The 56,489-nt window shown below is 70.1% G+C and carries 56 protein-coding genes and 1 pseudogene (2 of these 57 only partly in view); 26 read left to right on the forward strand and 31 right to left on the reverse strand.

Annotation, left to right across the window (positions count from 1 at the left end):
* The 9 genes and pseudogenes from QK288_RS12065 to QK288_RS12105 all read left to right on the forward strand — a co-directional run.
* Positions 1-182: the end of a YebC/PmpR family DNA-binding transcriptional regulator gene (locus QK288_RS12065; protein WP_281264552.1), read on the forward strand. Its footprint begins 589 nt before the window's first position; only the last 182 of its 771 coding nucleotides appear in the window; its start codon lies beyond the left edge, outside the window; its stop codon occupies positions 180-182.
* A gap of 20 nt (positions 183-202) precedes the next feature.
* Positions 203-730: pseudogene (gene ruvC / locus QK288_RS12070) on the forward strand (crossover junction endodeoxyribonuclease RuvC); the annotation flags it as partial.
* A gap of 251 nt (positions 731-981) precedes the next feature.
* Positions 982-1,605, forward strand: coding sequence for a Holliday junction branch migration protein RuvA (ruvA, locus tag QK288_RS12075; RefSeq protein ID WP_281264553.1), 624 nt, complete (start codon positions 982-984; stop codon positions 1,603-1,605).
* Entirely contained in the window at positions 1,602-2,639 is a 1,038-nt protein-coding gene (ruvB, locus tag QK288_RS12080; protein ID WP_281264554.1) for a Holliday junction branch migration DNA helicase RuvB, read from the forward strand. Before ruvA ends, ruvB begins: the two co-directional genes overlap by 4 nt.
* Before the next feature lie 82 nt (positions 2,640-2,721).
* The gene (locus tag QK288_RS12085; RefSeq protein ID WP_281264555.1) at positions 2,722-3,108 is read left to right on the forward strand and encodes a preprotein translocase subunit YajC; all 387 of its coding nucleotides are present in this window, start codon (positions 2,722-2,724) and stop codon (positions 3,106-3,108) included.
* Between the two features lie 95 nt (positions 3,109-3,203).
* On the forward strand, positions 3,204-4,958 hold the full coding sequence (secD, locus tag QK288_RS12090; RefSeq protein ID WP_281264556.1) for a protein translocase subunit SecD: 1,755 nt from the start codon (positions 3,204-3,206) through the stop codon (positions 4,956-4,958).
* Entirely contained in the window at positions 4,958-5,956 is a 999-nt protein-coding gene (gene secF / locus QK288_RS12095) for a protein translocase subunit SecF (protein WP_281264557.1), read from the forward strand. The genes secD and secF overlap by 1 nt, the downstream gene beginning before the upstream one ends.
* Positions 5,957-5,961: 5 nt before the next feature.
* On the forward strand, positions 5,962-6,300 hold the full coding sequence (locus tag QK288_RS12100; protein ID WP_281264558.1) for a rhodanese-like domain-containing protein: 339 nt from the start codon (positions 5,962-5,964) through the stop codon (positions 6,298-6,300).
* 60 nt (positions 6,301-6,360) lie between these two features.
* Complete coding sequence (locus tag QK288_RS12105) at positions 6,361-8,694, forward strand: bifunctional (p)ppGpp synthetase/guanosine-3',5'-bis(diphosphate) 3'-pyrophosphohydrolase (protein WP_281264559.1); 2,334 nt, start codon at positions 6,361-6,363, stop codon at positions 8,692-8,694.
* A 10-nt stretch (positions 8,695-8,704) separates the two neighbouring features.
* Here the strand turns inward: QK288_RS12105 and QK288_RS12110 are convergent, their stop codons facing one another.
* From QK288_RS12110 to deoC, 3 genes are all read right to left on the reverse strand, one after another.
* Positions 8,705-9,244 (reverse strand): hypothetical protein, encoded by a 540-nt coding sequence (locus QK288_RS12110; protein ID WP_281264560.1) that lies wholly within the window; start codon positions 9,242-9,244, stop codon positions 8,705-8,707.
* A gap of 84 nt (positions 9,245-9,328) precedes the next feature.
* Positions 9,329-10,291: an ROK family protein gene (locus QK288_RS12115; protein ID WP_281264561.1), complete on the reverse strand. Its 963-nt coding sequence runs from the start codon at positions 10,289-10,291 to the stop codon at positions 9,329-9,331.
* Positions 10,292-10,400: 109 nt separating this feature from the next.
* On the reverse strand, positions 10,401-11,132 hold the full coding sequence (gene deoC / locus QK288_RS12120; RefSeq protein WP_281264562.1) for a deoxyribose-phosphate aldolase: 732 nt from the start codon (positions 11,130-11,132) through the stop codon (positions 10,401-10,403).
* Between the two features lie 42 nt (positions 11,133-11,174).
* Between deoC and QK288_RS12125 the strand changes: the two genes are divergently transcribed.
* The 4 genes from QK288_RS12125 to QK288_RS12140 are packed head-to-tail and all read left to right on the forward strand — an operon-like array spanning position 11,175 to position 15,329.
* Positions 11,175-12,707 carry an SDR family oxidoreductase gene (locus QK288_RS12125; protein WP_281264563.1) on the forward strand — a complete coding sequence of 511 codons (1,533 nt, stop codon included), beginning with the start codon at positions 11,175-11,177 and terminating at the stop codon, positions 12,705-12,707.
* Positions 12,704-13,291 carry a GDSL-type esterase/lipase family protein gene (locus tag QK288_RS12130; RefSeq protein WP_281264564.1) on the forward strand — a complete coding sequence of 196 codons (588 nt, stop codon included), beginning with the start codon at positions 12,704-12,706 and terminating at the stop codon, positions 13,289-13,291. The genes QK288_RS12125 and QK288_RS12130 overlap by 4 nt, the downstream gene beginning before the upstream one ends.
* Positions 13,291-13,725: a DUF6804 family protein gene (locus QK288_RS12135; RefSeq protein ID WP_281264565.1), complete on the forward strand. Its 435-nt coding sequence runs from the start codon at positions 13,291-13,293 to the stop codon at positions 13,723-13,725. The genes QK288_RS12130 and QK288_RS12135 overlap by 1 nt, the downstream gene beginning before the upstream one ends.
* 50 nt (positions 13,726-13,775) lie before the next feature.
* Positions 13,776-15,329 (forward strand): stealth conserved region 3 domain-containing protein, encoded by a 1,554-nt coding sequence (locus tag QK288_RS12140; protein ID WP_281264566.1) that lies wholly within the window; start codon positions 13,776-13,778, stop codon positions 15,327-15,329.
* Positions 15,330-15,693: 364 nt separating this feature from the next.
* On the opposite strand, the gene QK288_RS12145 is transcribed toward QK288_RS12140, so the two are convergent.
* From QK288_RS12145 to QK288_RS12175, 7 genes are all read right to left on the reverse strand, one after another.
* Positions 15,694-16,653, reverse strand: coding sequence for a phosphodiesterase (locus QK288_RS12145; RefSeq protein ID WP_281264567.1), 960 nt, complete (start codon positions 16,651-16,653; stop codon positions 15,694-15,696).
* Positions 16,654-16,787: 134 nt separating this feature from the next.
* Positions 16,788-17,543 carry a hypothetical protein gene (locus QK288_RS12150; protein ID WP_281264568.1) on the reverse strand — a complete coding sequence of 252 codons (756 nt, stop codon included), beginning with the start codon at positions 17,541-17,543 and terminating at the stop codon, positions 16,788-16,790.
* Positions 17,544-17,545: 2 nt separating this feature from the next.
* Complete coding sequence (locus QK288_RS12155; protein ID WP_281264569.1) at positions 17,546-17,989, reverse strand: hypothetical protein; 444 nt, start codon at positions 17,987-17,989, stop codon at positions 17,546-17,548.
* A gap of 176 nt (positions 17,990-18,165) precedes the next feature.
* Positions 18,166-19,857: a cytochrome bc complex cytochrome b subunit gene (locus tag QK288_RS12160; protein WP_281264570.1), complete on the reverse strand. Its 1,692-nt coding sequence runs from the start codon at positions 19,855-19,857 to the stop codon at positions 18,166-18,168.
* Positions 19,857-20,924, reverse strand: coding sequence for a Rieske 2Fe-2S domain-containing protein (locus QK288_RS12165; protein WP_281264571.1), 1,068 nt, complete (start codon positions 20,922-20,924; stop codon positions 19,857-19,859). Before QK288_RS12165 ends, QK288_RS12160 begins: the two co-directional genes overlap by 1 nt.
* Before the next feature lie 33 nt (positions 20,925-20,957).
* Positions 20,958-21,767, reverse strand: a complete 810-nt coding sequence (locus QK288_RS12170; RefSeq protein ID WP_281264572.1) for a cytochrome c — start codon at positions 21,765-21,767, stop codon at positions 20,958-20,960.
* A 21-nt stretch (positions 21,768-21,788) separates the two neighbouring features.
* Positions 21,789-22,427, reverse strand: a complete 639-nt coding sequence (locus QK288_RS12175; protein ID WP_281264573.1) for a heme-copper oxidase subunit III — start codon at positions 22,425-22,427, stop codon at positions 21,789-21,791.
* A 71-nt stretch (positions 22,428-22,498) separates the two neighbouring features.
* Between QK288_RS12175 and trpD the strand changes: the two genes are divergently transcribed.
* On the forward strand, positions 22,499-23,554 hold the full coding sequence (gene trpD, locus QK288_RS12180) for an anthranilate phosphoribosyltransferase (protein WP_281264574.1): 1,056 nt from the start codon (positions 22,499-22,501) through the stop codon (positions 23,552-23,554).
* Between the two features lie 90 nt (positions 23,555-23,644).
* Here the strand turns inward: trpD and glpK are convergent, their stop codons facing one another.
* Positions 23,645-25,156, reverse strand: coding sequence for a glycerol kinase GlpK (gene glpK / locus QK288_RS12185; protein WP_281264575.1), 1,512 nt, complete (start codon positions 25,154-25,156; stop codon positions 23,645-23,647).
* Between the two features lie 30 nt (positions 25,157-25,186).
* The gene (locus QK288_RS12190) at positions 25,187-25,909 is read right to left on the reverse strand and encodes an MIP/aquaporin family protein (RefSeq protein ID WP_281264576.1); all 723 of its coding nucleotides are present in this window, start codon (positions 25,907-25,909) and stop codon (positions 25,187-25,189) included.
* A gap of 307 nt (positions 25,910-26,216) precedes the next feature.
* Here QK288_RS12190 and dhaK point away from each other — a divergent pair, with 307 nt between their 5' ends.
* Genes dhaK through dhaM form a run of 3 tightly spaced genes read left to right on the forward strand, consistent with a single transcriptional unit; the run spans position 26,217 to position 28,598 of the window.
* Positions 26,217-27,218, forward strand: a complete 1,002-nt coding sequence (gene dhaK / locus QK288_RS12195) for a dihydroxyacetone kinase subunit DhaK (protein ID WP_281264577.1) — start codon at positions 26,217-26,219, stop codon at positions 27,216-27,218.
* 31 nt (positions 27,219-27,249) lie between these two features.
* Positions 27,250-27,876 carry a dihydroxyacetone kinase subunit DhaL gene (dhaL, locus tag QK288_RS12200; RefSeq protein WP_281264578.1) on the forward strand — a complete coding sequence of 209 codons (627 nt, stop codon included), beginning with the start codon at positions 27,250-27,252 and terminating at the stop codon, positions 27,874-27,876.
* Positions 27,873-28,598, forward strand: a complete 726-nt coding sequence (gene dhaM, locus QK288_RS12205; protein WP_281264579.1) for a dihydroxyacetone kinase phosphoryl donor subunit DhaM — start codon at positions 27,873-27,875, stop codon at positions 28,596-28,598. The genes dhaL and dhaM overlap by 4 nt, the downstream gene beginning before the upstream one ends.
* 6 nt (positions 28,599-28,604) lie before the next feature.
* On the opposite strand, the gene QK288_RS12210 is transcribed toward dhaM, so the two are convergent.
* Complete coding sequence (locus QK288_RS12210; RefSeq protein ID WP_281264580.1) at positions 28,605-29,168, reverse strand: TetR/AcrR family transcriptional regulator C-terminal domain-containing protein; 564 nt, start codon at positions 29,166-29,168, stop codon at positions 28,605-28,607.
* A 30-nt stretch (positions 29,169-29,198) separates the two neighbouring features.
* Between QK288_RS12210 and QK288_RS12215 the strand changes: the two genes are divergently transcribed.
* A complete protein-coding gene (locus QK288_RS12215) occupies positions 29,199-30,443 on the forward strand; it encodes a beta-ketoacyl-[acyl-carrier-protein] synthase family protein (RefSeq protein ID WP_281264581.1) in 1,245 nt (414 codons plus the stop codon).
* A 15-nt stretch (positions 30,444-30,458) separates the two neighbouring features.
* Here the strand turns inward: QK288_RS12215 and QK288_RS12220 are convergent, their stop codons facing one another.
* On the reverse strand, positions 30,459-31,292 hold the full coding sequence (locus QK288_RS12220) for a helix-turn-helix transcriptional regulator (protein WP_281264582.1): 834 nt from the start codon (positions 31,290-31,292) through the stop codon (positions 30,459-30,461).
* Positions 31,293-31,393: 101 nt separating this feature from the next.
* Between QK288_RS12220 and QK288_RS12225 the strand changes: the two genes are divergently transcribed.
* Entirely contained in the window at positions 31,394-32,074 is a 681-nt protein-coding gene (locus tag QK288_RS12225; protein WP_281264583.1) for an SDR family NAD(P)-dependent oxidoreductase, read from the forward strand.
* A gap of 18 nt (positions 32,075-32,092) precedes the next feature.
* On the opposite strand, the gene QK288_RS12230 is transcribed toward QK288_RS12225, so the two are convergent.
* From QK288_RS12230 to QK288_RS12240, 3 genes are all read right to left on the reverse strand, one after another.
* Positions 32,093-32,680: a copper resistance CopC family protein gene (locus QK288_RS12230; protein ID WP_281264584.1), complete on the reverse strand. Its 588-nt coding sequence runs from the start codon at positions 32,678-32,680 to the stop codon at positions 32,093-32,095.
* A gap of 26 nt (positions 32,681-32,706) precedes the next feature.
* Positions 32,707-33,147: a GNAT family N-acetyltransferase gene (locus tag QK288_RS12235; protein WP_281264585.1), complete on the reverse strand. Its 441-nt coding sequence runs from the start codon at positions 33,145-33,147 to the stop codon at positions 32,707-32,709.
* Between the two features lie 167 nt (positions 33,148-33,314).
* Complete coding sequence (locus tag QK288_RS12240) at positions 33,315-34,769, reverse strand: MFS transporter (RefSeq protein WP_281264586.1); 1,455 nt, start codon at positions 34,767-34,769, stop codon at positions 33,315-33,317.
* Positions 34,770-34,821: 52 nt separating this feature from the next.
* Between QK288_RS12240 and QK288_RS12245 the strand changes: the two genes are divergently transcribed.
* Positions 34,822-35,433, forward strand: a complete 612-nt coding sequence (locus QK288_RS12245) for a TetR/AcrR family transcriptional regulator (RefSeq protein ID WP_281264587.1) — start codon at positions 34,822-34,824, stop codon at positions 35,431-35,433.
* A gap of 60 nt (positions 35,434-35,493) precedes the next feature.
* The gene (locus QK288_RS12250; RefSeq protein WP_281264588.1) at positions 35,494-37,602 is read left to right on the forward strand and encodes a transglycosylase domain-containing protein; all 2,109 of its coding nucleotides are present in this window, start codon (positions 35,494-35,496) and stop codon (positions 37,600-37,602) included.
* Between the two features lie 45 nt (positions 37,603-37,647).
* On the opposite strand, the gene QK288_RS12255 is transcribed toward QK288_RS12250, so the two are convergent.
* Positions 37,648-38,193, reverse strand: a complete 546-nt coding sequence (locus QK288_RS12255) for a dihydrofolate reductase family protein (protein ID WP_281264589.1) — start codon at positions 38,191-38,193, stop codon at positions 37,648-37,650.
* Between the two features lie 78 nt (positions 38,194-38,271).
* Between QK288_RS12255 and QK288_RS12260 the strand changes: the two genes are divergently transcribed.
* Positions 38,272-39,303, forward strand: coding sequence for an alcohol dehydrogenase catalytic domain-containing protein (locus QK288_RS12260; protein WP_281264590.1), 1,032 nt, complete (start codon positions 38,272-38,274; stop codon positions 39,301-39,303).
* A 68-nt stretch (positions 39,304-39,371) separates the two neighbouring features.
* Here the strand turns inward: QK288_RS12260 and QK288_RS12265 are convergent, their stop codons facing one another.
* Complete coding sequence (locus QK288_RS12265; RefSeq protein WP_281264591.1) at positions 39,372-39,593, reverse strand: hypothetical protein; 222 nt, start codon at positions 39,591-39,593, stop codon at positions 39,372-39,374.
* Positions 39,594-39,738: 145 nt separating this feature from the next.
* Between QK288_RS12265 and QK288_RS12270 the strand changes: the two genes are divergently transcribed.
* Positions 39,739-40,149, forward strand: a complete 411-nt coding sequence (locus QK288_RS12270; RefSeq protein WP_281264592.1) for a hypothetical protein — start codon at positions 39,739-39,741, stop codon at positions 40,147-40,149.
* A gap of 336 nt (positions 40,150-40,485) precedes the next feature.
* On the opposite strand, the gene QK288_RS12275 is transcribed toward QK288_RS12270, so the two are convergent.
* Positions 40,486-40,647: a hypothetical protein gene (locus QK288_RS12275; protein ID WP_281264593.1), complete on the reverse strand. Its 162-nt coding sequence runs from the start codon at positions 40,645-40,647 to the stop codon at positions 40,486-40,488.
* Between the two features lie 341 nt (positions 40,648-40,988).
* Entirely contained in the window at positions 40,989-43,355 is a 2,367-nt protein-coding gene (locus QK288_RS12280; RefSeq protein WP_281264594.1) for an excinuclease ABC subunit UvrA, read from the reverse strand.
* A gap of 65 nt (positions 43,356-43,420) precedes the next feature.
* Here QK288_RS12280 and QK288_RS12285 point away from each other — a divergent pair, with 65 nt between their 5' ends.
* Positions 43,421-43,813: a VOC family protein gene (locus QK288_RS12285; protein ID WP_281264595.1), complete on the forward strand. Its 393-nt coding sequence runs from the start codon at positions 43,421-43,423 to the stop codon at positions 43,811-43,813.
* Here QK288_RS12285 and QK288_RS12290 read toward each other — a convergent pair.
* On the reverse strand, positions 43,797-44,255 hold the full coding sequence (locus QK288_RS12290) for an NUDIX domain-containing protein (protein WP_281264596.1): 459 nt from the start codon (positions 44,253-44,255) through the stop codon (positions 43,797-43,799). The genes QK288_RS12285 and QK288_RS12290 overlap by 17 nt on opposite strands.
* 23 nt (positions 44,256-44,278) lie before the next feature.
* A complete protein-coding gene (locus QK288_RS12295) occupies positions 44,279-45,040 on the reverse strand; it encodes an SDR family oxidoreductase (protein WP_281264597.1) in 762 nt (253 codons plus the stop codon).
* Positions 45,041-45,190: 150 nt separating this feature from the next.
* Here QK288_RS12295 and QK288_RS12300 point away from each other — a divergent pair, with 150 nt between their 5' ends.
* Positions 45,191-45,664, forward strand: a complete 474-nt coding sequence (locus QK288_RS12300) for an NfeD family protein (RefSeq protein ID WP_281264598.1) — start codon at positions 45,191-45,193, stop codon at positions 45,662-45,664.
* On the forward strand, positions 45,661-46,854 hold the full coding sequence (locus QK288_RS12305) for an SPFH domain-containing protein (protein ID WP_281264599.1): 1,194 nt from the start codon (positions 45,661-45,663) through the stop codon (positions 46,852-46,854). Before QK288_RS12300 ends, QK288_RS12305 begins: the two co-directional genes overlap by 4 nt.
* Before the next feature lie 77 nt (positions 46,855-46,931).
* On the opposite strand, the gene QK288_RS12310 is transcribed toward QK288_RS12305, so the two are convergent.
* From QK288_RS12310 to QK288_RS12345, 8 genes are all read right to left on the reverse strand, one after another.
* Complete coding sequence (locus QK288_RS12310) at positions 46,932-47,282, reverse strand: RNA polymerase-binding protein RbpA (RefSeq protein ID WP_281264600.1); 351 nt, start codon at positions 47,280-47,282, stop codon at positions 46,932-46,934.
* Positions 47,283-47,395: 113 nt separating this feature from the next.
* On the reverse strand, positions 47,396-48,940 hold the full coding sequence (gene lnt / locus QK288_RS12315) for an apolipoprotein N-acyltransferase (RefSeq protein ID WP_281264601.1): 1,545 nt from the start codon (positions 48,938-48,940) through the stop codon (positions 47,396-47,398).
* Between the two features lie 101 nt (positions 48,941-49,041).
* Positions 49,042-51,504 carry a DEAD/DEAH box helicase gene (locus tag QK288_RS12320; protein WP_281264602.1) on the reverse strand — a complete coding sequence of 821 codons (2,463 nt, stop codon included), beginning with the start codon at positions 51,502-51,504 and terminating at the stop codon, positions 49,042-49,044.
* Positions 51,501-52,253, reverse strand: coding sequence for a twin-arginine translocase subunit TatC (gene tatC / locus QK288_RS12325; RefSeq protein WP_281267580.1), 753 nt, complete (start codon positions 52,251-52,253; stop codon positions 51,501-51,503). Before tatC ends, QK288_RS12320 begins: the two co-directional genes overlap by 4 nt.
* A 424-nt stretch (positions 52,254-52,677) precedes the next feature.
* Complete coding sequence (locus QK288_RS12330; protein WP_281264603.1) at positions 52,678-53,649, reverse strand: WYL domain-containing protein; 972 nt, start codon at positions 53,647-53,649, stop codon at positions 52,678-52,680.
* On the reverse strand, positions 53,642-54,682 hold the full coding sequence (locus tag QK288_RS12335; protein WP_281264604.1) for a WYL domain-containing protein: 1,041 nt from the start codon (positions 54,680-54,682) through the stop codon (positions 53,642-53,644). The genes QK288_RS12330 and QK288_RS12335 overlap by 8 nt, the downstream gene beginning before the upstream one ends.
* A 92-nt stretch (positions 54,683-54,774) precedes the next feature.
* Positions 54,775-55,680 (reverse strand): hypothetical protein, encoded by a 906-nt coding sequence (locus QK288_RS12340; protein ID WP_281264605.1) that lies wholly within the window; start codon positions 55,678-55,680, stop codon positions 54,775-54,777.
* A gap of 44 nt (positions 55,681-55,724) precedes the next feature.
* On the reverse strand, positions 55,725-56,489 hold the 3' portion of the coding sequence (locus tag QK288_RS12345; protein WP_281264606.1) for a tRNA (adenine-N1)-methyltransferase. 327 nt of this gene lie beyond the right edge of the window; only the last 765 of its 1,092 coding nucleotides appear in the window; its start codon lies off the right edge, out of view — the gene reads right to left on this strand; it ends in the stop codon at positions 55,725-55,727.

Consider the following 56,489-nt stretch of genomic DNA (forward strand, 5'->3'; position numbering starts at 1 on the left):
ACTCCGCCGACGCCGAGTTCGTCCCCGGCCTGAAGGTCCCGGTCGACGCCGAGACGGCCCGCAAGGTGTTCCGCCTCATCGACGCACTCGAAGACTCCGACGACGTCCAGAACGTCTACGCGAACTTCGACATCCCCGCCGACGTCCAGGCCGAGCTCGACCAGGACGAGGACGAGGACTGACCTTGTCGCGCCCCGGGCCCGTGCTCCGCGTGCTCGGGGTCGACCCCGGGCTCACGCGGTGCGGCGTCGGCGTCGTCGAGGTCACCCCTGACCGTCGCGCCCGCATGGTCGCGGTCACCGTGGTCCGCACCCCGTCGGACATGGCGCTCGAGCAGCGGCTGGTCCTGATCGCCGCGGGGATCGCGGAGCAGATCGAGGAACACCACCCAGACGCCGTCGCGGTCGAGCGGGTGTTCGCCCAGGCGAACGTCCGCACCGTGATGGGCACGGCACAGGCGTCCGGCCTGGCACTGCACGCCGCTGCGGTGCGCGGCATCCCGGTCGGGCTGCACACGCCGTCCGAGGTCAAGGCAGCCGTCACCGGGTACGGCAACGCGGACAAGAAGCAGGTGCAGGCGATGATCGCGCGCGTGCTCGGTCTCGCCGAGGCCCCGAAGCCGGCGGACGCCGCCGACGCGCTCGCCCTGGCCGTCTGTCATGCCTGGAGGCTCGGTGCACCCGACCAGGTCGGTGTGCAGTCCGGCAGTCTGACGCCGGCGCAACGCGCGTGGCGCGACGCGCAGGCCGGGACCGGTGGGCGCACGGCGTCCTCGCCACTCGCACGCGCTGCGGCGGCCGCCGCTTCCGCTGGGCGCTCGGGGACGGGAGCACAGCGCACCGCGTCGGGGACGTCCGCGGCTGCACCCGGCGACGCTGCCTCGCAGCGTGGCTCGTCCGTTGCGTCGGCGGCTGCACCCGTCGACGCTGCCTCGCAGCGTGGCTCGTCCGTTGCGTCGGCGGCTGCACGTAGGCTCGGAGCATGATCGCGAGTCTCCGGGGCACCTGCATCGACGTCGCCGGATCCGCCGTCGTGATCGAGGTCGGGGGAGTCGGCTACGCCGTCACGGTGACACCGGCACACGCACTCACCATGCGCCACGGCGCCGAGGTGTTCGTGCGCACGGCGATGATCGTGCGTGAAGACGAGCACCTGCTCTTCGGGTTCGAGTCGACCGACGCGCTGCGCGTCTTCGACCTCCTCCGCAGCGTGTCCGGGGTCGGCCCGAGGTCCGCGCTCGGTGTCCTCGGCGCGATGGACCCGGGACAGATCGCGAACGCCGTGGCGAACGACGACGACGCCGCGTTCCGGAAGGTGTCCGGCATCGGGCCGAAGACCGCCAAGCTCATCATCGTCGCGCTGTCCGGCAAGCTCACCGCCTTCGAGACCTCGTCGGCCACAGCTGCTGCCGGTCATGGCGCAACGGCGCACCCCGCGTCGGAAGACGTCGTCATCGCGCTCGTCGGGCTCGGCTGGCGCGAGGACGCGGCACGTTCCGCCGTCGACGACACGATCGCGAACGAACCCGGTGTCGCGGCCATGGGTACCCAGGCACTTCTCCGTGCCGCGCTCGGCGCCCTCCGCCCGACCGGGGCCGGCCGATGAGCGGCGGGATCACCGCGGCGGACGCCCAGTCACCGGAAGAACTCGCGTTCGAAGGCGCGCTCCGCCCGAAGTCGCTCGCCGAGTTCGTCGGGCAGCGCAAGGTCCGTGGGCAGCTCGACCTGCTCCTCAAGGCCGCAGCGATGCAGGACCGCACGCCCGACCACATCCTGATGGCCGGTCCGCCCGGTCTCGGGAAGACCACGCTGGCGATGATCGTGGCGCACGAGTCCGGTCGCCCCTTGCGCATGTCGAGCGGTCCGGCGATCCAGCACGCCGGCGACCTCGCCGCGGTCCTGTCGTCGCTGATGCCCGGTGAGGTCCTCTTCATCGACGAGATCCACCGGATGGCCCGCTCGGCGGAAGAGATGCTGTACCTGGCGATGGAGGACTTCCGCATCGACGTGATGGTGGGCAAGGGTGCGGGGGCGACGAGCATCCCGCTCGACCTCGCCCCGTTCACCCTCGTCGGGGCGACCACCAGGGCGGGCCTCCTGCCGAACCCGCTGCGAGACCGCTTCGGGTTCACGGCGCACCTCGAGTTCTACGAACGGGACGAACTCGAACAGGTCCTCATCCGCGCCGCACACCTGCTCGAACTCGACTTCGACCGCTTCGCGCTCCGCGAGATCGCCGGTCGGTCACGGGGCACGCCGCGCATCGCGAACCGCCTGCTCCGCCGCGTCCGGGACTACGCCCTCGTGCACGGCACCCGGGACGGCATGGCCGCGGTGCAGGGCGCCCTCGAGCTCTACGACGTCGACGAGTACGGGCTGGACCGACTCGACCGCGCGGTGCTCGAGACGATGCTCACCCGGTTCGACGGGGGACCTGTCGGCCTGAACACGCTCGCGGTCTCCGTCGGGGAAGAATCCGAGACCATCGAGTCGGTGGTCGAGCCGTTCCTGGTCCGCATCGGGCTCGTCACCCGCACTCCTCGGGGTCGGATCGCCACGCCGGCGGCCTGGCGACACTTCGGGCTCACGCCCGGTCAGCCGGCCGGTTCCGCCCAACCGGGGCTGTTCGACGACGAGTAGGCCCGTCTGCGGCATCCGCCACAGCCACGTGCCCTAGACTGCTACGGCCCGAAACCGAAATACCAGAGAAGGCATCGCAATCATGGGTCAAGAAGTCATCCTCATCGTCATCGTCGTGGCGTTCGCGGCCTTCATGTTCTACAACAGCCGCAAGCGCAAGAAGCAGCAGTCGGAGCTCGCGACCAAGATGGTCCCTGGAGCCCGCGTCATGCTGTCCTTCGGTCTCTACGGCACGCTCCTGTCGGTCGACGACGAGAAGGTCACCGCCGACGTCGAGATCGCGCCGGGGACCATCGTCACCGTCCACCGTCAGACCCTCTCGCGTGTCGTCGACGACACCGCGTCGGACATCGAGACGACCGCCACCCCGGAAGACGAGCCGAAGCCCGTCGCCGAGTTGAACGGCGAGCCGGTCTACGGCGAGCGTGCGGACGACGCCGAACAGGCGAAGCGCAAGTCCGAGGACTGAACCACTCGGCCGTCGGGACACACTGGTGACCCGGCGGCATCACTCCGTCCGCCGGCGCACTCGTCGACGGTCCTGACAGAAAGACGAGACGACCGGTGGCACGATCGACACCCGTCAAGAAAGCGCTGCGCTCGCTCACCTGGTTGGTGATCATCATGGCGGTCCTCGCAGGCCTGAACACGGCTGCGTCGATCCTCGCCAGCACCACCAAGGACGACGCGGGCAAGTGGTTCGAAGGCGCCAGCTGGGTCCCTCAGCTCGCACTGGACCTGCAGGGCGGCACGCAGCTGACCCTCGCGGCGCAGAGCACCGACGGTGACTCCGTCACAGCGGACCAGCTCAAGCAGGCGGTGAACATCATCCGCCAGCGCATCGACGCCACCGGCGTCTCGGAGTCCGAGATCAACACGCAGGGCGCGAACAACATCGTCGTCTCGATCCCGGGCAAGCCCGACCAGCAGACCATCTCGCGCATCGAAGCAGCTGCGAAGCTGACGTTCCGCCCGGTGCTCTACACCGAAGCCGCGACGAACAGCGCCGTCGGCGACGGCTCGTCGTCGTCCGCGTCCCCGACGCCGTACTCGCCGCCGGCATCGCTGCAGGCGACGCCGAGCACGAAGCCGACGAGCGCGAGCGACCTCGCCTGGGTCACCCCGAAGCTGCAGGACCTGTACACCAACTACGACTGCAAGGCGCCGGACGACGTCACGACCGCGCCGGACGACCAGCCGCTCGTGACGTGTGACGCGTCCGGGACGTCGAAGTACATCCTGGGCCCGGTCGAGGTGGACGGCGCCAACATCTCGAACGCCACCTCGGGCCTCGCCTCCAACTCGCAGGGCACGACGACCGGCGAGTGGGCGGTGACCCTCGACTTCAACGGCACCGGCACGAAGGAGTTCCGGGCCGTCACGAACCGCCTGGTGTCCCTGCAGTCGCCGCAGAACCAGTTCGCGATCGTCCTCGACGGATCCGTCATCGAGGCCCCGCAGACCAACAGCGCGATCACGAACGGCAAGGCCCAGATCACCGGCTCGTTCACCGCGGAGTCGGCGAAGACCCTCGCCGACCAGCTCAAGTACGGCGCGTTGCCGATCAACTTCAAGGTCCAGTCGAACGAGAACATCTCCGCGACCCTGGGTACCGCGCAGCTCATCGGCGGTCTCGTCGCCGGCCTGATCGGGCTCATCCTGGTGATCATCTACTCGGTGATCCAGTACCGGGCGCTCGCGTTCGTCACGGTGCTCTCGCTCGGTGTCGCCGCGACCCTGACCTACCTGGTCATCGCGATCATGTCCTGGCGCGTCGACTACCGGTTGTCGTTGGCCGGCGTCGCGGGGTTGATCGTGGCGATCGGCATCACGGCGGACTCGTTCATCGTCTACTTCGAGCGCATCCGTGACGAACTCCGTGACGGTCGGGCGCTCGAGGGAGCGGTCGAGTCCGGCTGGAAGCGTGCGCTCCGCACGATCCTGGCGTCCGACTCGATCAACTTCCTCGCGGCGATCGTGCTCTACATCCTCGCGGTGAGCGACGTGAAGGGCTTCGCGTTCACGCTGCTCCTCACCACCCTGATCGACGTCGTCGTCGTGATCCTCTTCACGCACCCCATGCTGCAGCTCATCTCGCGTCGCCGCTTCTTCAACGAGGGGCACCGGTTCAGCGGACTCGACCCGACAGCCCTCGGCGCGGTCTACCGCGGTCGTGCGCAGTTCCGCGCGCCCGTCGTGGACGGCAAGCGCCAGCGCGCCGCAGGCGAGGCACAGCGCCGGCAGACGATCGCTGAGCGGAAGGCCGGCAACGGCGACACCACCGACAACGGCGGCAAGCCGAACGGGAAGGACAGCTGATGGCGAGCTTCAGCCAGTTCGGCAACGACCTCTACACGGGCAAGCGCTCGTACGACATCGTCGGACGCCGTCGCACGTGGTACATCATCGCGATCGCCGCGATCGTGATCTCCCTCGCGGTGCCGTGGCTCCGCGGCGGGTACCAGCTCGGCATCGAGTTCACCGGTGGGTCCGAGTTCACGATCTCCGACGTCAAGACCGTCAACCAAAACCTCGCGACGAACACGGTCGAGAAGATCGTCCCCGACGAGATCCCGCGCGTCTCACAGCTCGGAACGCACGGCATCCGCGTGCAGACCGGGCAGCTCACCGATGCCGAGACGACGCAGATCCAGTCCGCGCTGGCCGACGCGTACGACGTCGACAGGGGCCAGGTCGCGTCGACCTTCATCGGTGCGACCTGGGGCGCCGACGTGCTCGCACAGGCGATCCGTGGTCTGATCATCTTCCTCGCCCTCGCCGCGGTGTTCATGGCGCTGTACTTCCGCACGTGGAAGATGTCGCTGTCGGCGATGGTGGCGCTGCTCCACGACCTACTGATCACCGCAGGTGTGTACGGCATCGTCGGGCTCGAGGTCACGCCGGCCGCGGTGATCGGCTTCCTGACGATCCTCGGGTACTCGCTGTACGACACCGTCGTGGTGTTCGACAAGGTCCGCGAGAACACCGCGCAGGAATCGCACCGGACGTTCGTCCAGTCGGTCAACCTCGCGGTGAACCAGACGCTGGTCCGCTCGATCAACACGTCCGTCGTGGCGCTGCTGCCCGTGGCGGCGATCCTCTTCATCGGGTCGTACGTCCTCGGCGCCGGCACCCTGCGCGACATCTCGCTCGCCCTGTTCATCGGCATCATCGTCGGGACGTACTCGACGATCTTCATCGCGTCGCCGATGTACGCGCACCTGCGTGAGAACGAACCGAAGATCAAGCAGGCCGACGCGAAGAAGGCCGCCGCCGCGCGCAAGCGTGCAGAGACCGCTGCGCCGGTCGAGGCCTGACCCGCATGGACGAGATCACCGTCGACGAGGCGCTGCGTCGCATCGAGAACGGCTCGCGCCTGTACGACGTGCGCGAGCCGGGGGAGTGGGACGAGGTCCACGCGCCCCAGGCCACCCTGGTGCCGATGTCCGAGCTCCAGACGCGGTGGACCGAGATCCAACCGACCGACGACCCGGCGATCATCGTGTGCCACTCCGGCATGCGGTCCGCCCGGGTCGTCGCGGCCCTCGAGCAGTCCGGCGTCCCTGCGGTGAACCTCGCCGGCGGCATGGTGGCGTGGGAAGCCGCCGGTGCGCCGGTGGAGCGCGCCGACGCCCAGCGCGAACGTGGTCACGAGCACTGACGACACGCGCGTAGTCTGGTCGGATCGAGTTCGGCCGGTTCGAGTTCTGGGAGACGCAGCATGACGGACATCCGTGAGACGTCGGCGCAGGACGACTCCGCCGCGAGCCGCCCCGGACCGTCGCCGCTGCCGTCCAGCCCGCCCCTGGGCCCGAACACCACGGGCAACCTCGGCTCCCTCCGGTCCCTGCTGCCGCGCTTGTTCTCCCGCGCCCAGCCGGCCGGCGCTGTCGACACGCTCATCCGGACCGTCCGCTCGCACCACCCGAAGGCGGACGTCACGCTCATCGAGCGTGCGTACTCGGTCGCGGAACGCGCGCACGACGGCCAGAAGCGCAAGTCCGGCGAGCCCTACATCACGCACCCGGTCGCGGTCGCGCAGATCCTCGCGGACCTCGGCATCGGGCCCATCACGATCGCGGCTGCGCTGCTGCACGACACGGTCGAGGACACCGACTACCAGCTCGACCAGCTGCGCCACGACTTCGGCGACGAGATCGCGATGCTCGTCGACGGTGTCACGAAGCTCGACAAGGTCAAGTACGGCGACAGCGCCCAGGCCGAGACCGTCCGCAAGATGGTCATCGCGATGTCGAAGGACATCCGGGTCCTGGTGATCAAGCTCGCGGACCGCCTGCACAACGCCAGGACGTGGGGCTTCGTCGAGTCCACCTCGGCCACGCGCAAAGCCAAGGAGACCCTCGAGATCTACGCGCCGCTCGCGCACCGTCTGGGCATCCAGATGATCAAGCTCGAGCTCGAGGACCTGTCGTTCGCGGTGCTGCACCCGAAGCTCTACGTCGAGATCGACAGCCTGGTCAAGGAACGGCAGCCGAAGCGTGAGCAGTTCGTCCAGAACGTCATCGGGACGCTGAAGAAGGACCTGAAGGCCGCCAAGGTGCGCGGCGAGGTCATGGGCCGGCCGAAGCAGTACTACTCGATCTACCAGAAGATGATCGTCCGGGGCCGCGAGTTCGACGAGATCTACGACCTCGTCGGCATCCGGGTGCTCGTCCCCACGGTCCGCGACTGCTACGCCATGCTCGGCTCGGTGCACGCGCGCTGGACCCCGCTGCCCGGACGCTTCAAGGACTACATCGCGACCCCGAAGTTCAACCTGTACCAGTCGCTGCACACCACGGTCCTCGGGCCGCAGGGACGCCCGGTCGAGATCCAGATCCGCACGCACGAGATGCACCAGCGCGCCGAGTTCGGTGTCGCCGCGCACTGGAAGTACAAGCAGCGTGCCGCCGGTCGCGACGTGGACAGCTCGAGCGCGAACGACGACATGGCGTGGCTCGCGCACATCACCGACTGGCAGGCCGAGACCAGCGACCCCGGCGAGTTCCTCGACTCCCTCCGCTACGAGATCGGCGCGAAGGAGACCTACGTCTTCACGCCGCAGGGCAAGGTCATCGGACTCCCCGCCGGTGCGACCCCGGTCGACTTCGCGTACGCGGTGCACACCGAGATCGGACACCGCACGATGGGCGCGAAGGTGAACGGTCGCCTGGTGCCCCTCGAGAGCTCGCTGTCGAGCGGCGACGTCGTCGAGATCTTCACGTCGAAGAACCCCGACTCCGGGCCGAGCCAGGACTGGCTGACCTTCGTCCGCAGCCCCCGCGCGCGGAACAAGATCAAGCAGTGGTTCACCAAGGAGCGCCGCGAAGAGGCGATCGAGCAGGGCCGCGATGCCATCGCCCGTGCGATGCGCAAGCAGAACCTGCCGCTCCAGCGGATCATGAGCCAGGACTCCATCTCGGAAGTCGCATCCGCGATGCGGTACGAGGACGTCTCCGCGCTCTACGCCGCGATCGGCGAGGGACACGTCTCGACGCAGTCGGTGATCGAGAAGGTGCTCGCCGGCGTCCAGACCGAGACCGAGACGGACGAACCGGAGCTCGCCTTCCCGCGGCAGGTCACGAGCCGGCAGCTCCGCAACAGCGACAGCGGCGTGCTCGTCCGCGGGGCGCCCGACATCCTCGTCAAGCTCGCGAAGTGCTGCACCCCGGTTCCCGGCGACCAGATCGTCGGGTTCATCACCCGCGGGCAGGGTGTGTCCGTGCACCAGGCATCGTGCACCAACGTGAAGTCGCTGATGAACGAACCCGACCGCATGATCGAGGTCGAGTGGGCGCCGTCGTCGAAGTCGGTGTTCCTGGTCCAGATCCAGATCGAGGCGCTCGATCGGTCGGGACTGCTGAGCGACGTCACCCGGGTGCTGACCGACCACCACGTGAACATCCTGTCGGCCACGGTGTCGACGTCGTCGGACCGCCTCGCTCTGTCCCGGTTCGTGTTCGAGATGGGTGACACGACGCACCTGGACCGCGTCCTCAACGCGGTGCGACGCATCGACGCCGTGTACGACGTCTACCGCGTCAGCGCAGGCTGACCAGGAGCGGTCACACCAGCTCGGCGAGCCGCCGTTCCGCCTGCCGCACCATCGGCACCGTCCCGAGCTGCCGGAGGCGGAGCCGGAGCGTCGACGGCGCGGTGTCGGTCGCCGCGAGCAGTCCCAGGACGGTGGGGGCGCGGACCGCCCAGTCCGCCGGTCCGGCGATCCGCAGCAGGTCGAGCGCGGTCCTGACCGGGGTCGTCACCCGGACGCCGGCGACGACCGCGACGTCGGATGGTTCGACGCGGACCTCGCGGACGCGTCCACCGCCCCGCTGGCGCACGCGCTGCCCGTCGTCGATGCAGGCGTCGTGGGGGAGCGGCGGTCGCGAGCACCCGCCCCAGATCCAGGCGGCGCTGCGGTCCGATGCGATGATCCGCTCGTCGCCCACGCTCCAGCGGAACGACGCCGCGCGCAGCCCCGGGTCCGTCGGTTCCGCGACGGACGCCCAGCACTCGCCGATCGCGACCAGGTCGCCGGCCAGCACCGCTGCGCGGAGTTCGGCTTCTGGCCAGTCGTCGGTGGTGACGAGTCGGGAGGAGCGCACCCGGTCATCCTGCCGCACCGGACCGGCGCGGCGGAGCCGACTGTGGACAGCAGCGCAGGTCGACAGGGGCCGGTTCGGGCCGGCTCAGCGCAGGACGTGGGAGCGGTGCACGAGCGCCGCGGCGCCGATGAGCGGCCCGTCCTGGGACAGCCCGGTCGGGACGATCCGCACCTTGGTCACGAAGCCGAACTCGACGCGCTCGGCGACGGCCTGCCTGGCGTACTCGAACAGGTCCGGCGTGACGTGCGAGAACCCGCCGCCGATCGCCACCACCTCGAGGTCCACGAGCGACGTGGCGGCGGCGATGGCCTGCCCGAGGGCGCGACCACTGCGCTTGATCGCCGCGACGGCGATCTCGTCCCCGGCGGCGTACGCGGCGGACAGCTCCTCGCCGGTCTCGCCGGTGAACCCCTGCCGCCTTGCCCACGCGACGGTCTTCGGCCCGCTCGCCACGGCCTCCAGGCAGCCGGTGCCGCCGCAGGCGCACGGGTCGTCGTACCCACCGCACTCGACGTGACCGATGTGCCCGGCGTTGCCGGTCGGACCGCTCACGGTCCGGCCGTGCAGGATGAGCCCACCGCCGACGCCCGTGGAGACGATCATGCCCATCACGTGGTCGGAGCCCTGTGCCGCACCGAGCCAGTGCTCGGCGAGCGTGATCGCGAGGCCGTCCATCCGCAGCGTCACCGGCGTCCCGGCCGGGACGAGCGCTGCGACGCGGTCGCGGAGCGGGTAGCCGCGCCAGACCGGCATGTTGAGCGGCGAGACGAGTCCGTGTTCCTCGTCGACGGGGCCGGCCGAGCCGATGCCGACACCGGCGAGCGTCGCGTCGGTCGGCAGCGTCGCGAGGGCGCTCGTGACCACCTCGTCGACGGCTGCCTGCAGCGCTTCGGAGCTGCGCTGCGGACCGGTGGGGCTCCGGAACCGGGTCCCGGGCAGGACGACGCCCTGGTCGGTGACCAGGGCCGCCTCGACCTTGGTGCCGCCGAGGTCCACGGCGAGGGCGAGCGATCCGGGGTGGTCGGTGATGGGGTCGGTGTTCGACATGCGCGCTCCGATGCGACGGTCTGGAGGCTCGGAGCGGCTCCCGACGCGGCGTCGCGTCGGTCACGCACCGGCTCGGTGCTGGTGGTCGGGTGGGCCTGGTCGGCCGGGGTCAGTAGGAGGTGGTGTCGTCGCCGACGCCGGAGGCGACGCCGTTCTCGACGCGGTGTGCGACCTCGTCGAGGATGCGGGCCGAGGCGCTCGTACCGATGCGGTTCGCACCGGCCTGGACCATCGCGACGAGGGTGTCGAGCCCTCGGACGCCGCCGGATGCCTTCACGCCGGTGTCCGGGCCGACCGTCTCGCGCATCAGGGCGATGTGCTCGGTCGTGGCGCCACCGCCGGCGAACCCGGTCGAGGTCTTCACGAAGTCCGCGCCGCCCGCGACGGCCGCGCGACTCGCGGCGACGATCTCGTCGTCGGTGAGGAACGCCGTCTCGAGGATGACCTTGACCACGGTGTCGCCCGCAGCGTCGACGACGGCACGCACGTCCTGCTGGACGCGGTTCCAATCGCCGGACTTCGCCGCGCCGATGTTCTGGACCATGTCGAGCTCGAAGGCGCCGTCGGCGAGGGCCTGCAGCGACTCGGCGACCTTGGCCTCGGTCGAGGTGGTGCCGTGCGGGAAGCCGATGACGGTCCCGACGCCCACTCCGGTGCCCTGGAGGCGCTCCACGGCGTGCCGGACGTCGCTCGGGCGGACGCACACGCTGAACACGCGGTGGGTCGCGGCTTCGTCGAGCTGCGCATCGACGTCGGAGCGGGTCAGCTCCGGCTTCAGGATCGCGTGGTCGATGAGTCGACGCACGGCGTCGGCGGTGACGGGGAAGGCTGCGTTGTCCACCCGACAAGCGTACCCGGAGGGGCGCGGCGTACCGTTCCCCGCATGCGCGTCCTCGTCACCGGGGCCACCGGCTACATCGGCGGTCGTCTCATCCCACGTCTCCTCGAAGCCGGGCACTCCGTCCGCGTGCTCGTCCGTACCCCGCAGAAGCTCGACGACGTCCCCTGGCGGGAGTCGATCGACGTCGTCCAGGGTGACCTGCAGGACGGTTCGGCAGTGGCCACCGCGGTCGACGGGATCGAAGCGGTCTACTACCTCGCCCACGCGATGGGTGCCGACGGGGACTTCGAGGAGTCCGAGCGCGATGCCGCGCAGACGATGGCCACCGCGGCGCACGACGCCGGTGTCCGCCGCTTCGTGTACCTCGGCGGCCTCCACCCCGACGGGGAGCTGTCGAAGCACCTCCGCAGTCGGAAGGAGGTCGGTGACATCCTGCTCGGGTCGGGTGTGCCGACGATCGCGTTCCAGGCCGGTGTCGTCATCGGGTCCGGGAGCACGTCGTTCGAGATGATCCGGCACGTCACCGACGTCCTGCCGTGGATGCCGGCACCGCGATGGGTCCGCAACAAGATCCAGCCGATCGCCGTCCGCGACGTCCTCTACTACCTCGTCGAGGCGCTCGGCATCCCGGCGGACGTGAACCGGACGTTCGACATCGGCGGGCCGGACGTCCTCCGGTACGGGCAGATGCTGAACGGGTACGCGGTCGAGGCCAAACTCCCGCAGCGGCCGATCACCGCACTGCCGGTGATGACCCCCGGGCTCGCCGCACACTGGTTCAACATGGTGACGCCGATCCCGCGCAAGCTCGCGACGCCGATCATCGAGTCGCTGCAGTTCGAGTGCGTCCAGCGTGAGCACGACATCGACGACGTCGTGCCGCGGCCGGAGGGCGGGCTGACGTCGTACCGCCGGGCCGTGCGGCTCGCACTGACGAAGATGCGCACCGCCGAGGTCGAGACGAGCTGGCGGAGCGCGACGCTGTCGAGCACCCCGGCCGACCCGCTGCCGAGCGACCCGGACTGGGCCGGGCACACGGTGTACTCCGACGACCGGACCCGGCACACGTCCGCGCCGCCGGAAGCGGTCTGGAGCGTCGTCGAGTCGATCGGCGGCGAGAACGGCTGGTACTCGTTCCCGCTCGCGTGGGTCGCCAGGGGGTGGATGGACAAGATCGCCGGGGGAGTCGGCCTCAACCGTGGTCGGCGGGACCCGAAGCGCCTCGAACAGGGCGACGCGCTCGACTGGTGGCGCGTCGAACGACTCGACCGCGGGCACTACCTCCGGCTCCGGGCCGAGTTCAAGTCCCCTGGTCGGGCCTGGCTCGAGATGACCGTCACGCCCACGGACGACGGCGGCTGCGACTACCACCAGCGGGCGCTGTACTTCCCGCAGGGGCTCGCCGGGCGCCTCTACTGGTACTCGATCCTGCCGTTCCACGGCGTGATCTTCCCGGGCATGGTGGAGCGCATCACGGCCCGCGCCGAACGCGAGGCCCACCGCACCGACTCGACGCAGGCCAACAGCACGCAGCAGAATGGGTCTCGCGCGCCAGCGCACGAGGAGGCAGCATGAGCGACGACGACCGCGGACTGGTCCTGTTCCTGGGGGACAGCATCACCGCTGGAGGCACGTGGGACGAACGCTTCCCCGACGAGCGCACCCTGAACCTCGGCATCAGCGGGGACACCACGGACGGTGTGCTGGAGCGACTCGACGAGGTCGTGCAGGCCGCTCCCGAGGCGATCGTCCTGCTCATCGGCACGAACGACTTCGGCAACCACCGCAAGAGCGCCGAGCACGTCGTACGGAACGTGGAGACGATCCTCGTGACGCTCCGCCGCGAGCTCCCCGGCGTCCGCCTGCTCCTGGTGTCGGTCCTGCCGCGTCAGGCCGAGTTCACACCGCGGATCGAGGAGACGAACCGTCACCTGCGCCAGTTCGTCGCCACCTGCCACGCGCAGTACCTCGACGCGTGGCCAGCCCTCGCCGACGGCGACCACCTCGCCGAGCAGTACACCGACGACGGCCTGCACCTGACCGACGACGGCTACCGCGCGTACGTCGCAGAGCTCGGTCCGGCGCTCGAGCGGCTCCGCGGTCTGCCGCCGATGTCCCGCCCGATCACGGCCATCGAGCTCGACGAGGCATCTGCCTGATGGCCGCACGCAAGGGACGGCCAGCAGTCGGGTCGTCGCTCCACTCCACCGCGCCCGGTGTCCGCCCCGCAGCCACCGCGTCCTCGGGTCCTGCGGGGACGCCGGCGTTCACGCGCCCGGCCCTGGCACCGGGGCTCGTCGCGGCCATCGTGCTGCTCGCGTGCATCGCCTTCCTCGACGCGCCGGCGTTCGTGTTCGTCCGGTGGGGGGTCACGGTCCTGGCGCTCATCGTGCTCGTCTTCGCGACCAGGGGCCGTGCCTGGTGGGCGGCCGTCCTGATGGCAGCGGTCGCGGTCTGCTGGAACCCGCTGGTGACGATCCCGATCCCCGGACAGGTCTGGGCAGCACTGCAGATCGTCGCAGCGGCGCTGTTCATCGTCGTCGGGATCGTCGTGAAGGTGCCCAGAACGACGGAGGAGCCGCCTGCCCGGTAGGATCGGACCGGTCGGGTGCAGCGCCTGACCACCTGATCAGAAGGGCATGGATGAGCAACGAGACCGAGCCGGAGACCGAGAGTCCTCTGCTGAACCCTCGACCGTCCTCCGGCGGTCTCGACCGCCCCGACATCGTGCTCCGGAAGGGCCGCTTCACCCTGCTGAACGGTCACCTGACACCGCAGCAGTCGATGATCGAGGACCTCCTCTTCCTCGACGACGCGCTCACCGCGGCCGACGTCGACCACCTGCTCATCCGCGGGAACGACCAGCGCCCCGTCATCGCCGTCGACGAGCGGGACCGTCAGCGCGCCGAGTCGGCCGTGATGGACGCCGCCGTCGGCGAGCCGTTCTACGCCAAGCCGCCGGGGGAGCCGGCCGTCCTCGTCGTCGATGACGGCCTGGGCCCCGTCGACCAGCCGGTGCTCCGGGTGTTCCGCCCGCGCCTCGAGCCGCTCGGACGGCTCCGGTACGGTGCCGAGACCAGTGTCCAGCTCGAGTTCTGGCGAGTGACGGACACCGAGGTCCTCGCGCCGGTCGAGAACGCCCTGATGCGCAGGAGCCTGCCCGTCGACGAGTTCGTGCTCACCGACATCGAGCGGTACGGTCGCACGTGGCGCACCGTCGAGCACATGTTCGACGACCACGTCTCGGACATCCGCTTCCCGATCGACATCGTGTTCTCGTGGGTGGACGGCAACGCGATCGAGTACCAGCGCGCGCGTCAGGCCGCGCAGTCCTCGGCCGTCCTGGGGGAGGGCGACGACGCCCCCGCCCGGTTCCGGCAGATCAACGAGCTGAAGTACGCGCTGCGTTCGGTGTACACGTACGCCCCGTGGATCCGGACGATCTACATCGCCACGGACTCGCCGGCGCCGGCCTGGCTCGCGGACCACCCACGTGTCCGGATCGTCCGGAGCGAGGAGTTCTTCGCCGACCCGTCGGTGCTGCCCACGCACAACTCGCAGGCCGTCGAGTCGCAGTTGCACCACATCCCGGGCATCAGCGAGCACTTCATCTACTCGAACGACGACATGTTCTTCGGTCGGCAGGTCGACCCCTCGGTGTTCTTCAGCCCGGGCTCCGTGTCGAAGTTCATCCTGGCGACGACCCGGATCGGCCTCGGCTCGAACAACCCGCGGCGGAGCGGATTCGAGAACTCCGCGCGGGTGAACCGACGTCTGCTCCAGCAGCGGTTCGGTGCCGTCACCACGCGCCACCTCGAGCACGCACCGACCCCGCTCCGGTCCAGCATCATGACCGAGATGGAGCACGAGTTCGCGGACGAGTTCCGCGCGACGGCGGCGTCACGGTTCCGGGCGGCGGAGAACATCTCGGTGACGAACTCCCTGTACCACTACTACGCGCTGCTCACCGGGCGGGCGATCGTGCAGGAGAACGCGCCGGTCCGGTACGTGGACACGACGATGCAGTCCGGGCTCCGGGCACTCGACGACCTGCTCAAGAAGCGAAACGTCGACTTCTTCTGCCTGAACGACGGCAGCTTCCCCGAGGTCTCCGACGAGGAACGCACGACCCGCGTCACCGAGTTCCTCGACCGCTACTTCCCGTTCCCGGCCCCGTGGGAGCAGCCCGAGGAGTAGCCCGCGCGCCCGCCCGGTGCCCGGCGCCCGGCGCCCGCCCGGCGCCCGGCGCCCGCCGGTGCCCGGCGCCCGCGCGATGCCCGGCGCCCGCGCGGTGCCGCTCAGCCCCACCGGTCACAACACCCCGCTCAGGTCTGCCGAGCGGTCACGAACCGTCGGCTGGACGCTGTGCCGGCGACGAGTTCCGACCGCTCGGCGCAACCCAAACGGGGAGTCGTGACCGGTCGGGGCGAGCCCCGACGCCTGCTGACCGGTCGCAACACACCGCTCAGCTCCGCCGAGTGGCCACGTGCCGTCGCCGAATCAGATCGAGAACGACGTGTTCTGACCGCCCGGTGGAACGCACGCGGTGAGTCGTGACCGGTCAGCGGTGGACGGGGGAGAGGGGCACCGAATCGAGGGTGAAGACCGGGATGCTCGACGTGACCGGTGCCGGCTCGACCGCCGGAGGGATGACGACCCCGGCAGCGGCGAGTCGTGCGTCGGTCTCCGCGGCGGAGACGGGCTCGCCCACGGTGGCGTACTGTCCGATCGGCACCACGGAGTGGACGACGTCGTGGCCGTACACGTGCACCAGGTTGAACGACTGCGCACCGTCCTGGCCACGGGTCCCACCGCGGAACTCGTTGAGGTCCTGGGTGTAGCACGTCGCACTCGCCACGGACACCGGGATGCCCGCGAACATGGCACTGGTCGAGTAGTGCAGGTGTCCTGCGATGATCGTCAGGACGTCGCTGCCCTCGACGACCTCCGCGAGGGCGCGCTGGTCACGCAGTTCGACGAGGACGGCGAGGTCCTGCACGCTCGGTACCGGCGGATGGTGCATCGCGAGGACCGTGCCGTGCGGGGCGGGCTCGGAGAGCACCTCCGCCAGCCAGTCCAGCTGCTCCGGCGTGACGGTGCCGTAGTGTTCGCCGGGGACACTGGTGTCGAGCGTGATGACCCGGAGCCCGTTGACGTCGTAGACGAAGTCCACGGGCCGCTCGGTGGGCTGGAGTCCGAAGAGCTCCTGACGGAACGCTCCGCGCTCGTCGTGGTTCCCCATCGCCCAGATGACCTGGGCGCCGATGCGCTCGGCGGCCGGCTCGACGATGCGTCGGACGCGGGCGTAGGCCCCCGGTTCGCCCTTGTCGGCGACGTCACCGGTGACGACGATCGCCTCGGGGCGGGTGCCGGATGCCTCGATCTCCTCGACGATCTGCGACAACCGTGCCGCCGAGTCGACGTCACCGTACAGATCACCGTCCGAGGCGATGAGGTGCGTGTCGCTGAGGTGGAGCAGGAAGTGGTTCGGCCTGGGGTGCTCGGCCGTCCGGGGTTCCATCGGGTTCTCATTCCGTTGGCGGGCTCCGCGAGGGCCACCCGTTCCAGATGCGTGGTGCAACACGTTGCCACACCGTCCTGGAAGAGTCCAGCACGTGTTGGTGAACCGCCCGTGAACTGGGGGCGGCGTGTCGGTCACGCTGCCGGAGACGCCTGGCCTGGTTCGGCGCCGCTCTCTGGCGGGACGTCTCGGCAGAACCGCTTGAACGGGCCGGCGAGATCGCCCAGACGCGCGGCGAACTGGGTGTCGGGCGCCTGTTCGAGCGCCTCGAGGTGCTCCGCGGTGAGGGCCTCGTCGAGCACCGTCTTCGTTCCCGGGTAGAGCGCGTCCAGCTTGGGGAGTTCCGAACGGAACTGCTCCGGTGCGCGGACGCGGTCCTGCGCCGCCGCGCTCAAGAACCGGACGCAGGTCGTCCGAGCCTCTGCGCGCCCGGTGAGCGGTTCTGCGTCGGGAACCCGCACGGACGGAGCGGCTACCGACTCTGCGGACGACACGGGAGCGATGGTCTCCTCCGGGCCGATGACGAACCAGTCGGACCCGCGGATCAGGGCGCGATGCGCTCCGAAGGTGCCCTTCCAGTCCTGGAGGACCTGTGCAGCGGAGTCGTCGTGCGCGTACACGCGGACGAAGACCGGTTGGCCGTCCGGAGTGGTGCAGTCGACACCCCGCATCGAGTCCCAGAAGTACGGGTCGTCCGCCCACGAGACGTCCCCGTCGCACGCCAGGTGCGCACGCAGTCGTTCGACCTGCTTCTCGAGCGCAGTGGCCGAGGCGGCCGTCGGCGCCGGCCGTTCCGATTCCGATGCGGTACAGCCCGTCGCGCCGACGGCGACGGCCGTGGCCGCGATCGCGGTCGCGATCCCGGTCATGGTCCGTCGCCGTGGCGTCATCGTCACTCCCAGTTGATCGTGGAGCCGGTGGCGACGGCGAGCGACTTCACCTTCACCTGCTTGGCGCCGGCGACGTTGCCCCACAGGATCGTGGTGCTCCCGCCGTCGCCACAGCCGGCGCTCTGCCAGACGGGAGCGGTCAGGGCGTTGAAGCCCTTGCCCTGGACGCACGACTCGGTGTCGGACGTCTTGGTCCACACGTACGTCACCGTCGTGTTCTTCGTCGTGCCGATGTAGTTGCACCCCGTGGATGCCCCCGACCAGCCCCCGCCGATCGGACCGACGGCGTTGCGCCACTTGCAGTCTCCGCTGAGCGGCGTGACTGCCGAAGCCGTGGCCGCGGACTGCCCGGTCGAGGCGTTCGCGGCAACGGGTCCCGCGAGAGCGAGGCCGGCGCCGAGGCCGAGTGCAGCGATGGTGCCGATGACACGAGACGTCTTCTTCATGGTGATCCCCTCATTCCGTTCCTCGCTCGTGCGAGGCGTAGAACCAACGTACTACCCCTGAACAGGTGTCAGGTTGCAGATAACAATTTCGATATGTGCGCGCGTTCGGGTTACACGAAACGACGAACGCCCCGACCTGTCTGGTCGGGGCGTTCGTCGTGTTGCGGGTCGTGTGATCAGTGCTGGGGGGTACCGGCGCCCACCTGCGGGGCCTCGTGCGAGCCCTCCACGCCGTGCCCGTGGTGCGCGGCGTGCGCGGCGTCGAGCTCAGCCTTCGAGACCGGCGCGATGCGGTCCTCGAAGAAGAAGCGCGAGGCGCTCGCACGCATCTTCTGCAGGGGAGTGATCTGTCCCTTGGCGTTCGGACGGATCATCAACGGCTTGTAGTCGTTGAACTGCAGCAGACGCCAGCGCTCGTACTCGTCGAGCTGCTCGTGGACCTCGATGTACTCACCGTGCGGAAGACGGACGATGCGGCCCGACTCGTACCCGTGGAGGACGATCTCGCGGTCCTTCTTCTGCAGCGCGAGGCAGACGCGCTTCGTGATCCAGAAGGCCACGAACGGACCGAGGACCGTCGTCGCCTGGATCACGTGGATCACCGAGTCGACGGACACCAGGAAGTGCGTCGCGATGATGTCCGAGCTCGCCGCCGCCCAGAGGCTGGCGTAGAGCGTGACGCCGGCAGCCCCGAAGGCCGTGCGGGTCGGCGCGTTGCGCGGGCGGTCGGCGATGTGGTGCTCACGCTTGTCGCCCGTGACCCACGCCTCGATGAACGGGTAGATGAAGATCGCGAGGATGAGCCCCACGAGCACCGCGATCGGGACGAGGATGTTGAACGACACCGTGTAGCCGAACCACACGACCTCCCAGTGCGGCGGCACCAGACGGAGCGCACCGTCCGCGAAGCCGATGTACCAGTCGGGCTGGGTACCGGCGGACACGGGGGACGGGTCGTACGGGCCGTAGTTCCAGATCGGGTTGATCGTGAACAGCGACGCGATGAGGGCGAGGATGCCGGCGACGATGAAGAAGAAGCCACCGGCCTTCGCGGCGAACGCCGGGAGGATCGGGACACCCACGACGTTGTCGTTGGTCTTGCCGGGGCCCGCGTACTGCGTGTGCTTGTTGATCACCACGAGGACGAGGTGGACACCGAGCACCGCGACGAGGATCGCCGGCAGCAACAGGATGTGCAACGTGTACAGACGGCCGACGATCGCGGTCCCGGGGAACTCGCCGCCGAACAGGATGTACCCGATCCACACGCCGATGACGGGGACACCCTCGATCATGCCGACGATGATGCGGAGACCGTTGCCGGAGAGCAGGTCGTCGGGGAGCGAGTAGCCCGTGAAGCCCTCGGCCATGGCCAGCACCCAGAGGACGAAGCCGAAGACCCAGTTGAGCTCACGCGGCTTGCGGAACGCGCCGGTGAAGAACACGCGGGCCATGTGCAGCATCACCGAGGCGACGAACAGCAGGGCCGCCCAGTGGTGGATCTGCCGGACGAAGAGCCCGCCGCGGATGTCGAACGAGATGTTCAGCGTCGACTGCAGCGCCGTCGACATCTCGACGCCCTTGAGCGGGATGTACGAGCCGTCGTAGACGACCTCTGCCATGGACGCCTGGAAGAAGAACGTCAGGAAGGTGCCCGAGAGCAGGATCACGACGAAGCTGTAGAGGGCGACCTCACCGAGCATGAAGCTCCAGTGGTCGGGGAAGATCTTGCGACCGACCTCCTTCACCAGCCCGGAGATGCTCGTTCGTTCGTCGATGTAGTTGGAGAGCCCGCCGATGATGCGGGATCCGCGGTCCGGAGCCGGCTTGGTGCCGGTTGCGGGCTGCTGTGTCGTGGTGGTGGTCATCAGCGTGCACGCTCCCAGAAGGACGGGCCGACCGGTTCGTGGAAGTCGCTCTGCGCTACCAGGTACCCGTCGTCGTCGATCGCGATCGGAAGTTGGGGGAGGGGACGAGCCGCCGGTCCGAAGATGACCTCGCAGTTGTTCGAGACATCGAAGGTCGACTGGTGGCAGGGGCACAGCAGGTGGTGCGTCTGCTGCTCGTAGAGCGCGACCGGGCATCCGACGTGGGTGCAGATCTTGGAGTAGGCAACGATACCGTCGTAGCCCCAGTTCTCGTGGCCCTTGGCCGGATTGAGGTCCTTCGGGTCGAGGCGCATCAGGAGGACGGCGGCCTTGGCCTTCTCCTCGAGCATGTCCTCCTTGTCGAGCAGCCCGTCCGGGATGACGTGGAAGACCGAGCCGATCGTGACGTCGGACGCCTTGATCGGGAGGCCGGTCGGGTCCTTCGTCAGGCGCGTGCCCTTCGCCCACATGGTGTGGCGGAGGAGCTCGTTCGGGTCGGCGGCGGGTGCGAGGTCACGCACGAGCACGATGCCCGGGAGCGGGAACGCAGCGAGGGCACCGATCATCGAGTTGCGGATCAGCTTGCGACGGCTGAACCCCGACTCCTTGTCCGCCAGCTGGAAGGCCTCGACGGCCTTCGCACGGGTCGCGTCGGAGCCGCGCGTGGGGTGGCGGTCCTCGGAGATCTCGCGATCGCTGACGAGCGACTTGGACCAGTAGACCGCGCCGAGGCCCAGGCTGAGCAGCGCGAGCGCGATGGCCAGGCCGAGGAAGAGGTTCCCGGTGCGGACCGTGCTGAAGTCGTCGGCCTTGATCGGGAAGGCGATGTACGCCGCGATCGACAGGACGCTCGCGACGATCGACACGTAGAAGAACGTGGCGACCTGGCGCTCGGCCAGACGCTGCTTCTTCGGGTCGACGTCGGTGCGGCGTGCGCGGTGCGGCGGCTCACCCGGGTTCTCGAACGGCTCGGCGGGCAGGACCGCGGTACCGGGTGAGGTCGTGCTCGTGCCGTGCTTCTCGACAGCCGAGGACGAGTTCAGTGCCTCGTCGTCGTGCTCTGCCATGGTGTTCCCTTCAGTGTCGTGCGACACGGACGATCAGTTGGACTTCGCGGTCAGCCAGACGGTCATCGCGACGACCGCCCCGAGTCCGAAGATCCAGATGAACAGACCCTCTGCCACCGGGCCGAGGGCGCCGAGGCCGAAACCACCGGGCGAGGAGTTGTCCTGCACGTACTTGAGGTACGTGATGATGTCGGCCTTCTGCTGCGGCGTGATGTTCAGGTCGTTGAAGACCGGCATGTTCTGCGGGCCCGTGACCATGGCCTCGTAGATGTGCTTGCCGCTGACGTCCGTCAGCTTCGGGGCGTACTTGCCCTCGGTCAGCGCACCACCGGCGCCGGCCACGTTGTGGCACATGGCGCAGTTGATGCGGAAGAGTTCCGCACCGGCAGCGGCGTCGCCGTCCGCACCGTTGGTGAGCGACTCGGACGGGACCGACGGGCCGGGGCCGAGCGACGCGACGTACGCGGACAGGGCGTCGACCTGCTCGTCCGAGAACTGCGACGGCTTCTCCTCGGCCTGCGGGCCCTGGGCAGCCATCGGCATGCGGCCGGTGCCGACCTGGAAGTCGACCGACGCGGCGCCGACACCGATGAGGGACGGGCCCTCGCTGGTGCCCTGCGCGGAGAGGCCGTGGCAGGTGGCGCAGTTGGACGCGAAGAGCTTCTGGCCCTCGTTCACCTGCGACTGGCTCGATGCGGCGACCGTGCTGACGTTGTCGTCCGCGTTCGCCGTGGAGCTGAACAGTGCGTAGGCACCGCCGGTGGTCATCAGCGCGACGGCGATGAGCGACACGGTCGCCAGCGGGGAGCGGCGGCCCTTCTTGGACTTGGTTCTGTTGAACATGCGGTGGGTGCTGTCCGATTCCTACTTGAGAAGGTAAATGACTGCGAAGAGGCCGATCCAGACCACGTCGACGAAGTGCCAGTAGTACGACACGACGATGGCCGTGGTGGCCTCCTTGTGGCCGAAGTTCTTGGCGGCGAAGCCACGGCCGAGCGTCAGGAGGAAGGCGAGCAGGCCACCGGTGACGTGGAGGCCGTGGAAGCCGGTGGTGATGTAGAACGCCGAGCCGTACGCGCTCGAGGAGAGCGTGACGCCCTCGTGCCAGAGGTTGGCGTACTCGAAGATCTGGCCGCAGACGAAGACCGCACCCATGCAGTACGTGACGAAGAACCACTCCGTCATGCCCCAGTCGCGCGGGTTCCAGCTGGTGCGGTGCACCTGGAAGCGCTCGGCGGCGAAGACGGCGAACTGGCACGCGAAGCTGGACAGCACCAGGACGATGGTGTTCACGGAGGCGAACGGCACCTCGAGCTTGGCGGTCTCGGTCGCCCAGAGCTCGGGGGAGGTGCTGCGCAGCGTGAAGTAGATCGCGAACAGGCCGGCGAAGAACATGACCTCGCTGCCCAGCCACACGATCGTCCCCACGGCAACGGGGTTCGGCCTGTTGAGGACCGTACCGCTGGCTGGTCTGGAGAGAGGGGTGCTTGTCACAGGGTCCATTATGGCCGAAACCTCGGACAGTGTTTTGCCAGGCAACTGGCGGGTCGTTCGAAAACAGTACGATCCTGGGTATGTCTGACGTTCTCTCCTGGCCTGCAGTGATCAGCGCGCTCATGGCGCGCGAGGACCTCACGATCAGGCAGTCCACATGGGCCATGGAGGAGATCGTGCACGGTCGGGCCACCGACGCGCAGATCGCGGCGTTCGCCGTCGCCCTCCGCGCGAAGGGCGAGACCGTCGACGAGGTGGTCGGGTTCCGCGACGCGATCCTCGACGCGGCGGTCCCGCTGGACGTCGACCCGATGGCGCTCGACATCGTCGGGACCGGGGGCGACGTCGTCGGCACGGTGAACGTGTCGACCATGGCGGCGATCGTCATCGCGGCCGCGGGCGTCCCCGTCGTGAAGCACGGCAACCGCGCGAGCTCGTCGAAGTCCGGGTCGAGCGACGTCCTCGCCGCACTCGGTCTCGACCTCTCGATGGACGCCGAGCACGTCGCCGAGACCTTCCGGCGTGTCGGCCTGACCTTCGCCTTCGCGAGCGCCTTCCACCCCGGCTTCGCGCACGCCGCCCCGGTCCGCCGGGAGATCGGCGTGCCGACGGTGTTCAACTTCCTCGGCCCGCTCGTCAACCCCGCTCGGTGTGAGGCGAACGCCGTCGGGGTCGCCCAGCTCGACCTCGTGCCGATCATCACGGGTGTGTTCCAGACCCGTGGCGCGACAGCGCTCGTGTTCCGCGGCGACGACGGCCTCGACGAACTCACCACGACCGGTCACAGCCACATCTGGGAGGTCACCGGCGGCCGGGTCACGGAGCACGACCTCGACCCGCGGGACCTCGGCATCCCCCGGGCACGGACGGAGGACCTGCTCGGCGGCGAGCCCGACGTCAACGCCGCGATCGTCCGGCGTGTCCTGGCGGGGGAGACCGGTCCGGTCCGCGACATCGTGCTCCTCAACGCGGCCGCCGGCCTGGTGTCCTTCCGGCTCGCGCAGGACCCGACCGAGTGGGACCGTCCGATCCTGCACCGCTTCCGCGAGCAGCTCCTCGTCGCCGCCGAGGCGATCGACTCCGGCGCCGCCGAGCAGAAGCTCGCCGACTGGGTGACCGCAGCGCCCGTCTGGTAGGCGCGTGCGGCACCAGACCGAAGACGGGAGGCCCGGTGCCGGTTCATGGAACCGGCACCGGGCCTCCCGTCCGTGGAGTGGACTGCAGGACTACTGGACGTCCTCGTCGACCCAGTCGAAGGTCTTCGTGACGGCCTTCTTCCAGAGGCGCAGCGTGCGGTCACGCTCCGCCGGGTCGAGCTTCGGCTCCCAGCGCTGGTCCTCCTGCCAGTTCGCACGGAGCTCGTCGAGGTTCGCCCAGAACCCGACCGCGAGGCCGGCCGCGTAGGCGGCGCCGAGCGCCGTCGTCTCCGCGACGACCGGTCGGACGACCGGCACGTCGAGGATGTCCGCCTGGAACTGCATGAGCTCGTTGTTGGCGGTCATGCCGCCGTCGACCTTGAGCTCGGTCAGGTCCACTCCGGAGTCGGCGTTGACCGCGTCGAGGACCTCGCGGGTCTGCAGCGCCGTCGCCTCGAGGGCCGCACGCGCGATGTGCCCCTTGTTGACGTAGCGGGTGAGGCCGACGATCGCACCACGGGCATCAGGACGCCAGTACGGGGCGAACAGGCCGGAGAACGCCGGGACGAAGTACACGCCGCCGTTGTCGTCGACGGTCTTCGCGAGCGCCTCGACCTCCGGTGCGCTCTGGATGAGTCCGAGGTTGTCGCGGAGCCACTGGATGAGCGAGCCCGTGACGGCGATCGAGCCCTCGAGCGCGTAGTGCGTCTCCTGGTCGCCGAGCTTGTAGCCGACGGTCGTCAGCAGCCCGTTCTCGGAGCGGACGATGTCCGTGCCGGTGTTGAAGATCAGGAAGTTGCCGGTGCCGTACGTGTTCTTCGACTCGCCCTTGTCGAACGCGGCCTGGCCGAAGGTCGCGGCCTGCTGGTCGCCGAGGATGCCGGCGATCGGGACCTCGCGGAGCAGGCTGGACGACTCGACGTGGCCGTAGACCTCGGAGGAGCTGACGATCTCGGGGAGCATCGACTTCGGCACGCCGAAGTCGGCGAGGATGTCGTCGCGCCACTGCAGCGTCTCGAGGTCCATGAACAGCGTGCGGGACGCGTTCGTGACGTCGGTCTTGTGGACGCCGCCGTCGACGCCACCGGTCAGGTTCCAGAGGACCCAGGTGTCGGTGGTGCCGAAGAGCAGGTCGCCCGCCTCGGCCTTCTCACGGGCGCCCTCGACGTTCTCGAGGATCCACATGATCTTGGTGCCGGCGAAGTAGGTCGCGAGCGGGAGGCCCACGATCGACTTGTACCGGTCCGTGTCGCCGTCCGCGAGCTTGTCGACGATCGACTGCGTGCGGGTGTCCTGCCAGACGATGGCGTTGTAGACCGGCTTGCCGGTGGTCTTGTCCCAGACCACCGCGGTCTCGCGCTGGTTCGTGATGCCGACCGCCGCGACGTCGTGGCGGGTGATGTCGGCGCGGGACAGTGCCTGGCCGATGACCTCACGGGTGTTGTCCCAGATCTCGGCGGGGTCGTGCTCGACCCAGCCGGCGCGCGGGAAGATCTGCTCGTGCTCCTTCTGTCCGGTCGAGACGATCGACCCGGAGTGGTCGAAGACGATCGCTCGGGTGCTGGTCGTGCCCTGGTCGATGGCGACGATGTAGTCGGCCATTGGTGCTCCTTACGGGTTCGTTCGGTGGGTTCAGGCGAGGGGGAGGAGCGCGTAGGACAGGCCCGCCGCGATCGCTCCACCGAGGAGGGGGCCGACGACCGGCACCCAGGCGTAGGCCCAGTCGCTCGAGCCCTTGCCCTTGATGGGCAGGAAGGCGTGCGCGATGCGCGGGCCGAGGTCACGGGCGGGGTTGATGGCGTACCCGGTCGGGCCACCGAGGCTGACACCGATCGCGATCACGAGGAAGGCGACGGGGATGGCTCCGAGCTCAGCGGGGGTCTTGCCGTTCGTGAAGGCGATCACGACGAAGACGAGCACGAAGGTGCCGATGATCTCGGTGACGAGGTTCCAGCCGTACGAGCGGATCGCGGGGCCGGTCGAGAAGACGCCGAGCTTCGCAGCCGGGTCCGGTTCTTCGTCGAAGTGCTGCTTGTAGGCGAGCCAGACGATGACGGCGCCGATCACGGCACCGATCATCTGGGCGAGCCAGAAGAGGAACATCTCGCCGATGGTGATGTTGCCGAGGATGGCCTGGGCGAGGCTGACCGCGGGGTTGAGCTGGCCGCCCGACTTGTAGGAGACGGTGACACCGGCGAAGACCGCGAAGCCCCAACCGATCGTGACCATGAGGAAGCCCGCGCCGAAGCCCTTGGACTTCTTGAGGGACACTGCGGCGACGACACCGCCACCCAGGATGATGAGCATCGCGGTGCCGACGAGCTCAGACAGGAACTTGACTCCGATGCCGTCCATCGGTGACCTCCATTGCGCTGTGGTTTGGGGGTCCCGGGCTGCACCGACACTCCCCATCGAGTGATTGTGGCGAGCATACTGCTGGGTTTTCGCGGCGCGCGATGGACACGTGAGCGATCTGCGCGAAAGTGCACGAACGTGCATCCCGGATGTGCGTCCGCCAGCCCCGGAGGCTGCCCGCGACGACCCCACCGTGCACGAACGTGCAGAACGGACGAACACCCGCCCGTTGTATGTTGGGCGCACTCCGGACGACGTCGGCGGTGTGCAGGCCTCGTCCCGGCGTCGACACCCGTGGAGGCCACACATGAAGAAGCTCATCAACGACCCGCAGGACGTGGTCATCGAGACCGTCCGCGGGTTCGCCCAGGCACACGCCGGGCACGTCGTCCTGGTGGAGGACCCGATCCACCTGCACCGTACTGATGCGCCGAAGCAGGGCAAGGTCGGCCTGGTCAGCGGCGGCGGCAGCGGCCACGAGCCCCTGCACGCCGGGTTCGTCGGACACGGGATGCTCGACGCCGCCGTTCCCGGCCCGGTGTTCACGAGCCCCACGCCGGACCCCATCGTCGCCGCGACGAAGGCCGTCGACGGTGGCGCCGGCGTCCTGCACATCGTGAAGAACTACACCGGGGACGTCCTGAACTTCGAGACGGCGGCGGAGCTCGCCGGCATGGACGACATCCGTGTCGAGTCCGTCGTGGTCGACGACGACGTCGCCGTGCAGGACTCGCTGTACACGGCCGGCCGTCGCGGTGTCGCCGGCACCGTCGTCGTGGAGAAGTGCGCAGGCGCCGCCGCCGAACGCGGCGACGACCTGGACGCGGTCGCCGCCGTCGCCCGGCACGTCAACGACGTCACGCGGTCGATGGGCCTCGCCATCGCGCCGGGCACCGTGCCGCACGCGGGGGAGCCGTCGTTCACCCTGGCCGACGACGAGGCCGAGCTCGGCATCGGGATCCACGGAGAGCCCGGCCGTGAGCGGATCGCGATGGCGCGGGTCGACGAACTCGTCGACCGGGTCCTCGAACCGATCCTGACCGACCTCGCCGCGCCGGCGGGCGCACGCGTGCTCCTGTTCGTGAACGGCATGGGCGGGACCCCGCTGTCGGAGCTGTACATCGCCTACCGACGCGCCGCAGAAGTCCTGTCCGACCGCGGCTACGAGGTCACGCGTAGTTTGGTCGGCGACTACGTCACGTCCCTCGAGATGCAGGGGTTCTCGATCACCGTCACGGTGCTCGACGACGAACTGACCACGCTCTGGGACGCACCGGTGGAGACCCCAGCACTGCGCTGGGGCCGTTGACACCGCACCGACCGCAGGAAGGGAACGAGAATTGGCGCTCGACACCGCATGGGCCATCGACTGGGTACGCCGCACCGCCGCGACGATCGACGAACACCGGGCGGAGCTCGTGACGCTCGACCGGGAGATCGGTGACGGCGACCACGGCGAGAACCTCGACCGGGGCTTCCGCGCCGTGCTCGAAGCCGTCGACGCCGGTTCGTTCGACACACCAGGCGCCGTGTTCAAGACCGTCGCCACGAAGCTGATCTCCACGGTCGGCGGTGCGGCGGGTCCGCTGTTCGGTACCGCGTACCTCAAGGCGGCCCAGGCAGCGGGTGACGCCTCCGAACTCGACTCGGACACGCTCGTCGCGGTCCTCACGGCAGCCAGGGACGGCGTCGTCTCCCGCGGCAAGGCCGCGGTGGGCGACAAGACGATGATCGACGCGTGGACCCCGGCGGTCGACGCAGCGGCCACGGCGGCGCAGGCCGGTGAGTCGCCGGAGCGGGTGCTCGAGGCGGCAGCGGACGCGGCCGTCACCGGCGCGGAGTCGACCGAGCCGCTCGTCGCCCACAAGGGGCGTGCGAGCTACCTCGGCGAGCGGGCGGTCGGGCACCGCGACCCGGGTGCCCAGTCGACCGCCTACATCCTCCGCGCAGCCGTGGACGCGGCGTGACCGTCGGGATCCTGGTCGTGTCGCACAGCGCAGCGGTCGCGACCGGGACCGTCGAGCTCGCCCGCCAGATGGCGGCCGACGTGCAGTTCGTCGCCGCGGGGGGCACCGAGGACGGCGGCATCGGCACCTCCTTCGAGGCGATCACGGCCGGCATCGAGGAGCTCGCCGATGCCGATGCGGTCGTCGTCCTGTGCGACCTCGGGTCCGCGTACCTGACGGCGGACACCGCGCTCGACTTCCTGGACGACGAGGTGCGCGCGCGGGTGCACGTGTCCGATGCCCCGATCGTCGAGGGGACGGTCGCCGCCGCCGTCGCGGCCCAGACGGGTGGCGACGTCGACGCCGTGCTCGCCGCCGCGGCGTCCGCCGCATCCTCCGGGTCGGACGCGAGCACTGCCTCCCGTCCGGTGGACGGTGACCAGCCTGGAGGCTCGGTGCCGGAAGACCAGGCCGGTCCGGATGACGAGGTGGCCGCGTCCACGACCCTGGAACTGGTCAACGAGACCGGCCTGCACGCCCGCCCCGCTGCGGACTTCGTGAAGACCGCCGCGAAGTACGACGCGGCCGTCCGGGTGAACGGGGTCGACGCGAAGAGCCTGCTCGGCATCATGGCGCTCGCCCTGCCGAAGGGCGCCACGGTGACCATCGAGGCTTCTGGGGACGACGCGCAGGACGCCGTGGATGCGCTCGAGGCGCTCGTCCGGTCCGGCTTCGGGGAGTAGTCGCCGTCAGCCGGTGATGCTGATCGTCGCGGCGACGTCGACGTCGGACGGCCCGCCGACGGCGCCCGCCGTGGCGAACAGCACGGCACCGAACACCGCGCTCCAGAACGTCCGGGCATCACGCGCCACGCCGCGCTCGCTGTGCCAGCCGTGGTCAGCGGTGATGCGGTCGAGGTAGCGCTCGGACTGCCGGAAGAGCACCGCGAGCAGCGTGCTCGTGCGATCGCGGAGGCGGGCGTCGTCCTGCGCGGTGCCGAGCGCCGTCACCAGGAGGGCCGTCGACGGCATCGCCAGCGCGGTCCGCGCCAGCACCGCCCGGAGCGCCTCAGGGGTCGTCGCACGACGCCCGGCAGCCTGGAGTCGCGTGGTGTCACGGAGGAACCGGGCGAACGCTGCGTCGACGACGAGACGGTCCTTCGACCCGAAGTGGTGCGTGATCTGGTTCGGGTAGACCTCGGCGGCTCGTGCGACGTCGCTGACGGTGAGTGCACGGGGACTGCGGTCACCGAGGAGGTCGGCCGCCGCGTCGAGGATCCGTGCCCGCGTCGCCGAGCCGCGTGTGCTTGCCATGCCCGGATTGTACGTGGTACAACTCCACTTGTGCAGCATACAAGTAACGATCTCCACGACGTCGTCATCACCGGGTCCGGCGCGGTCTCGCCGTTCGGACACGGCGTCGCCCCACTCTGGGACGCGCTCGTCGCCGGTCGGTCGGGCGTCCGCACGCTCGATCGGCAGGGCGACCTCTGGGCGCAGGTGCCGATCCGCATCGGCGCCGATGCCGCGCTCGACGCCGAGGGTGCGCTCGGGCGGGTCCGCGCGCAGCGCCTCGACCGCAGCCAGCAGCTCGCGCTCGTCGCCGCTGCCGAGGCGTGGGCGGACGCCGGCGCTCCGGACGTCGACCCCGACCGACTCGCCGTCGTGGTGGGCACGGGCATCGGCGGCATCGAGACGCTCCTCGACGCGCACGACGAACTCGGTCGGAACGGTGCCAGGCGCGTGTCCCCGCGAACGGTGCCGATGCTCATGGCGAACGGCGCTGCGGCACAGATCAGCATCGAACTCGATGCTCGGGCCGGCGCGTACACGACCGTCTCCGCCTGCGCCTCGGGAGCCGAGGCGATCGCGCTCGGTGCCCGTCTGATCCGTTCGGGGGAGGCGGACGTGGTCGTCGCAGGGGGAGCGGAGGCGGCGGTGACCCCGGTGACGATGGCGTCGTTCGCCCAGTCGCAGGCGCTCGCGAAGCCGGACGGCGACGACCCGACCACCCTGTCGCGACCCTTCGACGCCGCCCGGCGCGGGTTCGTGCTCGGGGAGGGGTCGGGGCTCGTCGTCCTCGAGCGTGCCGACCACGCCGCCGCCCGCCGTGCACGGGTGCGTGCGCGGCTCGCGGGTTGGGGCATCACCTCCGACGCCTTCCACATCACCGCACCGCGGTCGGACGGTTCCGGACAGGAACGCGCGATGCTCCAGGCGCTCCGGATGGCCGGACTGCAGGGGACCGACGTCGACCACGTGAACGCACACGCCACCGGGACGCCGGTCGGCGACACGAGCGAGGCGGCCGCGATCACCAGGGTCGTCGGTGCGGATGCGGTGGTGACGGCGCCGAAGAGCGCGATCGGCCACATGTTCGGCGCAGCAGGTGCCGTGGAGACGATCCTGACGATCCGAGCCCTGGAGACCGGCACCGTGCCGCCGACGCTGAACCTGGAGCGGCTGGACCCGGAGATCGACCTCGACGTCGTGTCCGGCGTCGCACGGCAGGCGCCGATGCGGGCCGCGCTGAACAACTCGTTCGGCTTCGGTGGCCAGAACGCGTCGCTGCTCCTGACGGCCGCGTGAGCCGGTCGTGGTGGGTCAGCGGGGCGCCAGGTCCTGCAGCCCGGTGACCCGGAGCAGGTCGAGCTTGTCGGCGTCGTCCGATCCGGGGACCGCCGTGTAGACCACGATCCGCAGGTCCCCGCCCGGCACGCTGAGCACGTCGCAGTCCACCGTGATCGGCCCGACGGCGGTGTGGAGGGTCTTCCGGCTCGCTCGGTGCTCCGCGACCCGCGCGACCGCCCACCGGCGCTCGAACTCCGGCGACTCCCGTCGGAGCCGGGCCACCAGCTCGGCGAGTGCCCGGTCGCCCGGGTACTTCCCCACGGCGACGCGCAGGTCCGCCACGAGGTCGCTGGAGAACTCCTCCTGGTGGTCGTCGTCGTACTCGATCCCGTCGTGGCCGAGCATGAAGTGTCGCCAGACCAGGTTCCGCTCGATGCCCACGAGGCGTTCGGGGTCGCCGGTGAGCGCCGCCCAGAGGTCGTTCCAGAGCAGCGTGTCGTGCGCCGCCGTGAACACCGCGAGCGGGACGTCGCCGAGACGGTCCACCATGCGCTGGACCCCTGGCGTGACGTGGCGGGGGACGACGCTGCGTGACGGCGGTGCGGCGTCGGCGACGCGGAACAGGTGGTCCCGCTCCTCGGTCGTCAGTCGGAGTGCGGTCGCGAGGGAACCGAGCAGCTGCGGCGACGGGTTCACCGAGCGTCCCTGCTCGAGCCGGACCACGTAGTCGACGCTCACTCCGGCGAGCGCGGCGAGTTCCTCGCGGCGGAGTCCTGGTGTGCGTCTCCCGGGGCCGGCTGGGAGGCCGACCTCCTCGGGCCGGACCCGATCGCGCCAGGACCGCAGGACACTCGCGAACTCGCTCATGGCCCCATCATCGCCCCGATCGGCCGGGTCGGCCTGGTACTCCGGGTCCCACCGTCGACCGGCACCTGTGCGGCCCACTGCATGCGGTCCAGGCTGGCTGCATGACCACCACACTCATCACCGGAGCCAACCGGAGCCTCGGGCTCGAGACCGCACGACGACTCATCGACGCCGGGCACACCGTGTACGCCGGCATGCGCGACCCCGCGACCGGCGACGCCGCGCGCGACCTCGGCGCGCACGTCCTCCAGCTCGACGTCACCGACCAGGCGAGCATCGACGCGGCGGTCGCGACGCTGCCGCAACTCGACGTCCTCGTCAACAACGCCGGGGTCCTCGGGACGTCCTTCGGCGTCGACGATCTCGATGCCGACGCGATCGCGCACGTCCTCGACACCAACGTCACCGGGATCGTCCGGGTGACGCAGGCAGCGCTGCCCCGTCTCCGGCAGTCGGCGAACCCGGTGATCGTCAACGTGGCGTCTGGCGTCGGGTTCGCGCGCTGGCTGACCACCCCCGGCCGGGACGAGTACCCGGTGCCGTCGATCCCCTACGCGGCGTCGAAGGCAGCGGTGATCGCGCTGACCGTGCAGTACGCGAAGAACCTGCCCGACTTCCGCGTCAACGTCAGCGACCCCGGGTACACGGCGACGGAGTTCAACGGGTTCGGCGGTCACCAGACCGTCACCGAGGGCACCGACGCCACGGTCGCCCTGGCGACGCTCGACCAGAGCGGCCCGACGGGCGAGTTCCACGACCGCGACGGACGCATCGCGTACTGACGCTCAGTCCTCGGCCGCTCATTCCTCGGCCGGGGTCCGGCGTCCGCGGGTGGTGGCGACGAGCACGAGGGCCACGGCGAGCAGCAGCGCGCCGCCACCGATCCACGGCGCCGGTCCCGCGTACCAGGGGGATCCGCCGTCGGCCCCGGAGACGGGCGGGGCGGTTGCCGACCGCGTCACGTCGACGGAGGACGACGACGGGCTCGGTACCGCCGTCGGCGTCGATGCGGCGGGCAGCGCGACCGTGAAGCCGAGCTCGCCGGTGATCGGGTGCCCGTCGGGGGAGACGTACCGCCAGCGCACCGAGTACGCGCCGTCCTCGACACGGACCCCGGTGGACATCGTCGTCCCGTCGACGAGCACCTCGCCGTTCGACACGTCGGTTCCGGCTGCGTCGCGGACCTCCATCCGGAGGCCGGCGTCGAGTCCGGCGAGCGGCGCCTGCGAGAACGTCAGCTCGACCCGCTCCAGCGGCGTCGTCACGGTCGCACCGTCGGCGGGGTTGCTCGCGGTCAGCGCCGAGTGCGCGCTGGCCGGTTCCGTCGCGACGAGCGTGGTCAGGACGAGGACCGCTGCGGCGACCGAGGACTGGAGGATGCGACGCATGCGTCCATTCTCCGGGAGGCTGGTGGTCAGTCGTGCACGTCGTGGCCGTACCCCGGGCCGGGCAGGACCATCCAGTTCGCCGGATCCGGCACCGGTCGGAAGCCGGACCTCTCGTAGAGGCCGTGTGTGTCCGCGGTGTACAGCACGATCCGCTTGAGTCCGAGCGGCGCCAACGACGTCGTGATGCCCTCGACGAGGGCGATGCCGACGCCGCGACCACGGGCGTCGGGGTCGACGAAGACGTCGGCGAGCCAGCCGAACGTCGCGCCGTCGGTGATCACCCGGGCGTACCCGAGCTGGATCCCGCTCGCGCCGTCGAACACGCCGAAGACCCGCGAGCCCGCCATCGCGGCGCGCTGCTGCTCGCGGGTCCGGCCGCGCGCCCAGTAGGACTGCTCGCTCAGCCAGCGGTGCACTCGCTCGAAGTCGAGATCAGCCGGGTCGTCGGAGAACCGCAGGTCGTTCATCCGACCACCCAAGCAGGCGCGGCGCGGCGCGACAACGGCCGATCTCCGCGGAGTGGACCGGTGGTCCACTCGACCATGGCCGGACGGGAGGCTCGTGGCGGCGCTGCGCGGAGCCTCCCGCCCGCCTCGTGACCGGGCCGTCCGTCGACTGGGTCGATCGTGACGGGTCAGGCCGTCGGCTGCGCCGCGCCGCGGCGCGTCCGCGTCGTCGCCCACAGGACGAGCGCAGCGGCGACCACGGTCAGGGCGACGCTGCCGACCGTGACCGCCTCGTCGAACCCGGCGGCCTGCGCTGCGGTCCAGTGCGCCGACGCGATCGAGCCGGAGACGAGTGCGGCGAGGATCGTGCCGACGACCGCGAGGCCGACGCCGGAGGAGACCTCGGAGGCGGTGTCGACGAGTGCGGCGCCGATGGTGGTGCGGTCCTCGGGGAGGCCGCGGAGGACGTTGACGCCGGCGACGACACCGACCACGCGCATGCCGGCGGCGACGAGCACCAGCGCGATGGCGACGGCGACGTAACCGGTGCGACCGAGCAGCGCGAACACCGCGAGCCCGAGGACCACGGAGGTGGCGCTCATCCACGCCGCACGCCCCAGGCCGACGCGCTGGACGAACGGTCCGACGAGCCGGCCACCCGCGATCAGGACGACGACCTGCGGCAGCATGCCGACGGCGGCGAGCGCGGGGGACCAGCCCCAGGCGAGCTGGAGCTGCAGGGTGACGAGGTACCCCATGCCCGCGACCGCGATGCCCGTCGCGGCCTTGTACGCGAGACCGGCGGACACCAGCGGACGAGCGACCAGGGCGAGGTCGAGGAGCGGGTGACGGGCCGTGCGCTCGCGCACGACGAAGAGCACCACCGCGAGGGCTGCGGCGGTCGTCGCGATCCACGGTCCGACGGCGCCGACGCCGTCCTGCACGAAGAGCGTGGGAGCCACGAGCGCGCAGACGATCGCCGCCGTGCCGAGGACAGCCCCGAGCACGTCGACGGGGTCGCGGTGGAGCTCCGTCGGGTCGTCGCGAGCGATGCCGGTGCGGATCCCGAGGAACGCGAGTGCGGCGATCGGGACGTTGACGAGCAGCAGCACCTGCCAGGGGGCGACCGCGAGGACGAGCCCGCCGACCGTGGGTCCGATCGCGAGTCCGACGAGTCCGACCGTCGAGATCACCGTGGTGGCGCGGACCCGCAGGTCGTCCTCGCGGAACAGCCGGAAGGCCAGCGCCATCGACCCCGGTGTCGTCATCGCGGCGGCGATGCCCATCACGATCCGGACGGCGACGAGCTGCTCGACCGTCGTCACGAACACCGTCGCCAGGCTGGCGAGCCCCAGGAGCACCAGTCCGAGGAGCATCACGCGGCGGCGGCCGAACCGGTCGGCGACGGCGCCGAACCCGAGCATCAGACCGCCGAACACCACCGCGTAGGAGCCGGTCACCCACTGCAGGGCGGTCGTGCTCGCAAGGAGTTCGCGCCCGATCGTCGGGAGCGCCACGTTGAGGATCGAGTTGTCGAGCATCTCGAAGAGGAACACCGCCGACAGACCGGCGAGTGCGACCCACGCATCACGGAGCGAGGCGCGAGACTGCGGGATGATGACGTCGGACTGGTTGGTGGACACGTCGTTAGGTTAACCGACTAAAGGTAGTGACACAAGACACGGAGGAGTCGGCATGCCCAGGACCGCGACCCGCGGGGGACCGCAGACGCGCGAGAAGATCGCGTCGACGGCGGCGGAGCTGTTCCTCGAGCACGGGTTCGACGCGGTGACGGTCGCGCAGATCGCCCGGGCCGCCGGGGTCTCGAGCGTCACGGTCTTCAACCACTTCCCACGCAAGGAGGACCTGTTCCTCGATCGTTCCGACGAGGCCCGCGAACTGCTCGTCGGAGCCGTCACGGAGCGCGCGGACGGTGTCGGGGTGGGGGAGGCCCTGTCCGGCCTGTTCCACCGACTCGCCGACGAGCACCATCCGCTGTCCGGGCTCGATCCACGGTCCGTGCCCTTCTTCCGGACGATCGCCGGGTCGCCGGCGCTGCTGGCGCACGCTCGTGCGATCGCCACGGAACTCCAGGCCGCGCTCCGCGACGCGCTGTCGTCGGACCCGGCGTTCCCGGCGGACGCAGGACTGGCAGCGGCGTACGTGGTCGCCGGGTACGCCTCGGTGCTCGTCGAGACCGCCGGCCGCGTGCTCGCGGGGGAGTCGAGTGACGACGTCGCAGCCGCACACCGCGTCCGCGTCGACCGCCTCCTCGACACGCTCCGTCACGGCGTTCTGCCAGCCTGACGCCGGACATCCACACCGATCACCCAGTGCACGTCATGTCGCATGCAGGACAGTGTGCGCATGGCAACACAGGAGAACCGCTCGGGGGTCGGAGCGTTCATCGGGTTTATCGGGTTCAGCACGCTCGCCGGGCTGCTCGTGACCGTCGGTGTCACCCCCGCGATCGCCGTGCTCGGCGTCACCACGACCTCGACGATCGACGTCTTCGACTCGCTGCCGGAGTACATCGAGATCGGTGACCTGCCGCAGCGCAACGAGGTGCTCGCGTACCAGGGCGGCCAACCCGTGCACCTGGCCACCGTGTACGACCAGAACCGCGAAGAGCTGCAGCTCGACGAGATCAGCGAGCACCTCCGGTACGCGGCCGTGGACGGCGAGGACAAGCGGTTCTGGGACCACGGCGGCGTCGACGCGTCGTCGGTCGTCCGTGCCGCCGTCGGCAGCCTGGCCAGCGGGGGACTCGGCGGGTCAGGTGGCGCGTCGACGCTGACGATGCAGCTCGTGCGCAACATCAAGATGCAGCAGGCGCTCGAGCTCCCGACGCAGGAGGAGGTCGACGCCGCGTACCGCGAAGCCATCGAGCCGTCGGCGTCCAGGAAGCTCGCGGAGATGAAGCTCGCGATCGGTCTCGAGAAGCAGTACTCCAAGAAGGAGATCCTCGCCGCCTACCTCAACATCGCCTACTTCGGCGACCAGACCTACGGTGTACAGGCCGCGGCGCAGCGCTACTTCGGCAAGGACGCGACGAACCTCACACCGGCCGAGGCTGCTTCGATCCTGGCGATCGTGCAGTGGCCGGAGAAGCGCAACCTCTCCGATCCGTCGCACTACCCGGCCAACACCGAGCGCCGAGACGTCATCCTCGGGTCGATGCACGCGCAGGGGCACCTCACCCGGGCCCAGTACGACGAGGCGATCGCGGCGCAGCCGGACCAGTACGTCCACCTGACCGCGCCGTCGCAGGGGTGCGTGGCCGCCGCGGGGGTCGGATCCCAGTTCTTCTGCGACTACGCCGTTCGGGTCGTGAAGACGATGACGCAACTCGGCGCGACCCAGGAGCAACGGGACGCCGCATGGCGGAACGGTGGCTACACGATCCAGACGAGTCTCGACCTCGACCTGAACGGCCAGCAGAAGGGCCTGCTCGACACGTACGACCCGAACACCGAGGCCAGGATCGCGCTCGGATCGACGCTCGACACCGTCGAGGCGTCCACCGGTCGCGTGCTGACGATGGCGCAGAACCGGAACTACAACCAGCTGCCGTCCTGCGCGGCGGTCGACTCGGATCAGGGCGCCTGCGCACCGGCGACGGACACGAGCATCAACTACAGCGTCGACCAGGACCTCGGCGGTGGGATCGGCTTTCAGCCGGGGTCCACGTACAAGCTGTTCACCCTGCTCGCCTGGCTCGAAGCCGGTCGGAGCGTGAACGCCGTCGTGAACGGGACACCACACACGACGAGCCGCTGGACGCAGTGCGGTGAGACCATCACCGCGGCGTGGAGCCCGAAGAACGACTCCCCAGGGCAGCGCGGCAACTACACCGTGGCTGCCGCGACCGCCGGGTCCGTGAACGCGGCCTACGCGTCGATGGCGGCGAAGCTCGACCTCTGCGACATCCGCGACGTCGCCGCCAAGCTCGGCGTGCACCTCGCAGCGGGAGGCGACCTGCCCGCGAACCCGGCGTCGATCCTCGGCACGTCGAACATCGCCCCGCTGACCATGGCGTCGGCCTACGCGGCGGTCGCGAACGGCGGTGTGTACTGCGCCCCGACCGTGATCGATGCCATCACCGACCGGAGTGGGAAGTCGCTCGGCGGGCAGCAGCGCTCCTGCACGCAGGCACTGTCACCGGCCGTGGCGGACACCGCGTTCCGCACGATGCAGGGGACCGTCGCACGGGGGACGGCCGTCGGCGCGCAGACACCGGACGGCACGCCACTGTTCGCGAAGACCGGCACCACCGACGACGCCGACCAGATCTGGCTCGTCGGTGGGAGCAAGCAGGCCGTCACCGCGTACTGGCAGGGGCTCACAGACGGGAAGAAGACGAACCTCCGGCACTACGGGAGCGGGGCGGGCGGCACGTACGCGAGCATGCGGTCGAACGTCTGGAAGCAGGCGCAGACCGCGGTGAACCAGGCGATGCGGGCGGCGGCCGGCTGAGGTCAGGGGCGCAGCTGGCCGGGTTCAGCGTCGCGGCGTCTGGGGTCAGCGCCGGGGTCGGTAGACGTTCGCCATCGCGCCGCCCGCGAACGTCGTCGAGCTGACGAGCTCGAGGTCGAGCTCGCGGGGGAGTTCGGCAAAGAGGGCGTCCCCACCTCCGAGCGCGACCGGCAACACCACGAGCCGGTACTCGTCGACCAGGTCGGCGTGCACGAGGCTCCGGCAGAACGCGGTGCCACCCTGCGCGAGCACGACTCCGTCGTGCTCGGCCTTCAGGCGGGTGACCTCGGAGGCGAGGTCCCCGTCCGCGACTCGCGCGTCCCGCCACACCGCGGCGGCGTCGAGCGCGCGTGGGTCGAAGCCGGTCCGGGTGAACACGACCTTCTGGACGCTGTTCATCGCTTCCGCGACGGGCATCGTCGCGGTCGACCAGAACCCGGCGATGGACTCGAACGTCCGGCGACCGAAGACGTGGACCGCGGCGCTCGCGACCGTGTCGGTCACCCAGGCCGCCGAGTCCGGAGTGCTCGCGCGGAACATCCAGTCGGAGCCGTCCGCGCCGCTCGTGAACCCGTCCAGTGACATCGACATCTTCAGAACCAGTGCACCCACGGTCACCACCCACCCTCGTTCGCTCGTCCTTGCTGCTGTCCCTGCCATGATGATCCGGTGCGCGCAGTCATGTACCAGGAGTTCGGTGCCACCCCGACGATCGTCGACGTGGATCGGGAACCGTGCCCGCCGCACGGCGTCGTGGTGCGGGTCGCGGCGACCGGTGTCTGCCGGAGCGACTGGCACGCCTGGCGCGGTCACGACGACTCGGTCACGCTGCCGCACGTCCCCGGACACGAGTTCGCGGGCGTCGTCGTCGAGGCCGGACCCGAGGTCCGCGACCACCGGGTGGGGGACCGTGTCACCGCGCCGTTCGTCTTCGCCTGTGGGACCTGCTCGGAGTGCCTGGACGGCGCCACCCAGGTCTGCACGCGGCAGGAGCAGCCGGGGTTCACCCTGCCCGGGTCGTTCGCCGAGGAACTCGTCGTCCCGCAGGCCGACTTGAACCTCGTCGCGTTGCCCGACGCCGTCGGGTTCGCCGAGGCCGCCGGACTCGGGTGTCGCTTCGGTACGGCGTACCACGCGCTGCACGCCCGCGGCCGCCTGCGTGCGGGGGAGCACGTCGCGGTGTTCGGGTGCGGCGGTGTCGGACTGTCGGCCGTGATCGTCGCGATCGCAGCAGGTGCACACGTCGTCGCCGTGGACGTCTCGCCCGGCGCGCTCGCACGCGCCGAGGCCCTCGGAGCGACGACCGTGCCGTCGGGGGAGCGGGCCGTGGAGCGGGTCCGGGAGCTGACCGACGGCGGAGCGCACGTCTCGGTCGACGCCTACGGCAGTCGCGCGACCTCGGTCGCTGCCGTCGCGTCACTCCGCGCGCGGGGCCGGCACGTGCAGGTCGGGTTGCTCCTCGACGACGAGGCCGCGCCGGCGATCCCGATGGGCCGGGTGATCGGCGAGGAACTCGAGCTGCTCGGCAGCCACGGCATCTCCGTCGGCGAGTACGCCGCGATGCTCGACGACGTCGTCGCCGGACGACTGCGTCCGGACGAGTCCATCGGACGGACGATCGACTTCTCGGAGCTGCCCGCCGCGCTCCAGGCCATGGACGGACCGAGCTCGTCGGTGGGGATGACCGTCGCTGTCTTCTGAGCCCACGCTCGGGACTCCAGACAGGTCGCACGCCCCATCACACGCATGTGATGGGGCGCGCCGTCGTGTCAGTCGCGCTCTTCGAGGGTGAGGGCAACGCCGAGCGCCATGAACGTCGGCGCCCAGTGGCCGACGAAGATGCCCCATCGGTCGGACTGTGCCTTGTCGTGGTGCTTGTTGCCGCGGGAGAACAGCCAGCTGATCAGCGAGAGGGCGATCGAGACGAACGCTCCGAGATAGGCGTAGTCACTGCGGAAACCGATGCTGCTGAGGTACTTGACGGGGTGCATGAGGTGCCTTTCGTCGGCGAGGACCGTCGAACGACGGCACTGCAACCGAGCCAACTCGTCGCCGTCGGCGACCACGTCCAGTTTCAGCGCCCCGGAGCCGTTCCTGGTAGACCGGGACGTGCAACGGACCACCAGGGGAGTCTTGATGACATCGGAGCAGATCGATGCCCATGCGGAGGCGTTGATCACCTCGTTCGTGGAACCGGGCCCGCGCTCCCGGCTCGCCGGACTCCGCGGCTCGGTGTCCGCCCGACGGAAGTTCGCGATCGAGGTCGCACTCCGACAGCCGTTCCGAACCGATCGGCGCGTGCCGGTCGTCTCGGGAACGGATCCGGCTCCCGAAGCGGTGTTGCGACAGCTCGAAGCGCTCGGCGCGGCAGCGGACACACCGTGTGTGGTGTTCACGGTCGACGGCAATGCGTTCGTCCAGGATCTCCGGTCAGCCCTGGACGAGCACGCCGGACAAGCTGGAGGTGTCGTGGTGTCGGTCGCGCCCGGCGCGCTGGTCTACACGGAGTCCGAGCGGGGAGACCGGTTCGTCCTGCATCGTCTGTGAACGCACGAACTGACATAATATGCATTATCGGCGCCTAGATGGAACGCAGGGACCCAGGAGCCCGGCCACTCGGATGAGGTTGCACGCTCTTGGTAGCGCATCGCCTCCGAACAGCCAGGCCGAGTAGCTCCGGAGGTGGTCGGGGTCGGGACCGATCAGTCCGACGTTCACGACAAGGATCCCCATCGCCCGGGGTTGCCGACTCGTGGCGCTCCGCGAGCTGACATAACGAGGGCGCGGCAGAGGGCTGCTCGCGATAGCGACGGGCAACATCCACTTCTCAGTGGATGCTGCCCGTCGCCGTTCGAGCGCGCCGTGTCCGTCTGACGACGTGCCCTACGACTTCTCCCCGTCCTCGGTGGGGACGTCGTCGGCGTCGATCTCGAGCGCCGCGCTCTCCTCCCCCGACTCCTCGAGCACCTCGGGCTCGGTGTCGGGCTGCTCGGGCGCTCCGCCTTGCGTGGTCTCTTCTGCCGGATCCGGCTGGCTGTAACTCATGGTCGCGACCGTACGCGCGCCACGCTGGAACGGCCGTCAGCCGCCGCCTTCCGGACTGGAGGCTCGGCTCGCTCCCGGCACCGCGCCTCCTGTCCGCCCGTGGACGGCCTGGCCCTACGCGCGAATGCGCAGAAAGCGCGACCGGAACACGACTCCGCCCGTAACTTCCGCGCACTCGATGTGGAGCCTGCACGCGACCGCACGCGACCGGTCGGGATCCGTCACCACAGACGATCGAGTGCGCAGAAAACGAGGCCGGAACCCCTTCCAGCCCGCAACTTCCGCGCACTCGATGTGGAGCTCTCACTCACCGGCACGCACCCGCACCGGCACCCGGCCGCTCAGCCCCGGACGTACTCCGCCAAGTGCTGCCCGGTCAGCGTGGACCGCGCGGCGACCAGCTCGGCCGGCGTCCCCTCGAACACCACTCGCCCACCGTCGTGCCCCGCGCCGGGTCCGAGGTCGATGATCCGGTCCGCGTGCGCCATCACCGCCTGGTGGTGCTCGATCACGACGACGCTCTTGCCCGACTCGACGAGCCGGTCGAGCAAGCCGAGGAGCTGTTCGACGTCGGCCAGGTGTAGGCCGGTCGTGGGCTCGTCGAGGACGATGATCCCGCCGGACTCCCCCAGGTGCGTCGCGAGCTTCAGCCGCTGTCGCTCCCCGCCGGACAGCGTGGTGAGCGGCTGCCCGATCGTCAGGTAGCCGAGGCCGACGTCCACGAGCCGTTCGAGGACCGCCCGGGCCGGGGCGACGCGGGTGTCCCCTGCGGCGAAGAAGGCCGCGGCGTCCGCGACCGACATCGCGAGCACCTCGCTGATGTCCTTCCCGCCGAACCGGTACTCGAGCACCGACTGGTCGAAGCGCTTGCCGTCGCACTCCGCGCAGGTGGTGGAGACCCCGGCCATCATCCCGAGGTCGGTGTAGACCACGCCGGCGCCGTTGCACGCCGGGCACGCCCCCTCGGAGTTGGCGCTGAACAACGCCGGCTTCACGCCGTTGGCCTTCGCGAACGCCTTGCGGATCGGCTCGAGCATGCCGGTGTAGGTCGCCGGGTTGCTCCGCCTGGAGCCCTTGATCGCACTCTGGTCGATCGCGACGACGTCGTCCAACGGCGAGAGCGACCCGTGGATGAGCGTGCTCTTCCCGGAGCCTGCGACCCCGGTGACGACGGTGAGCACGCCGAGCGGCACGTCGACGTCGACGTCCTGCAGGTTGTGCCGATTGGCCCCGCGGATCTCGATCGCGCCGGTGGGGACGCGCACGTCGGTCTTGACCGACACCCGGTCGTCGAGGTGCTTCCCGGTGACGGTGCCGCTCGCCCGCAGGCCGTCGACCGGGCCCTGGTAGCAGAGGGTTCCGCCGCCGGTCCCCGCACCGGGGCCCAGGTCGACGACGTGGTCGGCGATCTGGATCACCTCGGGCTTGTGCTCGACGACGAGCACGGTGTTGCCCTTGTCACGCAGCCGGAGCAGGAGTCCGTTCATCCGTTGGATGTCGTGCGGGTGCAGGCCGGTGCTCGGTTCGTCGAACACGTAGGTGACGTCACTGAGCGAGGACCCGAGGTGCTTCACCATCTTCACGCGCTGGCCCTCGCCGCCGGACAGTGTGCCGGTCGGGCGCTCGAGCGAGAGGTAGCCGAGGCCGATCTCGACGAAAGAGTCGACGGCGTCGCGGAGCCCGTCGAGGAGCGGGCCGACCGACGGTTCGTCGAGCGTGTGCAGCCATGTCGCGATGTCGGTGATCTGCATCGCGCAGACGTCGGCGATGCTCTTACCCGCCACCTTGGACGAGCGCGCGATGTCGTTCAGCCGGGTGCCGCCGCAGTCCGGGCACGTCGTGAACGTCACCGCCCGGTCGACGAACGCACGGATGTGCGGCTGCATCGCTTCGCGGTCCTTCTGCAGGAACGACCGGCGGACGCGGTGCACGAGCCCCTCGTACGTCATGTTGATGCCGGCGATCTTCTGCTTCGTCGGCTCCCGGTAGAGGAAGTCCTGCCGCTCCTGCTCGGTGAAGTCCCGGATGGGCTTGTCCGCGTCGAAGTACCCCGACTCGGCGTACAGCCGGACGTTCCAGCCCTCGGTGCCGTAGCCGGGGATCGTGAGGGCGCCGTCGGACAGCGGCTTGGCGTCGTCGAACAACTGCGTGAGGTCGATGTCGGTGACGCGCCCCCGCCCTTCGCACCGCGCGCACATGCCGCCGAGCCGGTTGAAGCTGACCTTCTGGGCCTTCGCGTCGGTGCCCTTCTGGACGGTGATCGCTCCGCCGGCCGACACGGTCGCGAGGTTGAACGAGAACGCGTTGGGCCCGCCGACATGCGGCTGCCCGAGCCGGCTGAAGAGCACGCGCAGCATCGCGTTCGCGTCCGTCACGGTACCGACGGTCGAGCGCGGATCGGCCCCGATGCGCTCTTGATCGACCACGATCGCAGTGGTCAGGCCGTCGAGCACGTCGACGTCCGGACGGCCGAGCGTCGGCATGAACCCCTGCACGAAGGCGCTGTACGTCTCGTTGATCATCCGCTGCGACTCCGCCGCCACGGTGCCGAACACGAGTGAGCTCTTGCCGGAGCCGGACACACCCGTGAACACCGTCAGCCGACGCTTCGGCAGGTCCACGTCGACGTCGCGCAGGTTGTTCTCGCGCGCGCCGCGGACACGGATGCGGTCGTGGCTGTCGGCGATCGACGTGTCGCTGGTGTGCATGCCGATCAGGGTACCGACCGGACCGCTGTCCGGACGGCGTCGGTGGCCACGGCCATACTGGCGCCATGGCACTCCGCTGGTACTCGATCGTCGTCGACAGCCACGACCCGCACGCGCTCGCGCGGTGGTGGGGTGAGACGCTCGCGTGGCCGGTCGTGAACGAGTCCGACGACGAAGCCGTGATCGCGCCGGAACACGCGCTCGAGCTCCCGGAGGGCACGCCGCGCGAGCACCAGCCGCAGGGGCTCGTCTTCGTGCCGGTGCCGGAGGGCAAGACCGTGAAGAACCGGCTCCACATCGACCTCGCACCCGCGCCGGACGACTCGCACCAGGCAGAGATCGACGCCCTGGTGGCTCGGGGCGCGACGCTCGCCGACGTCGGTCAGCGCGACGTGCCGTGGGTGGTGCTGGCCGATCCCGAGGGCAACGAGTTCTGCGTGCTCACGCCCCGCGAGTGACCCGCCGGACCAGGTCGGGCAGCTCGGCGGGCTCGAACGGCTCGTCCGTGGCGTCGAGCTCGTCGGCCGTCCACCAGCGGGAACCGAGGATGTCGACCCGCTCGTCGTCGGTCCACTCGTCGCTCGACAGCACGAACCCGGTGGTCTGCACGACGTAGAACTCGGAGTGTCCGCGGTCGTGGTCCGCCTGGTCCCACGTGACGTCGAAGTCCCACGACCAGACCGGTTCACCCGGGTCGGTGATCACGATGCCGGTCTCCTCGCGGAGCTCCCGGATCGCGGCGTCGCGGTGCGTCTCGCCCGGGTCGACTCCCCCACCAGGCGTGATCCACCGGTGGAAGCCGTCGGACGACGGGGCGTTCGTGTCCATCAGGAACACGCGACCGTCGTCGTCGAGCAGCAGGATGCGGGAAGTCAGGCGGAGCCCGGGTGCAGCAGTCACCCGGCCGACGCTACCCCGACTGATCAGGCCGTGAAGCCGCTGACGTCGCCGACCAGGCGCGTGTTGTCCGCGGGGATCGGCTCGACCGCGGCGAGGGCGATCTCGGCGGCGAACTCGGACACGCTGTAGAGCTTGCCGACGGCCCCGCGGCGTTCCTCGATCGCACCGGGGTTGATGCGGTTCAGGAGCGTCGCCGTGATCGTGCCCTCGATCATGTCGCCGGAGACGACGACGAACTCGATGCCGGCTGCTTCGAGCTGCGGGAGGAGCTCGCGGAGCGCGGTCTCACCGGCGTGCTTGCTCTTGGCGACGGGCAGGTACTCCGGCAGCGTCTCGGCGGTCTCGACGAAGTGGGCCTGGTGGCTCGTGACGAACACGATGCGGGAGCCGGCGGCCATGTGCGGCACGGCGGTCTGGAGCATGTCGACCTGCGCGTCGCGGTTCAGACGGAGCGCGTAGTCCTCGCCCATGCCGGACTCCATCCCACCCGACGCGTTGAGCACCAGGAGGTCGATGCCGCCCCATGCCTGCACCACGGTGTCGACCATCGCCTGCACCGAGTCGTGGTCGGTCAGGTCGGCGCCGACCGCGAGGGCCTCTCCCCCGGCGGCGACGATGCCCTCGGCGATCTGCTCGGCGCGGCGGGCCTTGTTCCGGTAGTTGACGACAACCTTGGCGCCCGCTTCCGCAAGGTACCCGACGGTGTCTGCGCCGATGCCGCGGGACGAGCCGGTGACGAGGGCGCGCTTGCCGGCGAGGGATCCGGGGGCGAGGGGGCTGCTCACAGTGGTGTTCTCCAGTTCGTGACCGTGCATCGGGACCGGTCGAGCCTACCAATCCGTGCGCCCGGTCAGACGTCGTTTGATATGTTGAACGGACTTGAACCGGCCGTCGCGACGCAGCGCTGCCGCGCGCGACCGAGGGAGGGAGATCGCGTGAACATCTCGGATTGGATCCAGACCATCGTCTGGATCGCTCTGGTGCTGGTGTTGGGGGTGGTCGAGGTGTTCACCCTCGACTTCATCTTCATCATGCTCGCAGCCGGAGCAGCGGGCGGCTTGATCGCCGCGCTCATCGGCGCGGAGTGGTGGCTGTCCGCCATCATCGCCGCGGCCGTCGCGCTCCTGCTCCTCGCGCTCGTCCGGCCCCGGCTCCTCGTCGCGCTCGGCCGGAACGCCGACCCCCACCGCACCGGCGTCGAGGGACTGGTCGGCATGCCGGGCACGGTCGCCGTCGCCTTCACCTCCACCGCCCCCGGCCAGGTCCGCCTGGCGAACGGCGAGACCTGGAGCGCGCGCATCGACGTCGCCGCCCCCGATCGCACCCCGCCGCTCGGCACCCACGTCGTCGTCGAGTCCATCGAGGGCTCGACCGCCGTCGTCCGCATCGAACAGAAGGCTGCTTCATGACCCTCGAACCCGGGACGATCGTGCTCCTCGTACTGATCGTCGTCATCGTCATCTTCGTGATCGTCGTGCTCGCCAAGGCGATCCGCATCGTCCCGCAGGCGACTGCGGGCGTCGTGGAGCGCCTCGGCAAGTACCACAAGACGCTCGCCCCCGGCCTGAACCTGCTCGTGCCGTTCATCGACCGCCTCCGGCCGCTGCTCGACATGCGTGAACAGGTCGTCTCGTTCCCGCCGCAGCCCGTGATCACCGAGGACAACCTCGTCGTCTCGATCGACACGGTCGTCTACTTCCAGGTCACGGACGCCCGCGCCGCCACCTACGAGATCGCGAACTACCTCGGCGCCGTCGAGCAGCTGACGACCACCACGCTCCGCAACGTCGTCGGTGGTCTCAACCTCGAGGAAGCACTGACCAGCCGGGACAACATCAACGGCCAGCTCCGCGTCGTCCTGGACGAGGCGACCGGCAAGTGGGGCATCCGTGTCGGGCGGGTCGAGCTCAAGGCGATCGAACCGCCCGTGTCGATCGTCGACGCCATGGAGCAGCAGCTCCGTGCGGAGCGGAACCGTCGTGCCGCGATCCTGCAGGCCGAGGGCACCAAGCAGTCGCAGATCCTCGAGGCAGAGGGTCAGCGGCAGGCGGCGATCCTCGCCGCAGAGGGTGACGCCAAGGCCCAGGTGCTCCGCGCCGAGGGTGAAGCGCAGGCCATCGCCACGGTGTTCGACGCCATCCACACCGGCGACCCGGACGAGAAGCTGCTGTCGTACCAGTACCTGCAGACCCTGCCGAAGATCGCCGAGGGCACGGCGAACAAGCTCTGGATGATCCCGAGCGAGTTCACCGAGGCCCTCTCCGGCATCGCGAAGGGCTTCACCGCTCCCCGGTCCGGCGGCGGCGCTCCGGCGGCCGGCGCTGCTGGCGGCAGCGACTTCCTCGCGAAGATATCCAAGCTCGCGAGCGAGAGCCTCGCGAACACCGCGGTCTCCGACCCCGCGGGTGGCAACGCCGGTGCGAACCCGAACGCCACCGCGGCAGACATCGTCCCGGACTCGGTGCTCGACGAGCGACTCGCCGAGTCGAACCGCAGCGTCGATGAGAAGCTCCGCGCCGCGGCCGACGCGACGCGAGCGCAGCTCGCGGACCAGCAGGCCCAGCAGGACCGGCAGGACCAGCAGGACCAGCAGCAGTAGCACGACCAGCACCAGTAGCACGGAACGACGAAGGCCCGCTCCCATCGGGGAGCGGGCCTTCGTCGTTCGTCAGTGCCTCAGGCGCCGCGACGGGCGCGCAGGAACTGCAGTCGTTCTTGGAGCAGTTCCTCGAGCTCCTCGCGCGAGCGCCGCTCGAGCAGCATGTCCCAGTGGGTACGTGGCGCCTTGACGTCTTCTGCCGCGACCTCGACGGGCACCCCGTCGTCGCCGAGCAGGCGCCCTTCGCGTCCGCTCCTGGGGTCGGCCCAGCTCTGCGGGACCTCTGCCTCGGCAGAGAACACGACGTCGAACGTCTCGCCCGAGTCGGTCTGGTAGACCGCGCGCTTGCGGTCAGAGAGCTCGACGCCCTCTTCGCTCTGGAGGCTCTGGCTCCCGAGCCGCATGCCGCGGAGACTCCGATCAGCCATGGTGGACTCCTCTCGCTCGTTCCCCCCTTGCAACACTGTCCCACGCGGGTTCGTTCCGGAGCATCCGCATTCACAGTGGGTTCCCAGTGCGGGCCCGCGGGACGGGCGGCCGCTCAGCGGCGGCGGCGGGGCGTGTGGAACGGGGCGCAGGCGATGAGGACGAGGAGCCCGCCGAGCGAGAGGACGAGCGCGACCAGACCGGACACGACGGTGGCCGGCGTCGTGGAAGTGCTGAGGGGGACGTCGGTCACCATCGAGGTCGCGGTGTACTCCGGCACGCGGTCGATCGTCCGCCCGGAGGGGTCGATCACCTGCGAGGCGCCGACGGTCGAGATGTTCACGAGCGACCGGCCGGTCTCGATGGCCCGCATCCGCGCGATCTCGAGCTGCTGTAGGTTCTCGTCGGTGCCGGAGAAGTCGGCGTTGTTCGTCTGCGCGAGGATCACCTGCGCGCCGCCGCGGGCCATGTCCCGCGTCAGCCCGTCGTCGACGATGTCGAAGCAGATCGCGATGCCCGCCTTGATCCCGGCGACGTCGAGCACGTTCGGCTTCGTCCCCGGCGTGTAGTCGCGCTGCAGCAGTCCGATGAGCGACGGCGCGAGCTTGGAGAAGAACCACCGGTCCGGGACGTACTCGCCGAAGGGCACCGGGCGCTTCTTGTCGTAGGACGACTGCCATCCGTCGGCGGTCCACACGAACGACGTGTTGTGGAGCACACCCGACGGTGTCTGGGTGATCGCGCCGGCCACGACGGGTGCGCCGACGGACTGCACGACGGAGTGCAGCGCGCTCGCGATCACGGGCTGCTGGCGCGGGTCGAACTCCGCGGACGCCTCCGGCCAGACGACCAGGTCGACGCCCTTCGCGGACACGTCGGTCGCGGCGACCTGCGACTCGAGGACCTGCCCGGGCGCCGCCCGGTCGAAGTACCCGGCGGGACCGTTCCCCTGCACGGACTCGATGCGGATCGTCCCGTCGGTCGCTGTCGGCCAGGCGGGGACGGCGAGCACCGCCGCCACGAGGAGTCCGGCGACGGCGACGCGCATCCGGAGCTGGATCCCCCCGACGAGTCCCAGCGAGACGACGACGGCGACGCAGTACACGACGACGAACGACAACCCGAGGACGCCGACGTACGCGACGAGGTGGGCGAACGGGCTCTCGGACTGCGACAGCCCGACCCGCCCCCACGCGAACCCCCCGTACGGCCAGCTCCCGGAGAACCACTCGCGACCGGTCCACAGTGCGGCGACCACAGCCGGGAGGCCCCACACGCGTCCGGCGGTCGAGGGCACGACGCGCGCGACCCAGCGGTACGCGAGGGCGATCGCGACGCTGCCGAGTGCGAACATGGCCGCCTCGAACAGCGCGAGCGCGAGCCACGGGACCGGCCCCAGGTAGCGCCCGGCCCACGAGATGGCCGGGATCCAGAACGCGACTCCCCCGAGGTAGCCGAGCCATGCCGCACGGCGCCACCCCTGTCCCATGGCGGACAGCAGCAGACAGGCGACCGCGGGGTAGGCGAGGAACCACCACCCGGGCGACGGGAAGGACAGTGCGAACAGGAGTCCCCCGATGACCGCCAGCGGCAGCGCGATCCGTACCGGCAGCGCCGCGAAGGGCGACGGCCTCGAGACACCGCCAAGTCCTTCAGACACAGCGGGAATTGGCGGCATCTCGGACGGACCGCGGCGTCTCGATGGGACGCGACCAACCGGCGGACGCACGCCGGTCTCGGGAACCTGCACCGGGCCTCCCGTCAGACCGTCGCGTACGCGACGATGCCGCGGCGGACCGCGTCCGTCGCCCGTCGGGCGGTCTCGGCGAGCTCGGGGTCGCCGGCGTTCTTGATCTGGTCGAGGAGGTCGATGACCTGCTTGCACCACCGGACGAAGTCACCGGCTGCCAGGTCGAGCGACCGCAGGACGTCGTCGAGCGCCGAGCCGGACGCCCACCGGAACATGCCGACGGCGATCGCGGGGGTCGGCGGCTGCGAACCGGACAGCCGGGCGTCGCGCTCCACGTCGTCGAGGCGGGACCAGATCGTCAGGGTCTCGTCGATCGCCGGGCGGAACGCGCCGCGGGGCAGTGCGTGCTCGGTCCCCGGGGCGTCCTCCCGACGGGGCTGGTAGACGATCGTGGCGGCCATGGCGGCGAGCTGTGCCGGCGTGAGGTCCTTCCACACCCCGGCCTCGAGGCACTCGGCGACGAGCAGGTCCCGCTCGCCGTAGATCCGCTGCAGACGACGACCACCCGCTGCGACGGTGAGCTCGCCGTCAGGACCGGCGGACGCGTCGTTGCCGCTCGGCACGAGGTACCCGAGCTGGACGAGCACGTCGGTCACCCGGTCGAACGTCGTCGCGACGGCGCCGGTCCGGGAGCGGATCTGCTGCACGAGCTTGTCGTTGACGCGCTTGAGCTTGTACCAGCGCTCCGCCCAGCGGGCGTGCGCTTCCCGGTCCGGGCAGGCGTGGCAGGGGTGACGCTGCAGGGCGCGCCGCACCTCGGTGATCTGGGACTGCCGTTCCTGGCGGGCGCCGTGCGAGGCTTCGCGGCCGCCGGGGACGTTCGTGCGTTCGAGGTCCGAGAGTCGCCGTCGCAGCGCCGCGTACTCGGTGAAGTCGCCGAGGTGGCACGCCATCGACCGCTGGTAGCCGTCGAGCGACTCCTGCTGCGACCGCACCTTCCTGGCGAGGTCGACGACGGAGCGGTCCGCCTGGAACTGCGCGAAGGACGTCTCGAGGACCTCGCGCGTGCGCTGTCGACCGAACTGCTCGATCAGGTTCACGGCCATGTTGTACGTCGGCTTGAACGAGGAGTTGAGCGGGTACGTCCGACGGCTCGCGAGCGACGCGACGGCCTGCGGTTCGAGGCCGTCGGTCCACTGGATGACCGAGTGCCCCTCGACGTCGATCCCCCGACGGCCGGCTCGCCCCGTGAGCTGCGTGTACTCCCCCGGCGTGATCGGCACACGGGCCTCGCCGTTGAACTTCTCCAGCTTCTCGAGGACGACCGTGCGCGCCGGCATGTTGACCCCGAGCGCCAGTGTCTCGGTCGCGAAGACGACCTTGAGGAGCTTGCGCTGGAAGAGGTCCTCGACGACCTCCTTGAACGCGGGCAGGAGCCCGGCGTGGTGCGCCGCGACGCCCCGCTCGAGCCCTTCGAGCCACTCCCAGTACCCGAGGACGGCGAGGTCCTCGTCGAGGAGGGTGCGGCAGTGGTACTCCGCGGTCTCGCGGATCTCGTTCCGCTCTTCGCGGGTGGTCAGGGAGACCCCGGACCGCAGGACCTGCCGGACGCCCTGGTCGCACCCGTTGCGGCTGAACACGAAGAAGATCGCCGGGAGCAGCATCCGCTCGTCCAGCATGCGGGCGATGTGCTCGCGGTGCAGCTTCTCGGTGCGCGGACCACGGCGGTCGACGTACCCGCCACGACCCCGACGTCCGCGGTGGCCGCCACGACTGTCGTTGCGCGAGCCTCCGCCGACGAGACGCAGCAGCTCGGGGTTCACGCGGTTGGTCGCCGCGGCACCGGACGAGTCGAAGAGGTCGACCATCTTGTTGCCGACGAGCACGTGCTGCTCGAGGGGCACCGGACGGTCCTCGGACACGATGACGTCGGTGTCGCCGCGGACGGTCTGCAGCCAGTCGCCGAACTCCTCGGCGTTGGACACCGTCGCGCTGAGCGAGACCAGACGGACCTCGGTCGGCAGGTGCAGGATCACCTCTTCCCACACCGCGCCCCGGAACCGGTCGGCGAGGTAGTGGACCTCGTCCAGCACGACCCACGCCAGGTCGTCGAGCAGGTCGGAGTCCGCGTAGATCATGTTGCGGAGCACCTCGGTCGTCATCACGACGACCCGTGCCCGGGGGTTGACGTTGGTGTCGCCGGTGAGGAGCCCCACCTCGGACTCCCCGTACGCCTCCACGAGCTCCGCGTACTTCTGGTTGCTCAGCGCCTTCATCGGCGTCGTGTAGAACACCTTCGCCGTCGGCTGCCGCATCGCCAGCCAGATCGCGAACTCGGCGACGATCGTCTTGCCGGCACCGGTCGGGGCGGCGACGAGCACGCTTCGTCCCTGGTCGAGCGCATCACACGCGGCGAACTGGAACGCGTCCAGGTCGAACCGCAGGTCTGCGCGGAACAGCTCCAGGTTGCGCGACCGGCTCCGGACGCGGGCGGCCTGGAACCGCTCGGCCGCGCTCAGCCCGGTGTCCGTCACAGGCCGTACTCGGCGTCGAGCTTGGCCTGGCGCTTCGCGAGACGACGGTCGTGCAGCCAGGTCACCACGCAGGCGGCGACGTAGAGCACCATCATCGGGATCGCGAGCAGGAACATCGAGATGACGTCGGCGCTCGGGGTCACGATCGCGCAGAAGACCAGGATGCAGAGGATGGCCACGCGCCAGGACTTGATGATCGACTTCGCCTCGAGCACGCCGACGAAGTTCAGCAACACCAGGAACACGGGCAGCACGAAGGCGATGCCGACGGCCACGATGAGCTTGATGACGAAGTCGTAGTAGGCCTTGGCGTCGACGATGGAGGTGTCCTGGCTCGACACGAAGCTGCCGAGGATCCCGACGATGTGCGGCAGGACGTACCAGCCGAAGTAGCACCCGGCGAAGAACAGCGGGATCGCCGTGCCGAGGAAGCCCCACACGTACTGCTTCTCGCGCCGGACCAACGCCGGGACGATGAACGCCCAGATCTGGTAGAGCCAGACCGGGCTCGCGATCACGATGCCGATCGTGATCGCGATCTGCAGCTTGAGGTCGAACGCTCCCGTGATCATCGGGAAGTTCAGCTCGGCGGTGTGCCCGCCGACCTTCGCCAGCTGGGACACGGGGGCACGCAGCGAGTCGAGCACGAACGGGGTCAGGAACCAGCCGCCGACCGCACCGACGAGGACCGCGAGGACGGCCTTGAACAGGCGGTTGCGCAGCTCGATGAGGTGCTGCCCGAGGGACATGCGGCCTTCGGGTTCCTTCGGACGGCGACCCTGCCGCTTCTCTCGCCCGCGCGCGGTCGTCGAAGCCATGCGTCGATCCTACGGCAGCGCGGCCCTCGGTCGGCGGCGCGACGTGCGAACGCACAGCGCACCTTCGGGCGAGTGGTCACGACACCCCGCTCGCATCCGCCGACCGGTCAACGTCCGTCGTCGTCGGGATCACCGACCGACGGTTTGCGACCGGTGGGCGGTCGATGCGCGGGGTGTCGCGACCACTCGCCGCGGTCGGCGGCCTCTGTGGGTCCCGTGGGCAGTCGGCGGACGGGAGGCACGGTGCGGGCCGGGAACGAGCCTCCCGTCCGGTGGACGGTCGCGACCAGGGCGCGTCCGGCCCACCCCGCGTCGAGCCCGCGTCGGCGCCGGGCGGCGTCGCGCGCCGCTCGCGTCAGGACGCGGGCAGCGCGGACGCGGCGAAGGCGCGCACGGCGTCTCGCGCGGCGGGCGGGTCGAGCACCACGGCCCGCCCCGGCAGGCCGGCGACGAGGCGCACCACACCGTCGAACCCCGCGGACGCGGCGAGCCGGATGCGCACGCGCCGATCGGCGTCGGGCACGTCGGCGGTGTCCGCGAGGAAGTCCGCCACGAGCGGCAACGACGAGGCGTCGAGCTCCACGGTCACGATCACGTCGTCCGCGCTCTGCTGGAACAGCGTGTCGGGGATGGTGACGTCGTCAGTCGAGTGCGACGCCTGGCGGTCGTCGACGCGCACGGCCGACATCCGGTCCAGTCGGAACGTGCGGAGCGCTGCACGATCGAGGTCCCAGGCGCGGAGGTACCAGTCCGTGTCGATGGACTCCACGCGGAGCGGGTCCACCGAGCGCGTGCTTCCCTGGGTTCGCGGCCCGGCGTAGTCGAACACGAGTCCACGGCCGTCGGACATCGCCTGCCGGATGGTGGCGAGCGTCGCGTCGTGGCGCTCCTGGCCGACGGCGACGTTCGCGGATGCTCCACCGGCACCGCGGGAGAGCTTCGCCATCAGCGCGCGGATGGCGTCGCGGTCGGCGGCTTCCGGCAGCGCGGAGAGGTACTGCAAGCCTGCGATGAGCGCAGATGCTTCTCGTGCGGAGAGCCGCGGGGAGTCGTCGATCGCCACGAGGTTCGTCAGCACGATCATGTCGTTCTGCTCGAAGTCGTCCCAGGCGATGTCGAACAGGTCGCCGTGCTGGTACTGCATCGTCTCGCCGGGGATCCCCGACACGGCGATGAGCTCGACCGCGCGGCGGATCCTGGTCTCCGGGACGCCGAAGTGCCGAGCGGCCTCGGCCACGGAGACCCGCTCGCGGTCGATCAGGTACGGCACCAGTGCGAGCAGGAACGCGAGCTTGTCCTGCGCCTGGAGCGGCTGGGGTTCAGCCACGGAGCACCCCTTCGCTGTGGTCGGCGACTTCGCCGTGGTCGGCGACGAGCCCGCGGAGGCGGTCCAGCACACGGTCGCGGACGTCCGCGGGTTCGAGCACCTGCACCTCTGGGCCGAAGGCGGCGAGTTCCTCGGCGAGGATCTGCGGGTCGACGTAGTGGAGTACGAGGACGCCGTCGCCCTGTGCGGTGGTGTCCCGCCGACGGCCGAGGCGACGTTCCGCGTCGGACCCGGGGACGACCGCGATCGTCGCCGTGCGCTCGGACCAGAGCCGGTCGAGTTCCGCGAGGGTCCGCTCCCCCGCACCGGCGGGCGCCGGGTGGCGACCCGGCTCGTACGTCGTGACGGGACCGACGATCCGCGAGAGCAGGTAGTTCTTGTCGGAGTCCGTCGAGGGTTCGTGTGCGGCGAGCATCCACCGGCCGCCGTGCTGCACGAGCGCCAGCGGAGCGACGTCGCGCCGTCGTGCTTCGTGTTCACCAGGGGTGATGTAGTCGAACCGGACGGCTGCCGCGCGGTCGAGCGCCGCGCGGAGTGGTTCGAACGCGGCGTCCCTTGCGCGGAGCCGCGGAGCGTACGCGTCCATGCCGATCGCGCCGGCGCGGCTGTCGTCGTCACCGGCGGAACGGACCTTGAGGAGCGCTCGACGCGAATCGGACGACAGGGCCCCTTCGCGCCACGCCATCGCCGCGAGCGACAGCAGCGCGGATTCGTCCGGGGTGAACCGGACGTCGAGGGGCAGGTCGTACTCGCCCTTCGGGATGCGGTACCGGAGGGTCTGGTTGTTGCCGGACGATCCGGGGGTCTCGATGGTCTCGAGCGGGATGCCGAGTTCGCGGACGTCGTCCTTGTCGCGTTCGAACTGCCGCTCGAGCGACGCGTTGTCACCACCGGCCGCGAACCGCTGTCGGTAGCCCTGGACGTTCGTCAGGATCTCGGACTTCGTCAGGCCCGACTCGGTCGACAGCAGCGCGAGCACGAGGCTGAACAGGCGTTCTTCCGCCGGTACGCGGGGCACACGGGTGGCTGGCACGAGCCGATCCTACGGCAGCGCGGGGGCACCGGAGTGCACCCGCGCGCTGGTTCGTGGAGAGCGGACGAGCGTCGTCAGGACCGGGATCCGGGTCAGGACTTCATCGAGCCGAGCACGTCGATGACGTACGCGTAGGCCACACCCTGCTGGTGGACGATCGCGAGCACCTGGTCGCCGACCTTCCTGCCGACGAGCGCGCTGCGCACGCCTTCCTGGACCTGCCCCTTGGCGAGGGGCACGGTCTGGGCGCCGGTCCCGTCGGTCCAGCTCGACCCGGCGACCGTGGAGTCGTCGCCCCACGTGACGGCGGTGTACTTGATGACCGCGGTGTCCTTGTCGGTGAGCACCTCGCCGTGGCCCTTGCGGAGCAGGTGGGTCTCGTCGGAGGACGGGGCCGCGGACGACGGGACGGTGATGCCGGGGGCGCCGTCGGTCGCCAAGACCACGGCCGGCATGTGGTCGCCCGCGAGCTGCGGGGTCCCGGTGGCGCGGGAGTCGAACGCCCGCTTGACGTCGATCACCGCGATGACGGCGTCCTCGGTCTTCTTGGTCGAGGTCGCGCCGCTCGACAGCGCGCTCTGCGGCAGCGCCACCGCGAGGCGGTCGCCGACCTTCGCACACTCGAGCGCCTTGCCGAGGGCACCGGCGTTCGAGGATCCCGCGGTGATCGGCGCGGTCGTGCCGGAGTACCCGCTGGTCTGCGCGACCTTCCCGGTGGAGCCGTCGACGAGCGTGTACTCGATGAGGACCGGCGTGCCGTCCCCCACCGTGCGGCCGTCGCCCTGCTTCAGGACCGAGACCTGGGTGCCCTTCGTGGTGAGCCCCGCGGGGATCGAGACCTTCGGCTCCTTGCCGAACGCGCCCGACGCGGTGACGGACTCGGACGCGGCACCGGGAGCGTTGCAGCTCGACGGCGTCGTGCCGGCTCCGCTCGACGCGCACGCCGTGAGCGACGCGGCCAGTCCGATGGTGACCAGGAGTGCGGGGATGGTGCGCACGGACCCTCTTTCCGTTCGATGCGGGGCGGGCAACGGTCGGTAGCCTACCGGTCGTCTCCATCAGGATCGGACGCGTCCAGCGGTCCGGCACCTGCCGCGTCCGCGGCTTCGGCCGCCGCGACCTTCCGGGCCTGCGCCGCCGCCTGGCGAGCCACCTTGCGGAGCTTCTTGTCGCTGGCGGACCGTTCGCCGACGGCGCCCGGCGTCCAGGCCTCGACGTCCTCGTCGGAGAACTCGGCCTTCCCTGCGCGCCGCTTCAGGTTCGGAAGGACCACACCGTCGGCCAGACGGCGTGCCGTCACGAGGAACCCGGTGTGTCCGACCATGCGGTGGTCCGGTCGGACGGCGAGCCCCTCGACGTGCCAGGTGCGTACGAGCGTCTCGCTCGACTGGGGGTCGGTGAACCGGCCGGTGTCGCGGAGCGCCTCGGCCGTGCGGCTCAGCTGCGTGACGGTCGCGACGTAGCAGACGATCAGCCCGCCGGGCACGAGCGCGTCGGCGGCCGCGTCGACGCACTCCCACGGCGCGAGCATGTCGAGCACGACACGGTCGACGCTCTGGGGTTCGGTGGCACCGGGGAGCTCCTCGACGAGGTCGCCGACGGTCACGCTCCAGTTGTCCGGCACGGCGCCGAGGAAGGTGCCGACGTTCCCACGGGCGATCTCGGCGAACTCGTCGCGGCGCTCGAACGACTGCAGGCGACCGGTCGGACCGATCGCGCGGAGCAGCCAGAGCGAGAGCGCGCCGGAGCCGACACCGGCCTCGACCACGCGGGCCCCGGGGAAGACGTCGGCGAACGCCACGATCTG

Origin of the sequence: Curtobacterium sp. 9128 (assembly GCF_900086645.1) — a bacterium.
Taxonomy (GTDB): domain Bacteria; phylum Actinomycetota; class Actinomycetes; order Actinomycetales; family Microbacteriaceae; genus Curtobacterium.

Coding starts and splice junctions, on each gene's coding strand:
- ruvA (WP_281264553.1), top strand. CDS start 982: ATGATCGCGAGTCTCCGGGGCACCTGCATCGACGTCGCCGGATCCGCC.
- ruvB (WP_281264554.1), top strand. CDS start 1,602: ATGAGCGGCGGGATCACCGCGGCGGACGCCCAGTCACCGGAAGAACTC.
- QK288_RS12085 (WP_281264555.1), top strand. CDS start 2,722: ATGGGTCAAGAAGTCATCCTCATCGTCATCGTCGTGGCGTTCGCGGCC.
- secF (WP_281264557.1), top strand. CDS start 4,958: ATGGCGAGCTTCAGCCAGTTCGGCAACGACCTCTACACGGGCAAGCGC.
- QK288_RS12100 (WP_281264558.1), top strand. CDS start 5,962: ATGGACGAGATCACCGTCGACGAGGCGCTGCGTCGCATCGAGAACGGC.
- QK288_RS12105 (WP_281264559.1), top strand. CDS start 6,361: ATGACGGACATCCGTGAGACGTCGGCGCAGGACGACTCCGCCGCGAGC.
- QK288_RS12115 (WP_281264561.1), bottom strand. CDS start 10,291: ATGTCGAACACCGACCCCATCACCGACCACCCCGGATCGCTCGCCCTC.
- QK288_RS12125 (WP_281264563.1), top strand. CDS start 11,175: ATGCGCGTCCTCGTCACCGGGGCCACCGGCTACATCGGCGGTCGTCTC.
- QK288_RS12130 (WP_281264564.1), top strand. CDS start 12,704: ATGAGCGACGACGACCGCGGACTGGTCCTGTTCCTGGGGGACAGCATC.
- QK288_RS12135 (WP_281264565.1), top strand. CDS start 13,291: ATGGCCGCACGCAAGGGACGGCCAGCAGTCGGGTCGTCGCTCCACTCC.
- QK288_RS12140 (WP_281264566.1), top strand. CDS start 13,776: ATGAGCAACGAGACCGAGCCGGAGACCGAGAGTCCTCTGCTGAACCCT.
- QK288_RS12145 (WP_281264567.1), bottom strand. CDS start 16,653: ATGGAACCCCGGACGGCCGAGCACCCCAGGCCGAACCACTTCCTGCTC.
- QK288_RS12150 (WP_281264568.1), bottom strand. CDS start 17,543: ATGACGCCACGGCGACGGACCATGACCGGGATCGCGACCGCGATCGCG.
- QK288_RS12155 (WP_281264569.1), bottom strand. CDS start 17,989: ATGAAGAAGACGTCTCGTGTCATCGGCACCATCGCTGCACTCGGCCTC.
- QK288_RS12160 (WP_281264570.1), bottom strand. CDS start 19,857: ATGACCACCACCACGACACAGCAGCCCGCAACCGGCACCAAGCCGGCT.
- QK288_RS12165 (WP_281264571.1), bottom strand. CDS start 20,924: ATGGCAGAGCACGACGACGAGGCACTGAACTCGTCCTCGGCTGTCGAG.
- QK288_RS12170 (WP_281264572.1), bottom strand. CDS start 21,767: ATGTTCAACAGAACCAAGTCCAAGAAGGGCCGCCGCTCCCCGCTGGCG.
- QK288_RS12175 (WP_281264573.1), bottom strand. CDS start 22,427: ATGGACCCTGTGACAAGCACCCCTCTCTCCAGACCAGCCAGCGGTACG.
- trpD (WP_281264574.1), top strand. CDS start 22,499: ATGTCTGACGTTCTCTCCTGGCCTGCAGTGATCAGCGCGCTCATGGCG.
- glpK (WP_281264575.1), bottom strand. CDS start 25,156: ATGGCCGACTACATCGTCGCCATCGACCAGGGCACGACCAGCACCCGA.
- QK288_RS12190 (WP_281264576.1), bottom strand. CDS start 25,909: ATGGACGGCATCGGAGTCAAGTTCCTGTCTGAGCTCGTCGGCACCGCG.
- dhaK (WP_281264577.1), top strand. CDS start 26,217: ATGAAGAAGCTCATCAACGACCCGCAGGACGTGGTCATCGAGACCGTC.
- QK288_RS12210 (WP_281264580.1), bottom strand. CDS start 29,168: ATGGCAAGCACACGCGGCTCGGCGACGCGGGCACGGATCCTCGACGCG.
- QK288_RS12220 (WP_281264582.1), bottom strand. CDS start 31,292: ATGAGCGAGTTCGCGAGTGTCCTGCGGTCCTGGCGCGATCGGGTCCGG.
- QK288_RS12225 (WP_281264583.1), top strand. CDS start 31,394: ATGACCACCACACTCATCACCGGAGCCAACCGGAGCCTCGGGCTCGAG.
- QK288_RS12230 (WP_281264584.1), bottom strand. CDS start 32,680: ATGCGTCGCATCCTCCAGTCCTCGGTCGCCGCAGCGGTCCTCGTCCTG.
- QK288_RS12235 (WP_281264585.1), bottom strand. CDS start 33,147: ATGAACGACCTGCGGTTCTCCGACGACCCGGCTGATCTCGACTTCGAG.
- QK288_RS12245 (WP_281264587.1), top strand. CDS start 34,822: ATGCCCAGGACCGCGACCCGCGGGGGACCGCAGACGCGCGAGAAGATC.
- QK288_RS12250 (WP_281264588.1), top strand. CDS start 35,494: ATGGCAACACAGGAGAACCGCTCGGGGGTCGGAGCGTTCATCGGGTTT.
- QK288_RS12255 (WP_281264589.1), bottom strand. CDS start 38,193: ATGTCGATGTCACTGGACGGGTTCACGAGCGGCGCGGACGGCTCCGAC.
- QK288_RS12265 (WP_281264591.1), bottom strand. CDS start 39,593: ATGCACCCCGTCAAGTACCTCAGCAGCATCGGTTTCCGCAGTGACTAC.
- QK288_RS12270 (WP_281264592.1), top strand. CDS start 39,739: ATGACATCGGAGCAGATCGATGCCCATGCGGAGGCGTTGATCACCTCG.
- QK288_RS12275 (WP_281264593.1), bottom strand. CDS start 40,647: ATGAGTTACAGCCAGCCGGATCCGGCAGAAGAGACCACGCAAGGCGGA.
- QK288_RS12280 (WP_281264594.1), bottom strand. CDS start 43,355: ATGCACACCAGCGACACGTCGATCGCCGACAGCCACGACCGCATCCGT.
- QK288_RS12285 (WP_281264595.1), top strand. CDS start 43,421: ATGGCACTCCGCTGGTACTCGATCGTCGTCGACAGCCACGACCCGCAC.
- QK288_RS12305 (WP_281264599.1), top strand. CDS start 45,661: ATGACCCTCGAACCCGGGACGATCGTGCTCCTCGTACTGATCGTCGTC.
- QK288_RS12310 (WP_281264600.1), bottom strand. CDS start 47,282: ATGGCTGATCGGAGTCTCCGCGGCATGCGGCTCGGGAGCCAGAGCCTC.
- tatC (WP_281267580.1), bottom strand. CDS start 52,253: ATGTCCCTCGGGCAGCACCTCATCGAGCTGCGCAACCGCCTGTTCAAG.